This window comes from Mariniflexile sp., from assembly GCF_052728615.1.
In genome coordinates this window covers 1-57671 of record NZ_JBFVFE010000020.1, presented here as the reverse complement: position 1 = coordinate 57671, position 57671 = coordinate 1, and the positions used below count along the sequence as shown (strand labels likewise).

Sequence of the window (57671 nt, the reverse complement as noted above, 5' to 3'; positions counted from 1 at the left end):
TAGACGAGGATCGGCATTTTAAATTCATAAAAGGGCCCATTTTCGCTCATATTATTCTGGCAGATGAGATTAATAGAACACCTCCAAAAACCCAAGCAGCCCTGTTGGAAGCCATGCAGGAGCGCGCGGTAACCGTGGCTGGAAATCATTATAAATTAGAATTGCCTTATTTTGTTTTGGCAACACAAAATCCCATCGAGCAAGAAGGCACCTATCCGCTACCTGAAGCGCAATTGGACCGCTTTATGTTCGCCATCAATTTGGATTATCCATCTTTTAAGGAAGAAGTAGAAGTGGTAAAAGCAACCACTTCGGATCATACGGCGAAGGTAAATCCTCTTTTTTCAGCCAAAGAAATTACAGAGTATCAACACCTGATACGCCGTATTCCGGTTGCTGATAATGTGATTGAATATGCTGTTGCCATGGTGGGCAAAACCAGACCAAATAGCGATTCGGCAAATGATTTGGTTAAAAATTACATCGATTGGGGAGCAGGCCCCAGAGCCTCGCAAAATTTAATATTGGCTGCAAAAACACATGCCGCCATTCATGGCAAATTCTCTCCGGACATAGAAAATGTTCAGGCAGTAGCGCATAGTATTTTACGACATAGAATTATTAAAAACTACAAAGCTGAAGCAGAAGGTATTTCTGAAATGCATATTATTAAGAGTTTGTTCTAGTTTTTAAAGTTAAATCTTTATTAAATCAGCATTAATAATCTCAAAATGTTGCAAAAAACAAAATCATATTAATTTAAAATGTGACTATTACAAATTGCTATGGCGTTTATTTGTATTGCTGGCTTTATTTTTAGAACTTTAGATTAATTTCGTAATTTGCATAACTTTAAAAAACCAAAAATAAAATAGAAACTATGGCATTTGACATTGACATGATTAAAGGTGTGTACACTAAAATGGCTGAGCACGTTGATAAAGCCCGTGAGGTTGTAGGAAGACCATTAACCCTTTCTGAAAAAATATTATATAATCACCTTTGGGACGGCATGCCCACAAAAGCATTTGAAAGAGGAAAGGATTATGTGGATTTTGCACCAGATAGAATTGCATGTCAAGATGCTACGGCCCAAATGGCCTTATTGCAATTTATGCAAGCCGGAAAAAGTAAAGTGGCAGTGCCAACAACGGTACATTGCGATCACTTAATCCAAGCGAAAGAAGGTGCTGCGGTCGATTTGAAACACGCAAATAGCGTAAGTAGTGAGGTATTCAACTTTTTGGAATCTGTTTCCAATAAATATGGCATTGGTTTTTGGAAACCAGGTGCGGGAATTATCCACCAAGTAGTTCTAGAAAATTATGCGTTCCCAGGAGGGATGATGATTGGTACCGATTCGCACACTGTAAATGCAGGTGGTTTGGGAATGGTGGCCATTGGTGTTGGTGGCGCCGATGCCGTAGATGTGATGGCTGGTATGGCGTGGGAATTAAAGTTTCCCAAATTAATAGGTGTAAGATTGACTGGAAAATTATCTGGTTGGACAGCGCCTAAAGATGTTATTTTAAAAGTAGCAGAAATTCTAACCGTAAAAGGAGGAACTGGAGCAATTGTTGAATATTTTGGACCAGGCGCAACTTCCATGTCCTGTACAGGTAAAGGAACCATTTGCAACATGGGTGCTGAAATTGGGGCAACCACTTCTACTTTTGGATATGATGAATCTATGGAGCGTTATTTACGTGCAACCGATAGAGCCGATGTTGCCGATGCAGCCAATAAAGTAAAAGAATATTTAACCGCAGATGCTGAAGTATATGCAAATCCTGAAAAGTATTTTGATCAAGTTATCGATATCAATCTATCGGAATTAGGCCCTTTATTGAATGGACCCTTTACACCGGATTTATCTACTACAGTAGGTAAAGCCATGAATGAAAAAGCAACAGCTAACGATTGGCCCATTGCGGTGGAATGGGGATTGATTGGTTCTTGTACCAATTCATCTTACGAAGATTTATCGCGTGCTTCTTCAATAGCACAACAAGCATTGGACAAAGGATTGAAAATGAAATCGGAATTAGGCATCAATCCAGGTTCTGAACAAGTGAGATATACCGCCGAAAGAGATGGTATTCTACAAGTGTTTGAAAAATTGGACGCTAAAATATTCACAAATGCTTGTGGCCCTTGTATTGGGCAATGGGCACGTTATAGCGACCCAAAAAACGCACCTAAAAACAGTATTGTACATTCCTTCAACAGAAACTTTGCAAAGCGTGCTGATGGAAACCCTAATACCCATGCATTTGTGGCTTCACCAGAAATTACAGCAGCTATTGCCATTGCAGGTCGTTTGGATTTCAATCCGATGACCGATAAACTTATCAATGAAAATGGACAGGAAGTGATGTTTGAAGAACCAACAGGATGGGAATTGCCACCAAAAGGTTTTGAGGTAAAAGAAAATGGGTATTTGGCCCCTGAGGCAGATGGAAGCCACGTCAATGTAAAAGTTGCTGAAGATTCGGAAAGATTGCAATTATTAGAACCTTTTGAACCTTTAGGCAATACCATTAATGGCGCTAAATTATTAATTAAAGCATTTGGAAAATGCACCACCGACCATATTAGTATGGCGGGACCTTGGTTGCGTTTCCGTGGACATTTGGATAATATTTCCAACAACTGTTTAATTGGTGCCGTAAATGCCTATAACAAAAAAACAAACTTTGTTAAAAACCAGTTAACTGGCGAATTTGGTGGTGTTCCAGATGTGCAACGTCAATACAAAGCAAAAGGAATTAAAACCATCGTGGTGGGCGACCACAATTATGGTGAAGGATCTTCAAGAGAGCATGCTGCTATGGAACCTCGGTTTTTAGGTGTCGCTGCGGTTATTGTAAAATCGTTTGCACGTATCCACGAAACAAACCTTAAAAAACAAGGGATGTTAGGGTTAACATTTGCCAATGAAGCGGATTACGATTTAATTAAAGAAGATGATACATTCAACTTTATCGATTTAAATGCATTTGCGCCAGATAAGCAATTAACTTTGGAAGCGGTTCATGCTGATGGCAGTAAAGATTTAATTAAATTAAACCACACGTATAACGACGCTCAAATAGCTTGGTACAATGAAGGTTCTGCTTTAAATTTAATTAAAAGGCAAAATAACGCCTCATAATTTATACAAACCGACCTGCAAGGTTTCCAAAACCTTGTAGGTCTTTTTATAAAACAAAAAATCCAGCTTTTACGGTTGGATTTTTTGTTTTATGGAATTAATTAAAATCATTTATAATCGTATTTTTACCAAAACACTTTATATGAATTCCAGAGCAGATCAACTAAAAGCGTTCGATAGATTATTGACCATTATGGATGACTTGCGTGAAGGCTGCCCATGGGATAAAAAACAAACCATGGAATCTTTACGGCATTTAACCATTGAGGAAACCTATGAGTTGGGCGATGCTATTTTGGATAATGATTTGCAAGAGATAAAGAAAGAGTTGGGCGACGTGCTGCTTCACATTGTTTTTTATTCCAAAATAGGGAGTGAGACCAACGTTTTTGATATCGCTGATGTTTGCAACGGCATTTGTGAAAAATTAATAAATAGACATCCTCATATTTATGGCGATGTAAAAGTGGATAATGAAGAAGATGTAAAACGAAATTGGGAAAATTTAAAACTAAAAGAGGGTAATAAAAGTGTTTTGGAAGGCGTGCCGAACAGTTTACCAGCCTTGGTAAAGGCCAATAGAATTCAGGAAAAGGTTGCAGGTGTCGGTTTTGACTGGGAAGAGCCCAATCAAGTCTGGGAAAAAGTACAAGAAGAATTGGATGAATTTAAAACTGAAGTAGCTTTAGGGAATACAGATGCCATGGAAAGCGAATTTGGGGATGTTTTATTTTCGATGGTAAACTACGCCAGATTTTTGAATATCAACCCAGAAAATGCTTTGGAACGTACCAACAAAAAATTCACAAAACGTTTTCAATATTTAGAAGAAAAAGCAAAAGCCATCAACAAACCTTTAAAGGATATGACACTTGCCGAAATGGATGTTTTTTGGGAGGAAGCTAAAAGTCTTTAACCCCAATAAACCGGTTTTTAGCAGGTAAGTTTTTCGTTATTTCAAATTTATTATATATTTATTAAAATTATTAATTGTTATAAATTTTTTTAATGCGTAATTATAGAAGTCTCACAATATTTTATATTGTGTTTTTTTTGCTTTTAACCAATATATCATGGTCACAAAATATAGCACCTGTACTCACAGCTATTGGAAACCAACCCTATTGTGCAAAAACCCAGATTAACATTGTTACTGATTTTAATATAGTGGACCCCGATGATACTGGAATTGCAGCGCTTTTTGTGCAAGTATCAACCGGTTATGTTTCTGGAGAAGATACGTTGCTGCTTTTAAATTCGCATCCCAATGTTGTCACATCATGGAATGTTTTAGAAGGGAAATTAACCTTAAGCGGTGTGGCATCTGCACCCGTTACTTATATAGATTTAATAGCTGCCATAAAAGATGTTGTTTTTCAGAGCACTGGCAATAATCCTTCGGACAAGGCCTTTTCAATCACTATTGGAGATGCTAACTATTTGCCGTCAACGGGCCATTATTATGAATATGTGCCTTCTTTAGGAATTACTTGGACCAGTGCAAAAATAGCTGCAGAAGCAAGAACTTATTTTGGAATACCTGGGTATTTGGCAACGATTACTTCGGCTGAAGAAGCCCAATTATCTGGTAAACAAGCTGCGGGCGCCGGATGGATTGGGGGTAGTGATGCCGCCGTTGAAGGTGTTTGGAGATGGGTTACAGGTCCGGAAAATGGCACTGTATTTTGGAATGGTCTATCAAATGGATCTACCCCCAATTTTGCTTTTTGGAACACTAACGAACCCAATCAAGCGGGGGATGAAGATTACGCACATATTACGGCACCTGGCGTTGGCATACCGGGGTCTTGGAACGATTTAAGTAATACCGGAAGCTTAATAAATGGCAATGCTTACCAGCCTAAAGGGTACATCGTGGAATATGGAGGATTGCCCGGAGACCCTGTACTAAATATATCGGCAAGTACAAAAATATATACCAATGCCATTACCAATGTTAAACCTGCTTCAATTTGCGGTAGTGGCATGCTTACTTTGGAAGCAACACCTTTGTACGGTACCGTACTTTGGTTTAATTCTGCCACAGGAGGAATTCCTATAAATACAGGATTAACATTTACAACACCCACTCTAAACATTACCACCACATATTATGCTTTGGCATCATTAAATGGTTGTACTACTGGTGATAGAACACCAATCATAGCAACCATTAATCAAATACCAACGATAGTTTCAACCGTAGGCAGCTTGATTTGCGATAGTGGCTCAGGAACTTTATCAGCCACAGCTTCGGCTGGAGTAATAAATTGGTACGATGTATCAATTGGTGGTTCCGTTTTGGGTACAGGAACAACTTTTATAACCCCAACTCTAAACGCAACCAAAACTTATTATATTGATGCGACTTTAAATGGATGCACTACTTTAATGCGTGCTCCGGTTACGGTAACAGTTCAAAAAACACCTTTACCGATTGCTAATGCATCGCAACGTTTTTGTGATATTGAAAATGCAACTGTTTCCAATTTAACTATAACCGGCAATGCTGTTTTATGGTATGCAAATGCTACCGGTGGAACACCTTTAAACAATACAGAATTATTAAAAACCAATACCACCTATTATGCTACGCAAACCATTAATACTTGCGAGAGTGCCAACAGGTTGGCGGTTAATGTACTTATTGATGAAACCGTTATAATACCCGCAACCATTCCTGTTTTAACCGCTTGTGATACGATGACTGATGGCGACGATACGAATGGCCTTACCATTTTCGATTTAACACTAAATGAAACAATTTTGCTAAACGGAAAAGCGGCGAGCGATTATACCTTTTTTTATTTTATGGATACCGCTTACAGCATTCCCATACCTACAGCTTCCAATGCATTTGTAAATACAATTCAAGGTGGACAGGCCATATATGTTAGAATTGTAAATATCAACAACAATTCATGTTTTACGGATACTTCTTTTAATATTCAAGTGAAGGATTTACCTGTAATTCAACCTTCCATAGTTTTTAAAAACTGTGATGAAGACGGAATTCCTGATGGCTTTACTTATTTTAATTTGGAAGAAGCGCATGATGTTATTACCAACAATAATTCTTCAGGTTTAAATTTTTCGTACTATACTTCATATAATGATGCAGATTCAGGAAACAATGAAATTCCATCCATAATAAATAACCAAACAACAAGCACCATTTTCGTGCGGGTTGAAAACAATAATGGATGCCATAGAGTTGCAACCGTTACCTTGCAAGCGTCAACAACTTCTTTTCCTTTGGGCTACGTTGAAGAATTACAATCTTGTGATGATGATATCACTAGTGACGGAAACCATGTATTCGATTTAACACAGGTTTCACCCTTATTTATTTCACAATTCCCTGCGGGTCAGAATCTAAGTGTGCATTATTATAAAAACTTAAATGATGCGCAGTTAGAACAAAATGAAATTTTATCTCAAACAAATTATATCAATAACACCCCATTTTCAGAGATTCTTTATGTACGTGTTGAAAGTGGTGATAATGGCGAATGTTTTGGTCTTGGTCCGCATTTATTATTAACCGTACATCCAAGGCCAGAGTTTGAAGTTGATCAAACCGAGGTTTATTGCTTGGATAATAATCCCATTTCTTTATTTACTTATAACCCAAACGGAAACTATACATACGAGTGGCGAGATGCAAATGCTAACTTAGTTAGTGTATTGCCAAATGCCACGGTGTTTTCAGCAGGTATTTACACAGTTATTGCTACTTCAATTTTTGGTTGCGAATCGTTTCCTGTAACTTTTGATGTTGTGGAATCTGCCATAGCATCCATAGATTTAGATGATGTTACCATTGTGGAATTATCAAACAACAACAGCATCCGTATTAATAATGATAACAATAATTTAGGTATTGGGGATTATGAATTTGCTTTGGATGCTATTAATGGCCCTTATAAAGATGAACCGTATTTTGATAGAGTAGGTGCTGGTGTGCACACCATTTATGTTAAGGATAAAAATAAATGCGGTATAGCAGAATTGGAAGTTTTTATACTGGGTTTTCCCAAATTTTTCACACCCAATAACGATGGAAGTAACGATACATGGAATATTAGAGGATTAGGAACCGACTTTACTGAAGCCTCTTTAGTTAAGATTTTTGATAGATATGGAAAATTGATTAAACAAATCAGTGGAAAAAATGATGGTTGGGACGGCACTTTTAATGGTAAACGCCTTCCAGATTCAGATTATTGGTTTGTTGCCCAACTCGTAGAGATTTCCGGAAATATTAGAACTTATCGAGGGCATTTTAGTTTAATTAGATAACAAAAAACTTAGGCTTTCCCTAAGTTTTTTTTAATCAAATAAAACCTTATTTAATAAAGCTCCTTAATTTTACTAAGCTTGCTTTTCCATAATTTTAAATTTTCTTTATGGGCTTTTATATTGTTATGGACTTCTCTTACAAGCGGATTGTCATCTTCAACATTGGTAAAAAACTGTAAATTGTTTTCCAGTTGATTGATTTGACCTTTTAGTTCATCGATTTTTTTACGGATGAAATGACGCTCATTATCTAAATCCTTATTGTCCTGCGAAGCACTGATAGTATCGAGTTTGTTCTCAAACTTGATCATCTCCACTTCGTTTTTATGCATTTTTAAACCAGAAAGAAAATCTTCTATGGCTTTATTGAACTTACCGTCAATGTAGCGTTTGTCATTTGGTACCCGTCCTAGTTCTTTCCAGTTATTTATAAATTCTTTAATGCTTTCAACATCTTTTTCTTTATTGCCTGTTGGTTTTAAATCCTTTACGGTGTCCAGCAATTTTAGCTTGTTGTTAAAAGCATCTACAGTTTCTTTATTGGCGGCATTTCTGGTGGCGTGCAATCTATCAAAATAACCATTGCAAGCTGTTTTAAAGCGTTTCCAAATTTTATCACTGTCCTTTCTGGGTACATGTCCAATTTTTTTCCAATCGTTCTGAATTTTTTTCATCAATGCGGTGGTAACTTCAAAATCGTCACTATCCTTGTTGTCTTCGGCAATTTTGATCAATTCCAGTTTTTTATGCAGATTGTCATATTGGTCTTTTTTCAGACCTTTATAGAAGGCGTTTTTCTTACGGTTAAAAATCCTAACGGATTCTTTAAACTTAGACCATATACTTTCGTTTTCTTTACTCGGCACTTTGCCCGTATTAAAAAAGGATGCACGCAAAGCTTCAACTTCCTTGATTTTCTTTTGCCAACCATTGTGCGAGTTGGTGTCTTGGGCGTTTATGGCTTTAATATTCTCGATAATTTCAAGTTTCTTTTCAAGGTTTTTATCGTAAACCTTATCTATTTCTTGATAATATACTTGGCGTTTATCATTGATTATTTTGGTGGCAGCCTTAAATTGGTCCCAAATAACATCTCTGTATTCCTTATCAACGGGTCCAAGTTCCTCTTTCCACATTTTATGGAGTTCTTGCAGTTCTCTAAAAGCACGCATCACATTATCGTCGGCAGCCAATTCTTCAGCACGTTGGATAATCAATAATTTCTTCTCTAGGTTATGCTTAAAGTCCAGATCGCGCAAATCCCTGTTCAAATGTAAAAAGTCGTAAAATAGTTCTACATGGTGGTGGTAACTGTTCCATGCATTATTGTATTTATCGCGCGGAATGGGACCCGTATGTCTCCAACGTTCTTGTAATTCCTTAAAATGTTTGTACGTTGTGTTTATGTTCTCTTCAATATTGATCAAACCTTTTAGCTCTTCAATAATTCCAAGTTTATCGGTTAAATTTTGTTTTAGATTTTTTTCCAGATTTTGATAATGCTCATTGAGTTTTTTTCTATACTCATTATAAGCTTCCTTAAAGCGTTTTTGTATGGGAGAGGTATAATAAAAATCGATTTCATTACCGCCGTCGTTCAAAAAATCTTCTTTTTTCTCGTCCAATAAGGCTTGGAACTTTTCTTTGAATTCACTGTTGATAGTTTCAACATGCGATTTTATGGCCTGGACTTTTTCGTTTTTTACAAGTTTTTCGAGTTCGATAGTAAGGGCTTCCAACGACATGGTGTCGTAGGCCTTTACCTCAATGGTATGGCGTTCCTTGTTGCCTTCATCTTCTGCATCTTCTGCATTTGAATCTTCTATTTCATTTAAAACCTCGTCGTTGTGTTTGTCTGAATCTTTAGTGTCTTCACTTTCGGTAGCATCCGTAGTTTCCTGTTCTACAGCATTTTGTGGCTCTTTGTTGCCTTCATCTTCTGCATCTTCTGCATTTGAATCTTCTATTTCATTTAAAACCTCGTCGTTGTGTTTGTCTGAATCTTTAGTGTCTTCACTTTCGGTAGCATCTGTAGTTTCTTGTTCTACAGCATTTTGTGGCTCTTCATTGCCTTCATCTTCTGCATCTTCTGCATTGGAATCCTCTATTTCATTTAAAAGGCCGTCGTTGTGTTTGTCTGAGTCTTTGATATCATCACTTTCAGTAGCTTCCATAGTTTCATTTTCAACACTTGCAGGTTCATCCGCTGGTTGGGTTTTTATGGGTTCAACTGCTTCTTTTTCTTCTGAAGGGGTATTCTGAATATCAGTATTCTTAATAACTTCTTCTTTACCATCTGCTTTTTGCAGGTTATTTATATCAGACATTTTAAAAATGTTAAGGTTCGTTACATTACTTTAGACTTTAAAGATACTAACAACTCTATTATTTACAAAGTACTGTAAAGGGTTTTAACGATTTTAATGCCGTTTTAGTGAAGATTCCAAATGGACCATGCTTTTTCGGCCTGTAGTTTCAACATTTTTAGTCCATTAATTGTTGTGGCGTTTTGTTGCTTGCCCAATCTTAAAAACTTGGTTTCTTCAGGATTGTAGATTAAATCGAATAAGATATGGTGGTCTGTAATGGCACTATAAGGAATATTGGGACAATCTTCAACATTCGGAAAAGTGCCCAAAGGGGTGCTGTTTATGATGATTTGATGGTTTTTTATAATGTCTTCGGAAAGCGCATCATAAGTGAAACTTGTACCATCCGATGGTTTTCTGGACACATAATGAAAGGGGATGCCCAATTCCTTTAAAGAATAAGCAATGGCTTTACTCGCACCGCCAGTACCCAGAATCAATGCGCTTTTATGATGCGGCTTTAAATATGGTTTTAAGGTTTTTTTAAAACCATAACAATCGGTGTTATAGCCCACCAACTTACCTTTTTTGGTAATTTTTATGGTGTTTACCGCACCAATCTCTTTTGCCTTTTTGTTAACTTTATCCAGAAAGGGTATAACAGCTTCCTTATAAGGAATGGTAACATTTAAACCTTTTAAATTTTTGGTGTTTTTTATTATGGAAGGAAATAGATCAATCGTGTCAATATCGAAATTCTCGTAAGTGGTATCCGTGATTTTTTCGTTTTCAAATTTCTCTTTAAAATATGCTCTTGAAAATGAGTAGGATATGTTTCTGCCTAAAAGCCCTAATTTATTCATTGACTGTCCTTGTTTTTTGTCCGTAATATTCAAGCGCCAAAACGATGGCAATTCCGAGGAAAATAAAAGCAATGGCATAATAAGTATCGGTATTAAGTTGCGGCATATAACGTTCATAATTTAAAACCACTTTTGTTCCTGTGGAATCCAATAGGTGTGTACCATCTGCCGCTAATTTGTACTGAGTTGTTTTCCAAGGCCATACCACACCCAAAGACCCAACAATAAACCCAATAATGGCCGAAAGCGTAATGCTTTTATAATGTTTTAAAATATAACTTAATATATGCGAAAATGTAACCAAACCCGTAACGGAGCCTAAGGTAAAAACAATTAAAACCTTGAGCATTCTTAACCGTTGGGCATTATGTATAAAACTGAAATTGCCTCCAAAAATTTCGTATAGGGTATCGTATAAGGCATTCACGGAATCCACTAAAAGCAACACGTAATTTCCCAAGAGAATGAGTATGAACGAGCCGGAAAACCCCGGAAGCGTCATTCCGGAAACACTAATAATGCCACAAAAAAACACGAACCAAAGATTGTCGTTTTCTTTAGCGGGGTTAAAAAAACTAATACTTATACCCAATAGGATGCCTAAGGCCAACGATGTGTAGGTTCTATAATTCCAATCCTTAAAATCCTTGTTGATGTAATAAATGGAGCCAATGATCATTCCGAAGAACACACTCCAAATATACAATTCGTAGTATTTTAAAAAGTAATCCAATACTTTTGAAACGCTAAAATAGCTGACGACCATTCCCAGAAACAGCAGACTCAAAAAACGTCCGTTTATGTATTTGTAAAAACTTTTAAAGCGTCCGTTTATAAGCAAGTTAAAGGCTTTTCGGTTTACTTTTCGTAACGAATAAATAAATTCTTCATAAAAACCGGCAACAAAAGCAACAACACCTCCAGAAACACCCGGTACTTTATTGGCAGCACCCATTCCCAATCCTTTCAGAATAAGAAATAATTTGTCCTTTAGTGTTCTGGTGCTTTCCATTATTGTTTTTTTGAACCTACTTTTTCAAGAATAAAAATAGTTAAAAATCCCAGAAACATTAAAATTAAAGCAAATGCCAGTTGATGATCGCCCTGAAATGAAAAAGGCGAGACACTTTCCTGCAACAGCGGACTCTTTATTCCTTTAGAATCGGTGTGCCATGTCAAGGTTTCTTTCCAGGGCCATACTTTGTCCAATGATCCCAAAATAAATCCGGTAAGCAATGCCAAGGTAATGTTGTGGTAGTTTTTAAAAAGCCATTTTAAAACATGGCTAAAACTGAGCAAGCCAACAATGGCGCCAGTGGCAAATAGGGCGATTTTCTTAACGTTGATGTCATGGATGGCATCGCTTAATGTTTTATACGCTCCAAGAATTATTAAAATAAAAGACCCGGAAATTCCCGGTAAAATCATGGCGCATATAGCGATGGCTCCTGCAAAAAACAGAAAGGCACTATTTTCATTACTTGAAAGCACGGGCAACATGGAAACATAAAATGCAATGCCCGTTCCAATAATAAAAGCGATAATAACGGATAAACTCCATTGTGTAACTTGCTTCCCCACAAAATAAATACTGGCTATAATAAGCCCAAAAAAGAAGGACCATATCAAAACCGGTTCATTTTCCAACAGGTATTTGGCAAGTTTCATAAAGGACACGTAGCTAATGATGATACCACTTAATAGGGCTAAAATAAAATTGCCATTGGCCTGTTTCCAAAAAGCTTTGAAACCTTTGTTGAATAAGGTTTTAAAAAGTGAGATATTTATGTTGCTGATAGTAGAAACCAACTCTTCATAAATTCCAGAAATAAAGGCAATGGTGCCACCTGAAACTCCTGGAACCGCATCGGCGGCACCCATGGCCAAACCTTTGGAAGAAATGATTACATAGTCTTTAAAACGTCGTTGCATAGTTTGGTTTTTAAGCTAAAACCAAAGGTATGGATTTTAGCTTGACGTTTGACTATTGATTTGTTTTTAGCAAATTTTTAACGAGCATTTTGTTCGCTATTTCCGGGAACAGTTCGTCTATTATAAAAGCGTATTCTTCGTTATATCGCAGCCCGTTTTTTAAATGGAAGATGCCTTTGTCGTTTTCATTCAATTCAAAATTTAAACCCGCAAGGCGGTATTCAATTTCAGCATTTTCCGGATAGAAATCCAAGGCTTGTTCAAAATTAAAAATAGCAGCTTCCGGTTCGCCCAATCTAATCAATAAATCGCCTCTTGAAAGCCAGGTGTTCAATTCGTAATTACCAAGTTCTAGGGTTCTTTTAAAACCGCGTTCTGCTTCTTCATAAAAATTTAAACGCTGATTGATTTGCGAGTATAATTTCCAATAGATTACATTTTCAGAATCAATATTGATGGCTTTATTGATATAATATAAGGCCTTTTGGTAATTTCGTTTTCTGTTGTAATAGCGTGTTATGGCAATCCAGCCTTTGTCCAATAAAGGGTCTTCATGTACTGTTTTGTAGAAATATTGGACCGCTAAATCATCTTTTCTTAATTTTTCGTAGCAAAACCCCATACGCAATAGTGCGAATGATGTTGGATCGTCCAGTTTTAGGGTAATGGCGTAGTTTTCTATGGCTTCTTCAAAACGTTTTAATTTTTCCAAAACTTTACCGCGCTCTATGTAAGCACCAACAAATGTCTCGTCTGAAATAATGGCAAAATCAAATGCTGCCAATGCTTTTTTATAATTTTTAAGCGTGTAATATTGCTTGCCCAATTGGTGCCATGCCACTTCGCAATACGGATTTTTATCTAGAAATAGGTTCAAATATTCAATGGCCCCTTCGGTTTGGTTTAAAAATTCAAAACAATAAACAACATTGTAAAGTGCCGAATAATCTTCCATATCTTCCTCTAGGCATTTCATGAAGTATTCCTTGGCCTCTTCAAACTGGTCCAGAAACAAATATTCCATACCAATTAAGGAATACAGATCAACCACATCATCAGTAAGCTTCAAAGCTTTTTTTAATACTTGAATGGCTTGTTCGTGGTCCTCTTTTTTGGAGAATATATTGGCCTTTTGTATGTAGATTTCTTCATTCAAGGGGTCTAAAATATAAAGCTCGTTCAATAAAGTGTCCGCTTCAATAAGCTTGTCTTCAAACACATAAACCTCCACTTTAAAAAGTTTTAAATTGATAGAAGCTGGATGTTGATCCAAACCTAATTTTATGGCTTTTTTAGCCAACGCTATTCTGCCCTGATTTAGATAATGGTGAATGATGTTTTCAAATTCCTCTGAATCGAAGAACAAAACATGATTTGTTTTTAGCATCGATTCAAACTTGGTTAATGGTAAATCGTTGTTGTCATCATGACTAAGCTCCATAAGCACATTTGTAAGGTTCTACTTGATTAAATTTAAGCTTCTATTTCTTTTTATCGGTCGTATTCATCAAATGTTTTTAACAAAGTAATGAACACCATTTTTTTTAATAAGAATAATAATGGCTTTGTTGTTGGTTATCAGAAAGTTGAGCTTTAATTTTTATTTTTTAATTTTATTTAAAACCTCGATAATAATGGAGCAACCCTCCATAATTTCATCGTTTGAGATGGTTAATGGCGGGGTAATTCTTACTGCTGTGGGTTCGAAAAGTAACCAAAAAAGAATTAAGCCTCGGCGTTGGCAGGTTAAAATCAAGGAATTTGTTACTTCTTCAGAAGGTGTTATGATGGCCAACATGAGTCCGATACCTCGAATTTCCTTAATCAATGGATGTACCAAAAGCTTCCGGAAAAGTTGTTCTTTTTCCAAAGCTTGCGCCATCAAATCGCTTTCGGTAATTTCCTTTAAAGTGGCCAATGCCGAAGCAGCAATAACGGGGTGACCGCCAAAGGTTGTTATGTGTCCTAATTTGGGGTTGTCCTGTAATAAATGCATCAATGTATTGGAAGCCGTAAAAGCACCAATAGGCATACCGCCACCTAAACCTTTCCCCGTAACCAAAATATCTGGGATGCAGTTGTAGTTTTCAAAACCAAAAAGTTTACCTGTTCTGCCAATACCAGGTTGTATTTCATCTAAAATTAAAAGCGCACCCACAGCATCACAACGTTTTCGTACTTTTTCCAAATATCCATTTTCCGGTTGAATAAAACCGGCGCCACCTTGAATGGTCTCTAAAATAACACCTGCTGTTTTTGTGGTAATATGGTTTAAATCTTCCCCATTATTAAAGGTAATAAAACGCACATCTGGAAGCAATGGCCTAAATGCCTGTTTGCGCTCTTCAAAACCCATAACACTCATAGAACCCATGGTATTTCCGTGATAGGCGCTATTGGCCGCAATCATTTCACTTCTACCGGTGGCCCGTTTTGCTAATTTTAAAGCGCCTTCAATGGCTTCGGTACCTGAATTTACCAAATACGTACTTTCCAAAGTAGCGGGTAAGTTTTGTGCTAATAGTTTGGCGAGTTCTACAGCTGGTTTTTGGATGTACTCGCCATAAACCATTACGTGGAGGTACTTATCCAATTGCTCTTTAATGGCGTTTATAACTTTAGGATGGTTATGCCCCAGAGGCGTTGCCGATACACCAGCTACAAAATCCAAATAGGCTTTATGGTTGGTGTCATAAATATAACTGCCTTTGGCATGGGACACTTCCAAGGACAAAGGGTGGGGGGTAGTTTGTGCTTGATATGTAAGGAAATCGGACTTCATTTCGCTGCGTTTAAGCCGTCGTTTTCAGGCACATTTCTGGCCGCTTTGTTTATAGGCGAGTTTTTTCCGGCCAATTTTACCCGTTCCAATAGTTCCTCATCAAAAAAACTGTCCTGTGGAATGTAATCATCCAAACCTTTAATAATGGGTAAAACCAGTGGTTCGTCATCCTTAAACAAATCCTCCACGCTAAGTGGGCGTTCATCTTCGCGCCAATCAAAACCTTTTAGTATTTTTTCTTTTTCGGGATATTTGGATTCTGGATATAAATTACCATCAATTTGATTGAATCGTGTGTATTCCTCAATATCCCCTTCGTCAAAAAGAATGGAAATACTCCCTGATTTAGCCTTATCGATGCCTATAAGTTCTTGATTTTCATTCCGTGCATAAAAAATAGACTCAGCATTTTTAACGATGTTCACTTGTTTTAATTTGTTATCATCATTAAATAAACCTGTTAATCTAATACCAAAAATTTGATTGAAACCATTTTTACTTATGGTGTCTTTGCTAATAACAAAAGCGTTGTTGAAAACAATGAGCGAATCCAATTTTTCCGTTTTGGAATTTGAAATGAGGTGAATGGTGTCGCCCGTCATTTGGTTTTCAACATTCCACAAAATCGGCCTTCTTTTTTTTGAGAATTTATCTGCGGATGAAAAGCGTTGTAAATTAATCAATTGTGTCAATCCGGTTTGTTGGTTGGAGTGAATGGAATCTGCTTTCCCACTGATATCCGACTTATATATCTTAGCATTGTAATAAGCCCGCACAATACGATTTTCAGGTTTGCCAGTAACCATTATCTTATCGGCGTGCATGTAAATGGAATCGTTTTGTTGCTTGGTTGCTACCAAAGCGCGTTTTGTAATAAATAAAGAGTCTTTTGCTTTGTAAACTTCCGCATAATGCCCTTTGCCAATACTCTGGTTTATGGTATCGGTTATTTTGATATTGTTGGTTGCCGATGCAAATTTTTGGGCATCGTCAAAATATAAACTATCACCTACTATGATGCGGTTATCGTAATGTATTTTAGAATTTTTAACGGCGTAACCGTTTTTATTTTTGGTATCGTAAAAGCCTTTTTCGGTGTAAGTCTTGCTTTCTGTGGTGGTTATGGTTGAAGGGCCGTATAAATAGGCATAACCCGTATCAGAAAAAAAATCGAAAAAATTGGAATTGATAGTTGCATCTTTATTTACCAAAACCACATCATCAACAAATTGGTATTTTTTTTGTTGCATGAAATACCTTCCTATTTTACTTGTAATGGTGCCAGACGTATCTTTAACAACGGTACCACCACTTTTATAAAAAGCCTGTTGTTTAACGCGATCATAATATAGGGTATCGGATGTAATGGTGGAATTTGGGTCTTTTAGAACAACGTTACCACTTGCGAATGCCAATTGTGTAATGCCGCTGTACTCAATATATTTTGAGGTCATGTGAATGGTGTCGCCTTCAATCAGTTTCACATTGCCATAAGCTTCAATAAAATTTTCACCACTGTAATAAATGGCTTTATCGCTCCACATATTAATGCTGCCTTGGGTGATGTGTACTTGTTGCGATTCATCACGTGTTAAAACCTTAGCACCAGGATAGGTTTGCTCATCAACGTTTAACCGACCAGCATATTGAATTTCAATTTTCTTTTTTTCTTGTGCTCGAATAGCCATTGAAAAAAGGAAAAGCAGAAGAGTAAAGTATATGGGTTGTCTTTTCAAATTCTAAAAGTTTGTCGCAAAAATAACGATAATTATAATGTTTAATTGTTTTGGAACAAAAAACGCTCCGAAATTAATTTTGGAGCGTTTTTAAAATAGTTAGTTGTTTGTGGGTTAAACGCGTTGTTTCCTAAAAATAGTCTGTTTTCTATCCGGTCCCACGGAAACAATCGTAATCGGGATTTCAAGTTCTTTTTCTAAAAACTCTATGTATTCATTCAATGCCTTTGGCATTTGAGAACCTTTAGACATTTGTGTTAAATCTTCTGCCCAACCATCAACTTCTGTGTAAATAGGTTCTACATTTTCCGGTTCAATATTATAGGGGAAATGATAGATAACCTCGCCTTTATATTTGTAAGCGGTACATACTTTTAGGGTTTTAAAACCAGAAAGCACATCGCCTTTCATCATCATCAATTGGGTAACGCCATTAACTTGGCACGCGTATTTTAATGCCACTAAATCTAACCAACCACAACGTCTTGGTCTGCCTGTAGTGGCGCCAAATTCCTGACCCACACGGCTCATGGTGGCACCATCTTCATCAAACAGTTCGGTAGGGAATGGACCGGAACCTACACGCGTGGTGTACGCTTTGAAAATTCCGAAAACATCACCAATTTGATTTGGCGCTACACCCAACCCTGTACAAGCACCCGCAGCGGTGGTGTTGCTAGAGGTAACATACGGATAGGTTCCGAAATCGATATCCAACAACGACCCTTGAGCGCCTTCCGCAAGAATGGTTTTGCCAGATTTTTGTGCTTGGTAAATATACTCTTCTGAATCGATAAATTTAAGCGATTTCAGTACTTCAATGGCCTTGAAAAATTCAGTTTCAAGCTCTTCTAGATTGTATTCAATTTTAGAATCGTAAAAATCGATCATCGATTCATGCTTATCTGCCAAAGTCCTGTAACGTTCTTTCCAATCGGCTAATTCCAAATCGCCCACACGGATCCCGTTTCTGCCCGTTTTATCCATATAAGTTGGTCCAATGCCTTTTAGGGTAGAACCAATTTTAGCCTTTCCTTTAGAAGCTTCACTGGCAGCATCCAGTAAACGATGGGTAGGTAAAATAATGTGTGCCTTACGCGAAATAACCAAAGACTTTCTGTAATCTACATTTTGGGCTTCAAGTTTGTCCAGTTCCCCTTTAAAAATAACGGGGTCTATAACCACGCCATTACCTACCAAATTGGTAGTGCCATCATGGAAAATTCCTGATGGGATGGTGTGCAAAACATGCTTTTTTCCGTTGAAAACAAGGGTATGACCCGCATTGGGGCCTCCTTGAAAACGTGCTATAATATCGTAGTTTTTGGTAAGTACGTCAACAATTTTCCCTTTGCCTTCGTCTCCCCATTGTAATCCAAGTAGTAAATCTACTGCCATTGTAAAATATATTATTTGAAGTTATTTGTCCCGATGGCTATCGGGAGATTTTCTATTTCCGTAGAAATATAACGAATGATTATTAATTTCAATATCGAAAACTTCTTCGATTGTTTTTTTGATGGATTGGATCCTTGGGTCGCAAAACTCAATGACCTCCCCCGTATCGGTTAAAATAACGTGGTCGTGTTGCCTATCAAAATATGATTTTTCGTAATGTGCTTGGTTTTGTCCGAATTGGTGTTTTCTGACCAATTTACAGTCAAGAAGTAATTCTATGGTATTATAAAGTGTAGCCCGCGACACACGATATTTTTTGTTTTTCATGCTTAGATATAGTGATTCTATATCGAAGTGTTCTTTATTATTGTAAATTTCTTGCAGTATAGCGTAACGTTCGGGCGTTTTGCGGTGTCCGTTGTTTTCTAAAAAGTTAGTAAAAACATTTTTTACTATCTCTTGGTTTTTTGTTTCTGCGTTCTCGGTCATGATTTCGTCGCAAATTTACACATTTTTTACACTCTAATAACCTTATCTATCCCATTAATTTTTTTAAGTTTTTCAATGAGCTTTTTTATGAGTGTATTGTTTTTTACAACCACATTCATTTTTCCCGAAAACAACCCGCCATCACTTTCAAAACTTAAGCTTTTCATGTTCACATGCATGTTTTCGGAAATGATTTTGGTAATATCGTTCACCAATCCAATTTGGTCTATGCCCGATACGATAATTTGTACCAAAAACTCCTGTTGTGTTGAATCTATCCATTTTGCGGGCATAATTCTGTACGCATAATTAGATTGTAAACTCAATGCGTTTGGGCAGTTTTTTTTATGCACTTTGATACCTTCGGAAACCGTTAAAAAGCCAAAAACCTCATCACCAGGAATGGGATTGCAACAATTTGCCAATTTAAAATCTAGTTTCTCTTCTTCTTTACCAAAAACAAGCGAATCAAAATTAACGGTGATTTCTTCTTTATCAAGATCCTCTATTTTGGCATTTGATTTTCTGGTGATTTTGCTTTTGATATAAGTCATTAAAGCATTGCTCCTGGAAGACGCATAATCCTTAAGCATGTTATTGTCTATGGTGCCAATACCCACTCTGTAAAACAAATCCAAACTGGTTTTTAGCTTGAAAAAAGTAACCAATTCGTTTGTTGATGCCTCATTGAGCGTTATTTTTAACTGCTTTAATTTTCGTCTGAGTATTTCCTTGCCTTCTTCACCAAGGCGTTTTTTATCTTCTTTTAAGGCGTTTTTTATTTTACTTCTTGCCCTTGCCGTGGTAGCATAGTCCAACCAGTTGGGGTTTGGTTTTGCGGCTTCTGATGTTAATATATCTACCTGGTCGCCACTTTGCAGGATGTGGCTTAAGGTTACCAGTTTTCCATTTACCTTGGCACCACGGGTTTTCATGCCTACTTCGGTATGGATGTGAAATGCAAAATCCAATGGGGTCGCACCTTTAGGGAGCGATTTTAGTTCCCCGGCGGGCGTAAAAACAAAAATTTCCTTGGAATATAAATTGAGTTTAAACTGCTCGACAAAATCTACGGCGTTGGTCTCTGGGTTTTCCAGTGCCTCTTGCAGTCTGTTGATCCAGTCTTCCAAGCTATCTTCTTTCTCGCCTGCTTCCTTGTATTTATAATGGGCAGCATAGCCTTTTTCGGCAATTTCGTTCATACGTTCACTGCGTATCTGTACTTCAACCCAACGTCCTTTTGGACCCATAACCGTAATGTGTAGGGCTTCATAACCGGTGGATTTTGGTGAGGAAATCCAATCACGCAATCTAATAGGGTTGGGCCTAAAATGATCGGTTACTATGGAGTAAATTTTCCAAGCCAAAAACTTTTCGGTGGCAGGCACACTTTCATAAATGATCCTTACGGCAAACTTATCATAAACTTCATCAAACGAAACCCCTTGCTTTAGCATTTTCCGCCTGATGGAAAAAATGGATTTTGGGCGTCCTTTTATGGTGTATTTTAAATTTTCTTTATCCAATGAGTTTTTTATAACCTCACTAAACTGCGATATATAAAGGTCTTGCTCTTCTTTGCTTTCCTTTATTTTGTTTAAAATATCGTTGTAAACATGGGGTTCGGTGTACTTTAACGCTAAATCTTCTAGTTTGGTTTTAATATTGTAAAGCCCGATGCGGTGCGCTAAAGGCGAATAAATGTATAAAGTTTCGGAGGCTATTTTTTCTTGTTTATCAAGTTTCATCGCATCCATGGTTTGCATGTTATGGAGGCGATCGGCAATCTTGATGATAATAACCCTTACATCGTCATTAAGCGTCAGCAACATTTTACGAATATTTTCTGCTTGCAAAGACACGTTCATGTCTTTTTCCTTGCTTAACGATGATATTTTTGTGAGTCCATCTACAATGGTGGCAACGGTTTTGCCAAAGAGGTTTTCAATATCCTTTATTTCGTAATTAGGGCTGTCCTCCACCACATCATGGAGTAATGCCGCCGCAATGGATGTGGCATCCAAACCAATTTCCTGCGCCACAATCTTAGCAACAGCAATGGGGTGGAAAATGTAAGCTTCCCCCGATTTTCTGCGCTGGTCCTTATGGCCATCCACGGCAACTTCAAAAGCTCTTCTTATTAGTTTTTTATCGTCGTTAGTCAGGGTTGTGTAACTAACTTTTAATAACTCTTTGTAGGCTTTGGTAATGGCTGCGTTCTCTTTTTCTATATCTTCCTCTGTCATGATTTAAAAGTAGCATAAAGAATATTAACCACCAATAGTGTTTTGGATTTTTATAATGATTTTTTAAACTAAAGAATTCAAAAAAGCCACTAATTGTGAAACTGCTTTACCCCGATGGCCAATGCTGTTCTTAAGTTCTAAATCCATTTGGGCAAATGTTTTTTTATGGCCTTCGGGTTTAAAAATGGGGTCGTAACCAAAACCTTGGTCGCCCTGTTTTGTTTCGGTAATTTCCCCTTTGCAAATACCAGTAAACGTATGTTGTTTGTTGTTAAGTTGTAAAGAGATGACCGTTTTAAATTGGGCGTTTCTGGTGTTTTTGTTCTGTAATTGGTTCAGTAATTTGTCCATGTTGTCATCGGCATTTCGTTGCTCGCCGGCATAACGTGCCGAAAAAACTCCAGGGTCGCCACCTAAAGCTTCAACTTCCAGTCCGGTATCATCGGCAAAACAATCATAGCCATAATTTTCTTTTATGTAAATGGATTTTTCAATGGCGTTACCTTCAATAGTGTTTTGGGTTTCGGGGATGTCGTCCAAACAACCTATTTCATTAAGCGTTACTAGTTTAATGTGTTTTGGGATGAGTGCTTGAACTTCTTTGAGTTTGTTCAGGTTGTTGGTGGCAAAAACTAATTCCATGGTTTTTCAAAAATATATTTTCAAAATTACGATAAACAAAATTAAATTCTAAGAGTTTGATTTCTAATTTCCGCTGTTAATTTTCTGTCTGGAAAATAGTGGTCATTAAAATAATTAAGTTTTTTTTATGATGCTTGTTAGTTTTAATATGTGCTAAAAAATGTAACTTACACCTCATATTAATTTTAATAAAAGATATAATTATGACAGTAAATTTTCAATACGTAGATGTAGATGTAAGTGAAACGCTTTCCGCTTTCACAGAAGAAAAATTAGGGAAGCTTTTTGATAAATATGAATTTTTAATAAGTGCAACCGTATACTTTAAACAAGAAGAGCACCATCATGAAACAGGCAAAATATGTAATATAGAATTGAGCTTACCGGGACCGAGAATCTTCGCGACCTCCAACGAACGGAATTTTGAAGTAGCGGTTAGGGAGACGATCAGCGATTTGGAACGCCAACTTAAAAAACGCAAAGAAGTTTATAAAACACACTAATAATTTAGAATTCAGAATTCTGAATTCAGAATTTTTATTTATGGTGATAAGGTTCATTCCGTAAAATAGTAAAGCCCCGGTAAAGTTGTTCAATAAAAAACAATCGAATCATTTGATGGGAAAATGTCATTTTTGATAATGATACTTTCCCATTCGCTTTTTCATATACATCTTTGGAAAACCCATAAGGGCCACCAATAGCAAAAACCAACTGTTTAATACCGGAATTCATGTGTTTTTGTAAATATTCAGAAAAATTCACGGAATCGTATTGTTTGCCGTTTTCATCCAGTAAAATTAAAATATCGGCAGTGTTCAACTTGTTCAAAATAAGTTCGCCCTCTTTTTGTTTCTGTTGTTCCTCGCTTAAATTTTTGGCGTTCTTAATATCCGGAACAATATCCATTGAGAACTTGATATAAAAGCCCAATCGCTTGGTGTAATCATCCATTAACGATTGTAAATCATTGTTATCCGTTTTTCCTATGGCAATAAGTTTGATGGTCATAATGGCAAAATTAGCATTTAGTAATTATGAATAATGAATTTAAATATGGAAAAATCATAAAATTCGCAATTGTAATGTTAAATAAAGTCAATCAATTTATTATTTTTGTGTCAAATCAACCTTTAATATGATAACACAAGAGCAGTTCGACCAAGAAGTGAAGTCGATAATCATTAATGCCATTCGGGAAGATGTAGGCGACGGCGATCACAGTTCATTAGCTTGTATACCCGATAACGCACGAGGCAAGGCAAAACTATTGGTAAAAGACAAAGGCATTATTGGCGGTGTTAATTTTGCGAAAAAGGTTTTTGCCTACGTGGATAAAAATTTAAAGTTGGAGGTATTGATAGAAGATGGCTCTGAAGTTACTTATGGAGACATTGTGATGTACGTTGAAGGTTCTTCACAATCTATTCTAAAAGCCGAACGCACGGTGCTTAACGCCATGCAGCGTATGAGCGCCATTGCCACTAAAACCAGAATGTTTGTAGATTTGTTGGAAGGTACCAAAACCAAAATTTTGGATACCAGAAAAACAACTCCCGGTATTCGTGTGCTGGAAAAATGGGCGGTAATAATTGGAGGCGGCGAAAACCACCGCTTTGCGCTCTATGATATGATCATGCTGAAAGACAACCATATTGATTTTGCTGGCGGTATTACCAAAGCCATAGAATTGAGTCAAGAATACCTAAAGAAAACGGGCAAGGATCTAAAAATTATGGTGGAAGCCAGAAATTTGACAGAAGTTGGGGAAATTTTACAAAACGATGGTATCTATAGAATATTACTTGATAATTTTGATTATGAAGACACCAAGAAAGCAGTTAAAATGATTGGCGATACCTGCCTTACGGAATCTTCTGGAAACATTAATGAAGAAACCATAAGGCATTATGCCGAATGTGGCGTAAACTATATTTCTTGTGGAGCATTAACGCATTCCGTTCACAATATGGATTTAAGTTTAAAAGCCATAAAATAGTTTAAAATTTTATCTCTTTATAATCTTCTTTTACACTTTTAGCACGTTTAATTTTAATAACTTTGCTTTAAATATATGCCAGAAAATAATTTTCTCACAATTTTTAGGATAACCAAGACCTCACAGGTTTTGAAAACCTGTGAGGTCTATGTAACGAAAAAGCCGTAATATGGTAAATGTTTGTAGTCTATATTTCTATTCTAAATTTCTGTCATGTACTAAACTTTGCTATGAATATTAATGCGAATTATTAATGACAAAACCCCTTGAAGAAAAACTCGATAAAATTCCAGTTATAAATGTCTTGGTGCGTTTTTTAAAGCGATTAAAATTACCCGGTCTTGAGGGTTTGTCATTTTACGATTTATTGGAACTTTATGTTACAGGTATTGTAAAAGGCGCTTTAACAACCCGCGCAAGTGCCATTGCGTTTAGCTTTTTTATGGCATTGTTTCCTTTTTTACTGTTTGTATTGATTGTTATTCCCTATGTGCCGATAGACGATTTTAAAATTGAATTTTTAAGGTTTTTGGAATCGTTTTTACCATCAAGCACGTCCGATTTCTTTTTTGATAGTATTTTTGAAGGTATTGATAATTCCCAACGCGGCGGGTTGTTGTCATCCGTATTTGTGCTGTCTATTATACTTATGGCAAACGGTGTTAATGCCCTGTTTTCAGGATTTGGGAACTCCTACCACGAACAATTGTCCAGAACCGTCTTTAAACAATATTTATACGCTTTGGGTGTTGCCTTGATACTGTCGTTTTTGCTAATCATAACCATAGCGGTATTAGGGTATTTCCAAATATATGTGGTGCAAAAGCTACTGGATACATTGCACAGCCAAGGCTATAATGTGGATGCGCAAAGTGTGTTTTGGTTTAATGTGGTTAAGTATGTGTTTTTTGTATTTGTGGTATATGTAGCAACCGCCACCATGTACTATTTTGGCACTAAGGAAGGAAAGCATTCCAGGTTCTTTTCAGTGGGCGCTACGTTTACTACCATTTTAATCATGATATTGTCTGTTTTATTTGGTATTTATATCGAAAATTTCGGTCAGTACAATAAACTATACGGGTCCATTGGAGCGCTCTTGATCCTTATGTTTTACTTATGGCTCAATTCCAACATTTTACTTTTAGGGTATGAGCTAAATGCGTCTTTGTATAAATTGCGTAAAAGGGGTTGATTTATGCCATACTTTATAGATGTTATCGTGCCCATTCCGCTTCAAAAGTTATTTACTTATAGTATAACACCCGCCGAATCCCATTTTTTAAAAACGGGGATGCGTGTTGCGGTGCCTTTTGGAAAATCGAAAATATACACGGGTATTGTTGCGCAAATCCATACCAATCCACCAACGGCGTATGAAGCGAAGGAAATCCACCAGATTTTAGATGAAGGGCCTCTTGTAAATGAAAAGCAATTGCAATTATGGCAATGGATAGCCCATTATTATATGTGTACCGTAGGCGATGTAATGCGTGCTGCGTTACCAAATGCCTTTTTGTTGGAAAGCGAAACCATCATCACAAAAAACACGAAAACCATCGATGAATCCATGTTGGAAGACGACGAGTTTTTGGTCTATGAAGCACTGCAGCACCAACCCTCTTTAAAAATCCATGATATTGCCAATATCCTTGACAAAAAAAATGTACTTCCTGTAATCAAACGATTAATAGAAAAAGGTGTTATTTCCGTTGAAGAAGAAGTATATGAAAAATACAAGCCAAAGTTGGTGCGCTATGTGAAACTGCATGCCCGTTTTTCATCCCAAACTGCGCTTCAAAAATTGCTGGAAGATTTAAGTAGGGCACCCAAGCAGCATCAGGTTATTTTAACCTTGTTCTCTGTTTCGGCAACAACGAAAAAGCCCGTAAGGGTTTCCGATTTATCAAAAGATAGTGACGCTTCGGTTTCCATTATAAAATCATTGATTGATAAAGGCATTCTTGAAGAATATTTTATCCAAACGGATAGGGTTCAATATTCTGGAGATGATAATGAAGATTCAAAAAACCTCAACGACTATCAAAAAAAGGCTTTAACAGAGATAAAAGAGTCATTTAAGGAGCAATCCGTTGTATTGCTACATGGGGTGACTTCTTCGGGTAAAACCGAGGTGTATGTAAAACTTATTGAAGATGCTTTGAATAAAGGGCAGCAGGTTTTGTATTTATTGCCCGAAATAGCCTTAACAGCCCAATTGATTACGAGATTGCAAAATTATTTTGGGGAGCAGGTATCGGTGTTTCATTCCAAATACTCATCGTACGAACGTGTTGAGGTTTGGAATAATGTTTTGAATAATTCCGCGAAAGCGCAAATAGTTTTAGGCGCACGCTCCTCCATATTTTTGCCGTTCGACCATTTGGGATTGATCATCGTGGATGAAGAGCATGAGCAATCGTTCAAACAATTTGATCCCGCACCGCGCTACCATGCGCGCGATACCGCTATTGTATTGGCACAGATGCACCAAGCAAAAACCCTTTTAGGGTCGGCAACCCCAAGTTTGGAAAGTTATTTTAACGCCAAACAGAATAAGTATGGGTTTGTTGAAATAACCAAACGATTTAACGATGTTTTGATGCCTGATATTGAGTTGGTGGATATTAAGGAGAAGCAGAAAAAAAAGTTGATGAAAGGGCATTTTAGCGATCGCCTTTTGGAAGAAATGGCTCAAACGTTGCGAGACGGCCATCAAATAATCCTGTTTCAAAATAGACGTGGGTTTTCGCCCATAGTGGAATGTAACACTTGCGGGCATGCACCACAATGCCCTAACTGTGATGTCAGCTTAACCTACCATCAGTATCGCGACCAATTGCGTTGCCATTATTGCGGATATGCTGAAATGATGCCTAAAAATTGTGCTGCTTGTGGGAGTCCGGAATTGGACAGTAAAGGTTTTGGAACCGAACAAATTGAACAAGAAGTGAAAGTGTTGTTCCCAGATTATAAAGTAGCACGAATGGATTTGGATACCACACGTGGCAAATATGGTTACGAAAAAATAATAACGGCTTTGGAACAGCAGGAAATCGATATTTTGGTCGGTACACAAATGCTGACCAAAGGCTTGGATTTTAGAAACGTAAAACTGGTAGGTATTATGAATGCGGATAATATGCTAAACTTTCCGGATTTTAGAGCTCACGAACGCAGTTTTCAATTGATGTTACAAGTATCGGGTAGGGCAGGACGCACCGAGGAACGTGGTAAAGTGTTGATTCAAACGTACAATCCACTGCACACCATTTTGCAACAAGTTTCTACCAATAATTATATCGAAATGTTCAATGAACAGATGAACGATCGCTATAACTATAAATATCCGCCCGTTTTCAAGCAAATCAAAATCACTTTAAAACACAAGGATTATGTAAAGGTTGATACGGCTTCTATTTGGTATGCAAAATCGTTGAGGAACGTGTTTGGGGATTTTGTTTTAGGACCCGAATCGCCACCAATTGCTAGAATCAGAAATCAGTTCCATAAAAATATATTGGTAAAGATTCCTAAAAACCAATCCTTATCAAAAACAAAAGAAGCCATCATTAAAATAAATAATAGCTTCTTAAGTATAAAAGATTTTCGGTCGGTTAAAGTAATTTTAAATGTCGATAACTATTGAAATAAAATTTGCTAACAAATTTCTATTTCAATATCCTGACGAAGGTCAGGATCTCATACTGTTAACAATTGATAAATAAAAGAAACTGAAACAAGTTCAGTTTGACAAAACATTCAGTTTAAATATTATTTAAAGCATCAACCAGTTGCGTTTTTTTGTTCCTACTTAAAGGAATTTCATAAGCGCCAACTTCAACATTTTTACTGTTAAACCTGTCAATTTTATCCAGATTAACAATATAGGATTTGTGAATTCTCAAAAACTTATTTTCCGGTAATTCTTTTTCAAAAGATTTCATAGTAGAAAGTACTACTAAGCTGTTTTCTTCCGTCACTAATTTCACGTAGTCGCCAAGAGCTTCAATCCACTTGATATCTTTTATAAAAACTTTACGTTTTTTAAGATTGCTTTTAACAAAGATGTGTTCACCTTCTTCTTCGTTAAAATCTTGTGTCAATTTGTGCTGCTCCAAGGCTTTGTCTACAGCGGTATTAAAACGTTCCCTTGTAATTGGTTTGTGTAAATAATCGGTAGCATCATAGTTAAATGCTTTAAAAGCATACTCTGTTTTACCGGTTACAAAAATAATTTGGGGTTTGTTGTTTAATACATCCAAAAGTTCAAATCCGTTTAGCACTGGCATTTCAATGTCTAAAAAGATTAAATCTACTTGGTGTGTGTTTAAACCATTTTTGGTTTCTAAAGCACTACTGTACTCTGCAATTAAGTTGAGACCGGGGTGATTCTCGACTAACTTAACAATAGAGAGACGCTGTATTGCTGAATCGTCTACTACTACACAGTTTAAAGTCATAACATTTATATTATTTCGGTTAAGATATCGACAATAGTACAAAAAATTCGGCTAAAAACCAAAAAACATCGTTAAACTGTTTAATTTAACAAAATATTAACATTTTGACTTAAGTACAAATATAGCACAAAATTACAATGAAATTTAGTTGTGTACTATGTATTTATTAACTATTTTTGCACCCAATTTTTAACAATAAACACGATTTTTATGAATCATTATGAAACTGTTTTCATCTTAAATCCCGTTTTATCTGAAGATCAGATAAAGGAAACAGTAAAGAAATACGAAGATTTTCTTGTTTCTAACGGAGCTAAGATGGTAGCGAAAGAAGATTGGGGGCTAAAAAAATTAGCATATCCAATTCAAAACAAGAAAAGTGGTTTTTATCACCTTTTTGAGTACACCGTTCCGGGTGAAGTAGTTAATACTTTAGAAGTAGAGTTTAGACGTGATGAGCGTTTTATGCGTTATTTAACGGTTTCGTTGGATAAGCATGCTATTTCTTGGGCAGAGAGAAGAAGAGTTAAACTTAAAGCAAAAGCGTAACCATGGCTACATCAATAGAACAACAATCCAAAGGGAAAAAAGACGGGGAAATTAGATATTTAACGCCGCTTAACATTGATACCAACAAACAAAAGAAATACTGTCGTTTTAAAAAGTCAGGAATCAAGTATGTAGATTATAAAGATGCAGACTGGTTATTGAGGTTTGTAAATGAGCAAGGTAAAATTTTACCAAGACGTTTAACAGGGACTTCGTTAAAGTTTCAAAGAAAAGTGTCCGTGGCCGTAAAAAGAGCACGTCATTTAGCTTTGATGCCTTACGTAGCCGATTTATTAAAATAAAATACCGATAACAATGGAACTTATATTAAAACAAGACGTTGAAAATTTAGGATTTAAAGACGATGTTGTAACGGTTAAGAACGGTTATGGTAGAAATTTTTTAATTCCTCAAGGACAAGCTGTTATGGCTACAATTTCCGCTAAAAAAGTATTGGCGGAAAACTTAAAGCAAAGAGCTTATAAAGAAAAGAAAATAGTTGATGAGGCTAACAAAATTGCTGAGGCCATAAAAGCTTTGGAAATTAAAATAGCAGCAAAAGTAGGAGCAGGCGAGAAATTATTTGGTTCTGTAAATAATATGGATGTAGCTGCCGCTTTGGAAAAAGAAGGTCAGCCTATCGATAAAAAATTTATTACGGTTACAACCATTAAACGTACAGGTAAATATACTGCCACAGTACGTTTACACAGAGATGTAACGTTTGATTTGGATTTTGAAGTAATAGCACAACAAGCTGCTGAGTAATTTCAACATAGTATAAAAATGAAGCCTCAACTGTGTTGGGGCTTTTTTGTTATTTTTTTTAGACCTGACAGGTTTTTAAAACCTGTCAGGTCTTTAAGAACAAGGTTTAACTTTAAGTAATTTCTCCCTGGAGCTTGTGTTGAGCGCAGTCGAAATAGGGAGATTAATAAGGTAATATGAAATATTCAAGACTTACAAAAGAGCAATTTGAAGCATTACACCAAGAGTTTATAAACTTTTTGGCAACACAATCCATTACTGCCGATGAATGGGCCAATTTGAAAACCAATAAACCCGAACTGGCAGAAATGGAACTGGATGTATTTAGCGATTTAATTTGGGAAGGCGTTTTAAACAAAGCAAAATATTTAGAACATTTTTCGGCACAACATATCTATTTATTCCGTTTGGGGGATAAAAAAATGAAAGCCATTGTTGTAAACGTAAAAAATGATAAAGTTGATATCACCACAAAAGACGGTTACAATTGGCTGCGCGAAAATTTAATGGACGAAAGTGTGGAGTTTTTACAAGCCGATAAACCTTATAGCGACGATAAAAACCTAGACAAGTTTAAAATGATTGAACAAGGTGCTGCCATTACCAAAGGCGATTTATTTAAGTATTTTGATGGGTTGATAAATTAGGAAAGGAGTCGCAGTTTTCAGTCGCAGTCGCAGTTTTCAGTCGCAGTTTTCAGTTTAACTTTGCGCCTTTGCGCCTTTGCGCCTTTGCGCGACAAAAAAATAGCAACATCAGTTTGTGAATATTGTTAAGGCTTTGTGTTTTTCTAATGAAAAAGCTCGCAATAACGTTTTCATTAATTATTTTTGCTCCATTCCTGCGCAGGCAGGAAATCGAAGATTCAACGAAGTTAATCTTTTATCATTTAAAACTATTATTTTTGCATTTCTGCTAAAGTAGAAATGAAAAAATCAATAAAAAAAGATACCTGCTTTCGCAGGTAGTTAAATATGGCTCAAAAACCAAGCATCCCGAAAGGAACCAGAGATTTTAACCCACAAGAAGTAGCAAAGCGAAACTATATTTTCAATACCATTCGTGGTGCTTTCGAAACTTTTGGTTTTCAACCTATTGAAACACCAAGTTTTGAGAATTCTGAAACCTTAATGGGGAAATATGGCGATGAAGGGGATCGATTGATTTTTAAGATTTTGAATTCTGGAGAATTTTTAAGTATGTTCAATATTTCTTTAGTTGAATCTATTAAAACCATTTTATTCAATTTTCAACTTTATTTAAAAGAAGTTAATGATTTTTCAGAAGAAAGCACTGATGCTTTTAAAGATAATTTTCTAAAAGAGTATCCCAAAATATTTTTGAAAGAGAAAAAAATAAAATTAGAAGAAAGTAAGACTAATTTTAATCAATTAGCTAATGATATATGGTATTTTATTGATTTACACATAATAAGACAGGGTGAGGTTGAAAAATTAAAGTTAGCAGATAATGATACGTTGTCGTATTTGACGATGACCGTTTTAGGAGGATTTAGTTTGAATTTAGCTCCTAAATACATGAGTGATTATATCTCCGAAAAAGCCCTCCGCTACGACCTAACAGTCCCTTTTGCACGCTACGTAGTACAACACCAAAACGAAATAGAATTCCCCTTTAAACGCTACCAAATACAACCTGTTTGGCGCGCCGATAGACCTCAAAAAGGTCGTTTTAGGGAGTTTTACCAATGTGATGCCGATGTGGTTGGTAGTACATCGCTTTGGCAAGAAGTGGAGTTTATACAGTTGTACGACACCGTTTTTTCAGCTTTAAAATTGGAAGGTGTTACCATTAAAATAAATAACCGAAAAATACTTTCTGGAATTGCTGAAGTTATTGGAGCTTCAGACAAATTAATAGATTTTACGGTCGCTTTGGATAAACTTGATAAAATAGGCGAGGACAAGGTAAAAGAAGAAATGCTAAGTAAAGGTATTTCAGAAGCTGGAATTTCAAAATTACAACCTTTATTCACGCTGTCAGGTTCGTTTGAATCGCAAATTGAATCTTTAAAAGGAATTTTATCAACTTCCAAAGAAGGCAAAAAAGGGATTGAAGAATTAGCGTTTATAAATGAAGCCATTTCAGAATTAGGCTTAACAACCGCTACTTTACAACTGGATGTTACTTTAGCACGTGGTTTAAATTACTACACTGGTGCCATTTTTGAGGTAGCTGCACCAAAAACCGTGCAGATGGGTTCTATTGGTGGCGGTGGTAGATATGACGATTTAACTAGTATTTTTGGGATGAAAGATGTTCTAAGTGGTGTTGGTATTAGCTTTGGATTGGATCGTATTTATTTGGTTTTGGAAGAATTAGGCCTGTTCCCGGAAACAGTCAATAAAAACGTGGATGTTTTGTTTATTAATTTTGGCGATAAAGAAGCGCTGTTTTGTTTAAAAGCTATTAAACAACTGCGTTCCGAAGGCATTAATACGGAATTATATCCTGAGGCGGACAAAATGAAAAAACAAATGAACCATGCCAACAAACGTAACATTCCGTTTGTGGTTTTAGTAGGTGAGGAGGAAATAAAATCCAATAGTTATACACTGAAAAATATGGTTTCTGGGGAGCAGTTTAAAATACCTCTTGCAGAATTGATAAACCATATAAAATAGATAAACCAATTCAAATAAAAGAGTCCTAATTATCACGTTAGGACTCCGTTAAAAAGCGTCAAAAATTGATGGTAGATTTGGGGCTACTACAAAATCAACACTTTATTTTATCAATACTTTTTTAGTCAACACACCCATATCTGTTTTTAGTTTTACAATGTAGGTGCCAGAATGGATAGGTGCCATTTTATACTCACTATAATTTTTATTGGTTTGCGTTTCAAATTTATAGATGGACTGTCCTAATATGTTGAATACTTCGGTGTATTCAATGTTTTTAATTTCAGGATTATGGATTACGATACTTTTGTTTTCATTTGAGAAATAGACTTGGATAGAGGTGTTTTCAAACACTTTAGTGCTTAATGCAGCCGCATTGGAAAATGTCATTTCAAAGCGATTTAAATACGTTCCTGCATTCAAATAGACTTCATAACCATTTTGTTTTAAATCGTGGTAAATGTTCAGTTCTTTATCGTGTAACAGGACATTCAGATTATTGGATATGTTTTCCAGAGCATCAATTTTTATTTGCACCAATCCTGTTTGCATTGTTTTTAGTCCCAATGGTAATTTTTGGTCTACGCTAAAATTATCAACGCCTTGTATCACGAACTTTTTGTCCGCAAACACCCAGAACATATCTTCTTGATTGTCTTCAATAAGTGGTGCATCATAACCTATATCAAAACCATTGGAAGCATTTTCATCAACACCCGCTAAAATTAAGCGATGGTATCCTTTAGGGGAATCAAATTTAAGTCTGATTTTTGCTCTGGTGTCCGAATTTGTTTGCACCGATTTAGACTGTGATGTTGTTGCTTTTAAAAATCCGGAAGTACCAATAAAAGTACGCTGACTATTTTTAAAGGTTATAGCGCCTCCAGCATCTCCTACTACAAAAAAACCTTGACCCACTGGAATATAGCGTCCTGGTAGGTTGGTACCCTCTGCTCCACTGGCAAAATTTCTGGTATTGTTTGAAATAGCAGGCAGTGCGCCTGTTAATGTATAGGTGGCATAACCACCGTTGTATCCAGTTATGGAATGTGTATTGTTCGCAAAATGATCCCAGAAATATAAAGTGCCATTGATAATGTTGGTGGCGGCTCTACCCCCAAAATTGCTAATGTTGTCTAGAATAAATTCGTTTGCATCAAGTGTTGAAGGGTATGGGTTCCCTATTAGATAATCGTTTTTTGCCATAAGAGGTAAAACGATATCGCCATTATTGGGTTTCCCATAAAACGTATAGTTTTGGGTTGAGGTATAGGACGTAGTGGAGCTTTCCACCCCTTTCATGGTAAACCCTTGACCAGCGCTTATAGTTCCTGTTCGTCTTATATGTTGCCAAGTGTAAGTGCTGTTACTTACATTATTGGCATATTTCCATATCCAATAGTCTGCAATGGCTATATTGGTGCCGTTTATAGTGCCATTATAACCAGCATTTAAAAAAGTAATGTTATTAGGTGTAGTAGGAATTGTGCCGTTTTTTAGAATGTTATCGATTAGTTTATAACTATTGTTGTTGCTGGTGGTATTGCTTAGGCCCACGGGGGAACACCAATATTTATAGGTGTACAAATCTTTCGTGCCTTTTTGGTCGCGTTCTAATTTGCCCGCACTGGCCACATCCAAAATGCTGTTTTCAGTTTGGATGAGCTGTGATTCATCATCCAAATCGATCAAGCCATCAAGTTTTAAATACCAACTGTTGTATAAACCTTTGTTGCCTTCAATAGAAAATTCTTTCCCTGAATTAACAATTAACCCCACCATACCTTGTGTGTTATACGAACCGTTTAGGTTTATGTTGTGCTTTAGATGAATAATGGAAGCTTCATTAGGATTGTCTTTTTTGGTTGTAATGTCCCATTCGTTACCATGTAACCAATTCGTGGCATCAGTCCAATTTCCATCGGCGTTAGTTATGTAAGGTAATGGCGCTTTTTGAAAATGAATGGTCTTAAAGTTATACATTTTTGCACCCGAAATTTGGTCAATGGCGATTGTTTTTTTATCGTCTAAAATATCATCTTTATACCCATCCATTTTATAATATTTAACCAAATGGGTGCCGATAGACCCTGAAATGTCCATAGGAACAATTTTGCCTCGGTTAAAATTATAGGCTTCATCCAGTTCTTGGTACACCATTTTTTTAATGTCATCAGCGGATAAAGCAGCATCAAAAACCCTAATTTCATCTATGTCACCCTTAAAATAATAATCATTGATTATGGCTCTGCCAATCATAAAATTTGAAGTACTTGTAACACCTCCAGAAGTACCACTGGCTTCTTCCACACCATTGATGTATAAAACGGTGCTTTTAGAAGTGGTGCTTACTGCTATATGCATCCAAATACCCAAAGGAGCTTTACTGGTAGACGTTAAACTAACACCTTCGGCAATAGCGGAAATGGTATTATCGGTATTGATCCTGATATAAAAATCACTTTGACCCGCAATAATTCTTTGGTTTGAATGTGTATTTGCACCATCAGATTTTATAAACGCCATTAAAGTAGCGCTTCCAGAGCTTATAATAGTGGTGTCTTCAACGTAGTCATTCCGTCCATCAAAGTACAAACTATAACTTTGGTCCAGATTTCTGGGAGAACCAAAAACCGTGTCATCACCATCGCGCGATGCCATAATACCATCGCCGTCTAAATCTATTTTGCTATCCAAAACGCCTGCTGTGTGCGGTAAGTTTGAATAAATTTCTATAGTGTCAATATCGTAAATTGAGGTTAAATCGTTATAAGGATCTCTATAGTCTGGGATGCCATCACCATCGGAATCCTTCGTATATAAAGGGCCTGTACCTTGGCTATGGTTTCCATAAGAATCTGCGTAGTTGTTATTTCCTTGATGGAAATCAAAAATATCCAAAATACCGTCTCCATAGCCCTCAATAATTCCATCGCCATCAACATCTTTTTTCCTAAAAGTTTCAGATTCCGGACCATCACCCACGCCATTGCCTGTAATGTCGCCATCCCCATTTTGGAAGGTAGCATCGTTGGAGTTTATCACACCAGATTCATCCACATCAAATAAACCATCGTTATCGCTGTCTAAATCCAAATAATCAGGAATGCCATCGCCATCGGTATCTATAGCTAAAATAGATTCCAAGCTATCCAGCATGCCATTGCCATTTAAATCCATCCAATTGGAAACGTCTGTTAAGGTAGCCTTTCCTTCACTTAAACCAGCACTGGTAGGGTTGCCTTCTACCACATCTGGGATGCCATCATTATCAGAATCCAGATCAAAAATATCAGCAACACCATCACCGTCCCTATCGCACAAGGTTTGTCTTATTTCCATATCATCCATGGCAAAATCATTTCCATCGCCATCAGGTGCGTTATTGACGAGTTGCAAAACGAATCCAGTTTCTGTGGTTGAAAATTGTTGTGTAAACTGTTGCCATTGTGATGTTTCGCAAGTATTGTAATTGGTATCCGCTGCATGTGGATAAGTTCCCGTATGGTCATCAGGCGAAAAAGTATCGCCACATCTGGTAATATCTCCCGTATTAAAAGTTGCAAGTAACCTCCTTTTATCCAGTGAATAAATATTTATGTTAATATTTGGTAAAATTCTATGGGTAAATAAACTGGCATTCCCTCCATTTTCATCAGTGATAAAATGGGTATCAGGTGCATCGATATTAATTGCCCAGAAACTATATGCAATAGGCACATTTGGCAGTGTTCCTTTAATTTGGGTTTCATAGAAAACAGTAGGCGCAGCATCTGCATTAAAAATAGCCATTCTCCCATTGGTATCATTGGGCGTATGGTCCTCAATATTCGCCCACACATCCGAAATCAAAACGTTACCGATGTTGGTACTTATGGTATTTCCAGAGCCAAAAGTTTCATTAAAAAATTTATAGTTTACAGGGGGTCCAGACAACAAGAGGCAATTGTTTTCTTCTATAAAATCCGGGATGCCATCATTGTCATCATCCATATCCACATAATCGTAAACCCCATCGCCATCACTATCAAAAAATAATGGACTAGCTTCTGCATTCAAATTTATTTGGGACGATTTTTCCTGAATTTCATTTGAAATTAGTGTTGATCCCTGTATTTCTTTTTTGGGAGACACATATTCTTGTGAAAAAGTATCATACGGAAGAGAGAGGCATACTATATAGATACAGATTCTGAATGAAACAGCAATCTCTTTCATGAAAGGTTAAATTTAGCTTGGGACTAATTATTTTATCGTTCAAATGTAATATAAAAATCCATGAAACGCAAAAATAATCGATTAAGTGTATTTTTTAATGTAATTTGAAGAACTGATAATAAAATTTTTTGATTTTGAAGCACAAAGTTTAAATGCGAAAGTTTTATGAAGAAGGTGGGTATTTAGATTTTAAATACCGTTCCATGTGGAAGAACATTAAATAACTTTCACTTTAGGAAATGATGAAAATGGCTCATATTATTAAAATATATAATATTGTTGACCCCTCTGCCTAAAGGCATCTCCCCTTGAAAAAAGGGGAGAAATTGAACATGTCGAATTAGTTAGGGTTTCCTCAGAAAGTCAATTTGTAACAAAAAACTATTTTTCAGATTTTTCAATATGCCCATATACGCATTTTAAGCCATTTTAATGATACTTTTATCAAATGCAGTGTTTCCCGGATTGCGGAAATTTTATTTTATTCCCAAAAAAACTGTTACGAAATACTGAAAATTTGCATAAAGAGGCAAATAACCTTGCATTAAAAAGCATCTGAAATCGTTTAAAACCCACTGTAAATAGGCTATTCAGAGAGTCTGAGGAGACCCTAGTTAATGATTTGAGCCTAATTAAATTTTAGTCATGTACTTTAACATTTCACAGTAAACCAAGACTAAATGCATGTGCGTAATCAAAAGAAATTATAGGGTAGTTTTGTTGTAAAATTTACTACTGTTCATTACAATAGTGGTTACTTAATTGAGTTTTTTTAGAGTTCTCTAACCCAAATATTTCTATAACTTACAGCGTCACCATGGTCTTGAAGCATTATTGGGGCTTTTCCATGAGGTACATTTTTAGGCCAACCTATATACTCTGTAGTACCTTTTATTTCATAATGATCTAAAATCAAAATACCATTATGCAATAAGGTAATATATGCAGATTTCGTTTTTTCTCCATCTGTATCAAACTTTGGTGTATGATAAATAATATCGTAAGTGTTCCATTTACCTGTTGGATATGAAGCTTTTGCCAAAGGAATCGATTGCTTGTAAATAGAACCTACCTGACCATTAGCATAAGTGTCATTATCATTATTATCGAGGACCTGAACTTCATATCTACCTTGAAGAAACACACCACTGTTACCGCGTTGTTGGCCAATTCCTTCATCGTCTTCTGGAGACTTCCATTCAATATGAAGCTGAACATTTCCAAAATTTCTTTTGGTTTGAATATTGCCAGTTTTACCCTTAACCGTCATGCTCCCATCTTTATTCAATATCCATTTGACACTGCTGGAGTCTTTAATTGAAACCCATTCATTAAAGTTTTTTCCGTTAAACAACACAATGGCATCACTTGGTGGTTCATTGTTATTACCTGGAATAACTGTTGGCGGAATTGGTTCCCAAACCTCTGTCGCTTCTGGTTTGGTTGGCTCTTCCGTTATTGATTCAACTGCTTCTTTTTTTTGCCCTAAACAAGACATAAAAACAAACCCTGACAAAAGACAAATAATTAATTTTTTCATAGTATTATAAACCTAAAATTTTCTTTAAATGCGCTTTATCAATGCTCCCGCCTGCAAAATCATCAAAACTTCTTTCGGCTGCTTCAATAATATGGTTTTGAATAAAAGGCGCACCTTCTCTTGCGCCTTGTTCAGAGGATTTTATGCAACATTCCCATTCCATGACTGCCCAAACATCACATCCATATTTGGTTAATTTTGAAAAAATACCTTTAAAATCTACTTGTCCGTCACCCAAAGAACGAAAACGTCCTGCACGGTCTTTCCAATCGCTAAAACCACCATAAACACCTTGTTTTCCTGTTGGATTAAATTCGGCATCTTTAACGTGAAATGCTTTAATACGTTCGTGATAATAATCGATAAACGTCAAATAATCCAATTGCTGAAGTACAAAATGGCTTGGATCATAAAGAATATTAGCACGTGTATGATTGTTTGTAGCTTCTAAAAAGCGTTCGAACGTAACCCCATCATGTAAATCTTCCCCAGGATGCAATTCATAACATATATCCACCCCATGTTCGTCAAAATGATTTAAAATGGGCAGCCAACGATTTGCCAATTCTTCAAAACCTAATTCCACTAATCCATTTGGTCTTTGTGGCCAAGGATACACCGTGTGCCACAATAAGGCGCCTGAAAACGATGCGTGCGATTTTAAGCCCAATCTGCCACTAACTGTGCCACATTTTTTCACAAAATCAATGGCCCATTCGGTTCTGGCTTTCGGATTGCCTCGTACTGCTTCCGGTGCAAACCCATCAAACATCGTGTCGTATGCTGGGTGAACCGCTACCAATTGCCCTTGTAAATGGGTTGATAGTTCGGTTATTTCCAACCCATAAGAATTTACTTTTCCTTTTAACTCATCACAATAGGTATTACTTTTCGCAGCTTTTTCAATATCAATCAAATTAGGTTCCCAAGTTGGTATTTGAATCCCTTTATAGCCTAAATCGGCAGCCCATTTGCACATCCCATCCAAACTATTAAATGGTGCTTCACTTCCTGCAAACTGCGCTAAAAATACTGCTGGTCCTTTTATTGTTTTCATTCCCCACCTAACCTCCCCGAAAGGGAGGGATTTGTTAATTGTTAATTTTCCCCACCTAACCTCCCCGAATGGGAGGAACTGGGCACGTTGATTTTTATTTTTTTATATTTAAAATTCAAATAATTACTTTTTGAACTTTGTCCAAGCTGCATTATTTTTATCACTTTCGACGGATGCATAAATAAATTGCATTCCACGAACACCATCTTTAGCGGTTGGGTAATCAGGTTTGTCTATTTTTTTTCCATCAAGAACCGCCATTAAATGCGTTGCGAAATTTTTATATATGGTTGCAAAAGCTTCTAAATAACCTTCAGGATGTCCTGCGGGAATACGCGATACGCTCAATGCTTCATCATACAGATTGTTTCCATTAGGTGTGTATATTTTTACCGGAGCATCCAACCAATGTGTTATTAATTGATTTGGGTTTTCCTGATGCCATTCCATACTGCCTTTTGTTCCGTAAACTTTAATGGCTAAATTATTCTCTTCCCCTAATGCTATTTGAGAAAAGGACATCGTGCCTTTGGCACCATTTTCCATTCTTATTAGAATATTGCCATCATCATCTAAAACACGTCCTTCGCCAAATCTACCTAAGTCGGCAGCCAATTCATCAATTTTTAAACCTGTAATATATTCAACCAAATTTTCGGCATGCGTGCCAATATCACCTAATGCGCCACCTATTCCTGAAATCTTGGGGTCAACCCTCCAAGAAGCTTGTTTTTGACCCGTTTTCTCGAGGGATGTTGATAACCATCCTTGTAAATATTGTACTTGTATTTTTCTAATGGTTCCCAAATCGCCTTTAGCTACCATTGCTTTAGCTTGCTTTACCAATGGGTAACCTGTATAATTATGGGTTAGTGCGAATAGTTTTCCGCTTTTTGCAATTATTTTTTCCAACTCGATGGCTTCATCTAAAGTCAAGGTCATGGGTTTATCGCATACCACATGAAACCCGTTTTCCAAAGCCATTTTTGCTGGCGGAAAGTGCATGTGGTTGGGCGTTACAATCGACACGAAATCCATTCGTTCACTTTCCGGAAGTTGTTTTTCTTTTAAAATCATGTCTTCAAAAGTTCCGTAGCATCTTTCTTCAGGGAGAAATAATGCTTTTCCTGATGCGATCGATTTTTCTGCACTGCTACTAAACGCACCACAGACCAATTCTATCATACCATCAATTGCCGCCGCTTTTCTGTGTACGTCTCCAATGAACGACCCCGTGCCGCCACCAACCATTCCCATTCTTAATTTTCTTGCCATAGTTAAGCTTGTTCAGTTTTACTTCTTTTCTTCATATAAATATTCAACCCTAAAAAGGCGATTATAAGTATAGCGGGTAAAATAGACATGGTTCTCAACGCCTCAGCTGCACTGGCGTTATCCATTAAATTTCCCATAACCGGTAACACCAATGATACCGAAAACATACCAGCACCACCCATAATGGATAAGCCTAAAGCACCGGTTTCCGGTAAATATTCTGCTACAAAACCCAACATGGTTGGCCAAAAGAACGTAACACCCATGGCGAAAACAGCAGCGGCAGCAAATACCATACCGCCAGTTGTAACAGTTAATAGCCACAGACCAATAAAGGTGAATATGGCTGAATACAACAACATGCCCGCCGGTTTTAATTTATGAACCACTGGACCCGCAAACAGTCTGCCCAATGCCATAATACCGTTAATAAATGCCAAAACTAATAGGGGTATGGTACCAGATTCTTTTAAAAGCGATTCAATACGTTGTGTGGTTCCCAATTCGGAAGCTGCGGTTAAAAACATAAAAAATACCATAAATAAGAATAATGGTTTGCCTATACTTGAAAACATTTTACTGTTGCTTATGCCCATTTGGACACGCTCGGTAACTGGGAATTTTTGACCATAAAATAACGCGCCATAAATAATTAAAGGTATAAATAAGGTGGCTACCATAATTTGCCAGCTAAGTCCTATAACATCCATTATAAGCCAGCCTACAAGAGCCCCAATTACGATACCCCCAGGAAACCATACATGGAACCGATTGAGCATTTTCGTTTTTTCATTGGTGTACATGGATGCGATCATGGGATTTAAAGCAGCTTCAACCATACCATTTCCAATGCCGACAAATAAAGTAGCTAAGAACAACGACGTCATGGAATCTGCCATAATGGTCCACACAATTCCTATGGCATGCGTTATAAAAGCAATCCAAGTTATTTTTTTAATTCCGATAAAATCCACCAAAGGCCCTCCAAAAACCATAGCGAGCGTAAAACCAAAAAATGCCGGCGTAAATGCGTACCCAATTTGTTCCAGTGTCAAACCAACGCCTTCTGGACCAAAAACGGTTTCCAGTCTTGCCCTAATGGCAAAGGTCATGGCAGTCGTAATTAAGGCAAGGCAACTCGCCAGAAAGAGTCTGTTCTTATTGATGTTTTCCATGTTTTAAAAAATATTTAGATTGGTTGGTTACTTAATGATTCATGATAGTTGTTTCCCGACTTTAATCAATAAATCCCTGGTTAATTCGATACCTTTGTCTTCTGAAACTTCATTTCCTTCATATTCAACACCAACAAATCCCGTGTAACCGGATTCCTTTACCATTTTCATTATTCTGTAATAATCCAAAAGGGTGTCATTACCTTTCTCATCGAAATTGTATGATTTTGCACTTACGGCTTTCGCAAAAGGCAATAATTCTTTTATGCCCACATATCTATCATATTCCTCAATACAACCTTTTTCTTCGTTTTTTTCTATGCAGAAATTTCCAAAGTCTGGCAACGTACCGCAATTATCATTTTTTATTTGCGAAAACACTTGGGTCATCCATTTTCCGTTTGAAGAAAACCCACCATGATTTTCAACCAATACATTAATATTAGAGCCTTTTGCATACTCTGAAAGGGTGTTTAATGAATCTACACTAGCTTTAACAGCATCCTCTTTATCGGTGCCCCCCGCTAAATTTACCCGAATGGCATGACACCCTAAAAAATGTGCTGCTTCAATCCATTTGTAATGATTTTCAATGGCTTTTAGTCTTTCTTTTGTATTGGAATTTGCAAGAGTTCCTTCACCATCAATCATAATCAATACGTTTTTTTGCCCTTCAGAATTTGCTCTGGTGTTCATTTCTTTTAGATAAGACATATCTTCAGCTTTATCCTTAAAAAAAGCATTCACATATTCCAAACCTTCAAAACCAAAACTTCTGGCTTTTGCAGCAAAATCCAAATGGTCCATTTTATTGTCAAATAGCGTGCGGTGTAAAGACCATTGTGCAAGCGACATTTTAAAAAACAAAGAAGTATCTTCATTTTTAGGAAGAGCCATAGCAGCATCGTTTTTTTTGGCAGTATTTTTACAAGCAACTATACCGAGTACCGATAAAGCAGCACCTGCACCAATAGTTTTAGTAACAAAATCTCTTCGTTTCATGTGTTTATATTATTTGTTTTTTAATTGTCACATGGTGCTTCCATATAATCATTCCTTTGTGTATCAAAATTTAGTAATGGAAGTTTCATGTGGTTTATATTTATTGTTTTTTATTGGTCACATGGTGCTTCCATATAATTATTCCATTGGTTTTAGAGAATTCATTATGGAAGTTTCATGACTTTAAATTTATTTTAAATATTGCACGTAGTAGTATCATGTGAAAATAGGATATAATATTTTAACTACTGTGTATTATTATTCAGTGAAAGATTTTAAACAAATTTAAGACCTTCATATTTTATTGTTATTAGGCAAATTGAAAGTTTTCGATAGCATATTTCAATCTATATTGGTTGGGTGAACACTTTTCATGTTTTTTGAACACAGTTGCGAAATATTGACTCGTTGTGAAACCACACATGTAAGCAATTTGGGCAATAGATAATTCTTCTTCATCCTTTAAAATCTCTTTAGACATTTCTAAACGTTTCATGGTTAAATAGCGCATGGGTGTTAAGTTTGTTAGCTGTTTGCAGTGGTGTGTAAATCGTGTTAAGCCAACGCCAGCAGATTGCGCCATGAGTTCGATGGTCCAATTTTCGGAAAGATTTTTTTCAAGTTCGTTTAAAAAGAATTTAACGCTTCTGGAACTATCGGTAAGCGATTCGTTCAGCACCATATCATCCGTATTCAATAAATCGAGCAATAAAACCAATAAGTAGTTTATTAGTAATCTTATTTTTGAGGCATTGCTACCTTTTTCATCCGTGTCTATGGCTTTGCTAATTTTCGAAAAACAATCTCTCACACTTTGATTGGTTTTTAAAATGGACTTTTCGTTTTGCCTTAAAATAGCAGTAAGGCGCTCTAAATCATTGTTGGTTAAGGTTATCCAATCGGGCCAAACCCAATTTTGATGTGGTCTGCGAACTTCCAAATCAATAATAACCCAATAGAATTTACCCATGCCAATATATGGATTCCCCACTTTATGGGCTTCCCAAGGGCGTGTTATGGTTAAGTGGTTGGGCGTTAAAATGGCCTCTTTGTTTTCTTGCAAATAAGGCATGGATCCAGATTCTAAAAAATGGAATTCCAGTCCCTCGTTTCTGTGCCAATCCAAACCCCAATCTTGTGGCTCGTTGGCATCCCAATATCCAATGCTATTAAGTCCAAGTGTGTTTTCGTCGAGCCTATCACCAGGATATGTATGTCTTGCAAGTGCTTTGAATTTTACTTTATTTCTTTTAACGGCATCAATTAATGGCAAGCAGGTGTCCGCATGATAGACAACTCCGTCCGCTTTATAAGGCTGAATTTCTTGTGTATTTATTTTCACTGAAATAATTTGAACATGAATATCTTGCAAATTAGTTATTTTTCCAATAATTAGAAATTTAATTATTATTTTCTTTATTTTTATGAATTGGGATTATCAAATTAGTAGAATCCTCTTTCATTTAATCTTTTACTATAATTAAAATAAGCATAAAAACGATAATGAGTGAAGAAGTGATAACAGAATACCCAACTCCATATGATGCCATTGTTATTGGCACTGGAATAAGTGGAGGTTGGGCAGCAAAGGAGCTTTGTGAAAATGGTTTAAAAACATTAGTACTCGATAGAGGCCGAATGGTAAAGCATATAGAAGATTACCCAACGATGCATGATGATGAATGGGATTTAAAGCATAGAGGAGAACAAAGTGAAGCAGAGTTAGCGAACCAACAGAAACAAAATAGATTATGGGGAGGTGGACTGACAAAACCGGAAAACAGGCATTGGTTTGTTGACGATTTAAAACATCCTTATAACGAAATCAAACGTTTTGATTGGTTGCGTGGGTATCATGTTGGTGGTCGTTCGATCATGTGGGGAAGACAATCTTACAGGTTGAGTGATTTGGATTTTGAAGCAAATAAGAATGATGGATACGGTGTAGATTGGCCCATTCGTTACAACGACATTGCACCGTGGTATGATAAAGTAGAGGAATTTATTGGGGTATCTGGGCAAAATTTAGGACTTCCCCATTTACCAGACGGAAAACTATCCGAACCAATGGAGCTAAACTGTGTTGAAAAAGATTTTCAAAAAATCTTGGATGAAAAATTTGATGATGATAGATTGTTAACTATTGGACGCGTTGCCAATAAAACTGGAAACGCTATGCACGAGGGGCGCTCTAACTGTCAATACAGAAATAGATGTGTACGTGGATGCCCGTTTGGAGGATATTTTAGTAGTAATTCATCAACCTTACCAGCAGCCGAACGAACAGGGAATATGCATTTACGCCCCGATTCCATTGCTTATGAAATTGTTTACGATGAAAATACTAAACAAGCTGCCGGCGTAAAAGTTATTGATGCCAATACAAAAGAAAAATTCTTTTTTAAAGCTTCCATTGTATTTTGCTGTGCTTCTACAGTTGCCACAGCCAGTGTTTTAATGCAATCAAAATCTAAACGTTTTCCAAATGGATTGGGAAATGATAGTGGTGAATTAGGACACAACCTTATGGATCATCACTATGGTGTTGGTGCTTCTGCAGAGGTAGATGGTTATGATGAGAAGTATTATAAAGGACGTCGCCCCAACGGATTTTACATTCCACGCTTTAGAAATTTAGGAGACAAAAAAACAGAAACAAAAGATTTTATTAGAGGCTACGGTTATCAAGGAGGAGCTAGCAGAACCAATTGGCGTGCGGCAGTTTCAGAATTGAGTTATGGCAAGGATTTGAAAGAAGAATTATTAAAACCAGGGCCATGGCATATTGGTATGGGTGGTTTTGGTGAATGTTTGCCTTACCATGAAAATAAGGTAACTCTAAACTATGATATTCTAGATGATTGGGGATTACCAACTTTGGATTTTGATGCAGAATTTAAAGAAAATGAAATAAAAATGCGCGAAGACATTATGAATCAAGCGGTCGCTATGTTAAAAGCCGCTGGATATAAAAATGTAAAAGGTCATAATGGTAATGCATCACCTGGTGCATGTATCCACGAAATGGGAACTGCTAGAATGGGGCGAGACCCAAAAACTTCCGTTTTAAACGAACATAACCAAGTGCATGCTGTACCTAATGTATATGTTACGGATGGTGCTTGTATGACGTCTTCGGCATGCCAAAACCCATCATTGACTTATATGGCTTTAACGGCTAGAGCTGCTAATCATGCGGCTGCCGAGTTTAAAAAAAATAAAACGAGTTCATTATGAATAGAAGAGATGCATTAAAAAACTTGACCATGGGTTTAGGCTACACTGTGGCGGCTCCTACCATTTTCAATATGCTTGCTTCTTGTACTGCGGAAACCGAAAACTGGAATCCCATGTTTTTATCAATTGATGAAAAGTACATGGTCACACATTTAATAGACATTATATTACCAAAAACAGATACTCCCGGAGCGTTGGATTTAAACGTGCCACAATTTTTGGATATGATGTATTTTGAGATTGAAAATAAAGTGAATCAAGATTTGTTTAAAAACGGTGCCACACTATTTGCTGAAAAATTTGCTTCAACTTATAATCCTATTATTTTGGAAGGTAAGAAATCTGATTTCGAAAAATTATTATCGTCTTATTTTACCATGCCTGAGGAAGTGGTAGATTTAGTGCTTCAAGAACAAAAATTAAGACCAGAACAAGTAAATGAAGATGCGCTTGAACGTTACACGATGTATAAATTTTTACTTTCAGTCAGGTATTATGCCATGTTTGGATATTGTACCTCTGAAAAAGTAGGGGAGGAAATTTTAGCTTACGACCCCATTCCCGGTGTTTATTCAGCTTGTATTACTGTTGAAGAAGCTACAGGTGGAAAAGCATGGTCGTTATAAATAAAAAACAATCGAATAATATGAATGAAATGTATGATGCCATAGTTATTGGTACTGGCATTAGCGGTGGGTGGGCTGCCAAAGAATTGTGTGAAAAAGGACTTAAAACACTAGTTCTGGAACGCGGACGTATGGTAAAACATATTGAAGATTATCCAACAATGCAAGTTGATCCTTGGGATCCAGAATTAAGAGGTGAAAATACTGTTGAAGAACAAGAAAAACAATTAAAACAGGGCCGTACTGGTTATACCACTACTCGCGAGAGCAAACATTGGTTTGTAAACGATTTAAAGCACCCTTATAACGAAACCAAACGTTTCGATTGGATGCGAGGTTATCATGTAGGTGGTCGCTCCATAACTTGGGGCAGACAAAGCTATAGGTTAAGCAATTTGGATTTTGAGGCTAATAAAAAAGATGGACATGGCGTCGATTGGCCCATTCGTTATGAAGATCTTTCACCATGGTACGATTACGTAGAAAGTTATATTGGAGTAAGTGGAGAAGTATTAGGACTCCCTCAATTGCCTGACGGTATATTTAGCCCACCTATGGAGCTTAATTGTGTTGAGCAATACCTGAAAGAACAAATGGCAAAAAACCAAGGCAGGGTTTTGACTATTGGTCGGGTTGCCCATATAACAGGTAATGCGTCGCACGATGGTCGTAGTAACTGCCAATATAGAAATAGGTGCATTCGCGGTTGTCCTTTTGGAGGTTATTTTAGTAGTAATTCGGCAACCTTACCTGCCGCAGAACGCACCGGAAACATGAACCTAAGACCTAATTCCATCGCCCATGAAATTATTTATGATGATGCCACTAAAAAAGCGACCGGTGTTAAAGTGATTGATTCAGAAACTAAAGAGACCCATATTTTTAACGCTAAAATTATATTTTGTTGTGCATCTACTATTGCTTCCGCTTCTATATTAATGCAATCAAAGTCTGAAAGATTTCCAAATGGTTTAGGAAATGATTCTGGCGAATTGGGACATAATATTATGGATCATCATCTTGGGGCTGGCGCATCAGGGCGATTGGATAAATTTAATGACAAGTATTACACGGGCAGAAGGCCAAATGGTGTTTATGTTCCAAGATTTAGGAATTTAGGAGATAATGATAGCAAGAAAAAAGAATTTTTAAGAGGTTTTGGTTATCAAGGTGGTGCTGGTAGAGGCGGTATTTCTGAGCATGTTGCAGAACTTGGCTATGGCGAAGAATTTAAGCAAAAAATGTTGGAACCTGGCGAATGGAGAATGGGGCTTGGTGGTTTTGGAGAGTGTTTACCTTATCACGAAAATAAGATGACCTTAGATTATGAAAAATTAGATGAATGGGGATTACCTACCGTAACTTTTGATGCCGAATGGAAAGAAAACGAACTAAGCATGCGAAAAGACATGATTCAACAAGCTGTTGAAATGTTAGAATCTGCAGGGTTTACAGAAATTGAAACTTTTGACAACCTAGCAGCTCCTGGTATTGGAATCCATGAAATGGGAACAGCACGCATGGGCAGAAACCCTAAAACATCTGTTTTAAATGCCAACAATCAAATTCATACGGTTACGAATGTATATGTTACAGATGGTGCTTGTATGACGTCATCGGGCTGTCAAAACCCGTCACTCACCTATATGGCTTTAACCGCCAGAGCAGTTGACCATGCTGTTCAAGAATTTAAAAAAATGAACACATGAAACTTCCATATCTAGCTTTCGATATACATAGGAATGACTATGTGGAAATCCCGATAGCTATCGGGATGACCGAAAAAAAACAATAAATACAAACACATGAAAAGAAGAAGCGTATTAAAAGGATTAGGCTTATCTCTAGGTTATGCAGTTGCCACACCAAGTGTTTTAAGCTTATTTCAAAGTTGTAAAACAGAACCAGAAGTTTGGGTGCCACAACTTTTATCTTTTGAAGAAGGTGTTTTGGTGAAAAACTTAATAGATATCATGCTTCCAAAAACAGAAGATACACCTGGGGCATTAGATGTTAATGTTCCTGAATTTCTAGACTTGTTTGCTTCCAAAGTGTATAATCAGGAACAAACTTCAGAATTTTTAAATGGTATAAGCTGTATCATGGAAGAGTTACCAATAACAGATTTAGGTGTTTCCGCTTTAAAAAAAGAAGATTATCAGGGGTTGCTAAACCATTATTTAAGAATCAAAAAAGAACAACGTGAAATCTATTTAGAAGAAGAAAATACGGTTTTCATTGCCCTAACTAATTTAAGGGATTTTGCGGTATGGGCTTATAAAACAAGTGAGCACATAGGGAAAAACATTTTAGTTTATGACCCCATTCCGGGTCGTCAACAAGGCTGTGTTTCTTTAGAAGAAGCTACTGGTGGAAGAGCATGGTCTTTATAAAAAAAAAACAAAATTAAATAAACTAAACTATGATAATATTAAAGAAATTATTCTTGAATGCATTGTGTTTATTACTATTGCTAAATTGTAAGAGCACTGAAAATAAAGCTGAATCATCTGCTATTGTTAAAGAAAATTGGGTGAAATTATTCAACGGTAAAGATTTAAATGATTGGATTATAAAAATTAAAGGACACCCCGTTGGGGAAAATTACAAAAACACTTTTGTTGTTGAAGATGGTGTTATGAAAGTTAATTATGATGCCTATGATGCTTTTGATGATTCTTTCGGACATATCTATTACAAAAAAGCCTTTTCAAATTATAAATTTAGAATGCAATACCGTTTTACGGGCGATCAAATTAAGGGTGGTGCTGGTTGGGCTACAAGAAATAGCGGGGTTATGATTCATTGTGAAGACCCTAAAAATATTGGATTGAATCAAAACTTTCCAGTATCCATAGAAGTGCAACTTTTAGGTGGATTGAGCAATGGTGAAGAGCGTTCAACGGGAAATTTATGTACCCCGGGCACCCATGTAACCATTGATAATGTATTGATTACCGACCATTGTATAACATCAACATCTCCAACATATAATGGCGACCAATGGGTTAATGTAGAGATTGAAGTTCGGAATGATTCCATTATCAAACATTTCATTAATGGTAAAAATGTAATGACTTATAACAAACCAATTATTGGTGGACCCGTGGACTATAATGAAGATTACTGGAAAGCCAAGGAAGGGACGCCATTAAAAAGCGGCTACATTTCTCTTCAAAGTGAAAGTCACCCGGTTGAGTTTAAAAACATTGAAATCCTTGAATTATAATAATTGATCAGTCCACAACAAACTTTCCTTTCATCATGGCGTAATGCCCAGGAAAACTGCATAAAAAATCATATTCGCCAACTTCAGGTGCATCAAATTCTATCACAGTGGTTTCGCCACCACCAATTAGTTTGGTATGTGCTATAATATCATTGGAGGCATCTTTAGGAATATATTCTGTAGCTGGAGCAGTTGCAGCTTTATTTCCAAAAGCAGTTAAGCTTGTACCTTGTTTAAGCAATACAAAGTTATGTCCCATCACGTTCTTGTCCATTTTTCCAACGTGTATTAAGGTAAGTTTTACCTTTTTACCAGCTTTCACTCTAATTTCGGTTTTGTTAAACTGCATAGCATCATTTCCTGTTAAAACTACATTATCAACAGAGTCGTCTATTTTGCTTGAATAATCTGAGGTCTTTTCATAAGTAAAACCGTCTTTGTTTTTTCCTTCCTTTTTATTTCCGCAGCCAACGGCTTCAAATAATATAAATAATAATAGCACTACATATTTAATGGATTTCATAGCGATAAAGTTCATTGGTGGGTTCAACTAACTTATTGTAACAAAAATAACAAAACAAAATAAGAAAAAATATTTTTTAACGATGTTCAATTTTGTGCGTTGAAATATATTGAACATAGCCGTTATACATTTTACATTTATTTGATGTTAATTTGTAAAAAAACAAGATTGGTGAAAGATATCATTAATACATACGACAAAGCTTCCTTAATTGATGATATTAAAATAGTGCCTTTTGATGTTAGTAAACGCTATACCAAACCACACAGGCACAACAAATATTTAGAAATTATTTATTTTACAAAGGGAGAAGGGTTCCATCATGTAGATTCAATAAGTTACCAGATAAAACCCTATATATTTTTTGTGGTAAATAAAGAAGAAGTACACAATTGGGAAATCAATACCCTTCCAAAAGGTTACGTCATTATCATTAAGGAAAGGTTCCTAGATAAAACACTGGATAAGTATATCAATATTCAATTAAACAAGTTAAGAACACTACAAAAAATTGAATTACCAAATAAGGACGCCTCCATTAACGCATTGTTTAAGGTGTTGTGCAAAGAAATGGAACAGCCTAAACCACAAGCAGAATTTGTAGAAGGCGTTTTAAAAGCGCTTTTGGTTAAAATGATGAATTATTCCTATGAAAACACATCAAATGATAATGCTGGTAAGATTACAGGTTTTATGGAATTATTAATTGAAAAACCTAGAAACAACGTAGCTTTTTATGCCAATGCTTTAAGTCTATCATCTCAAAACTTAAATCAATTATGCAGAAAACAGTTTAACAGAACAGCGTCACAAATTATTGCCATTGAAGTTCTTAAGGAAGTAAAAAGATTAATTCTATTCACGGATAATTCCATAAGCGAAATAGCTTTTAAATTGGATTTTAAAGATGTGTCCCATTTTGTCAAGTACTTTAAGCGACATACCGGATACACCCCTTTGCAGTTTAAAAAGCGTCACTAAATATACCTTACACTTTTCAAAAAGACCATAAAATAGTGTCTTTTAAAAGTATATTTGCACCAAATTAAATATTTTTAAAGTTTATCAATATGAAGTTCACTAAATTACTTGCAGTTGTCTTTTTATTTGTTTCACAGTTAACTATGGGACAAATCACGGGGAAAATTCAAGATACTGCCGATAATTATCCTTTGGAATACGCCACGGCAGCCCTTTACAATCAGGATGATAAATCATTGGTAACAGGTGTTATCACGAACATTGAAGGTGTTTTTGTGATTGAAAATATTAAAAACGGCCGCTATTACTTGGAGGCATCTTTTGTGGGTTATACAACTAAAACCATTCAAAATATAGAAATTTCCAGAAGCAATAGGAAAGTAGATTTGGGCACTATTAATTTGGTTTTGGGCAATCCATTGAACGAGGTTGAGATCCGGGCGGAACGTTCTACAGTCATCAATAAAATAGACAGACAAGTATTCGATTCTAAAAATTTCCAAAGTAGCCAAGGCGGAAATGCCACCGATGTTATTAAAAACCTACCTTCGGTGACGGTTGACGGTCTAGGCGATATAAGCGTTAGAGGAAGCAAGGGCTTTACGGTTTTAATCAACGGAAAACCAACGCAAGGCGATGCCAATGCCATTTTAGCGCAATTACCGGCCAATGCGTTGGAAAAAGTGGAGATTATTACGGCACCATCAGCTAAATACGATCCCGAAGGAAAAGGCGGTATTCTAAATATAATCACTAAAAAAGGTGCTGCCAACGGTACTTTTACACAAGTAAGTGTACGTGGCGGATTTCCATCCATTGAACCTTATGGTACCCAAGTGCCAGCACAACGCTATGGAGCAGATGCTACCATTAATTATAAAACCGATACATGGAACCTGTCCTTTGGAACGAGCTACCAGCGCAATGATAAAACGGGTAGAAGGGAAGGCGAACTGTTTATTATAAACGAAGCAGAAAACAAGCAAACCTTTTTGCCATCGGATGGTGAACGAAGCTTTGACGATGTGAACTACAACGGGCGCTTTACGGTAGATTTCACACCAAACGAAAACGATGAATTTTCATTGGGTTTTTTTGCTGGAAAGCACACGGTTGATAGGTTAGCAGATATTACCTATTTTGATAACTATGCTGTTTCGCCTATTGGAAGCACTAATAGGTTGTACACCTTTTCATATTACAACCATAACTTAAGAACCCGTAAAGGCGATTTTGTTTTGGGTAGTTTTGATTACGGGCATGCGTTTAAAGATAAGTCCAAACTGTCAACTTCATTTTTATATGAATACACTTTTTTAGGTGGACCGACCTATAACGACAATGTGGATACACCTGCATACAACGTTATTTATCAGCAAGAATTCAATACCAATAATAATCCGTTATATGGAATCCGTTACAATTTAGATTATAAATGGAAACCGTTTTCATTCGGCACCATAGAGACTGGTTATCAATTTAGAAATTTAGACCATGAAGGTGACTTTGTTTATGAGCGCGATGGAGTTGTGGTGCCAGAGTTTTCGAGTAATATAGAATTAAAAAGGGTTATACATTCCGGTTATGCGCAATTAACGGGTGCAAAAAACAAATGGGATTATGCTGCGGGTGTACGTTTGGAATCTATGGATAGAACGTACACCGAATTTTTGGTCAGTGAAACTGCACCTAACGAATATAAATATGATTTTGTAAAGTTGTTCCCTTCGGCATCTTTACAATATACGGTTAACGACGACACAAAAATTAAAACAGCTTACAGTAAAAGGGTAGAACGTACCACCACTTTTAAAATGAACAGTTTTGCCGAACGTGAGCATTCAGAGGTTTTTGAACAAGGCGATAACCGTTTGTTGCCAGAGTTTATAGATTTGGTGGAGTTGGGCATTACAAAACAATTCAACGCCAACAGTTCTTTATATGCCACGGCATATTTCAGACATGTGGATAATGCCATAAACCGAGTAAATACATTAGCTTATGAGAGTAATGGTGCTGTGATCGACAGTATTTTAAACCGCGTATATTCCAATGTGGGGAAAAGCAATGCCTTTGGTTTAGAACTTGGCAGCCAATTTAGAGCTACCAAAAACTGGAGTAACTTTATTGGTGCCAACATTTATAACTACGCCATTGATGGTGTTTTTGTGTTCAGACATCGCGATGGTATTACCAGAAATTACGATGTAAACAGCAGCAATACCATCTATTCTTTTAATGTGAATTCCACCTATTCCTTTTGGAAAAACGCGACGTTGCAATTTACTTTTAATTATCTATCGGAGGCCAATACGGCACAAGGAGAAGATTCAAGGTTTTATTCACCGAACTTAACCTTGAAAAAATCGTTTTTAGACAGTCGTTTAACGGCTGCCCTACAATGGCAAAACATCGATATGGGATTATTGAACAGTAACGAACAAAGCATTGTGACCTCAAGACCGGGCGAATTTTATACCTATACCAATTATGTGTACGAAGTGGATGCGGTGACGCTAAACCTAACATATACCTTTAATAAGGTTAAAAACAAATCGAAGTTTATTGAAAGTGAATTTGGTAAACGGGAGTTTTAAGCAGCTTTTTTTCGTAAAAGAACTTTGTTTTTTGCACACAATTTTCGCAAAACAGTTTCCATCAAGCCCATTTTGTAAATGGACTAAGAGAATTCTAAGAAACTAAAACCGTCTTCTCTGTCCAGAGAATTCCATGGCTTCTCCTTTTCCAAAGCCATAACTTAAACCTAAGGTTATAAATCTGCCACGTGCACTTGTTCTGCTTAGAAAGAAATTGGGCTGCGTTGTGGAGGATATAAATCTTCTGGAAGCAAAAACATCTTGAACACTTAGGTTTATAATTGCTTTTCCTTTAAAAACTTTTTTACGTATTCCAGCATCGGCATAAATTTCTTCACCTCGTTTTTCTAAAACAGCTTGAAACGGAGAGCGGTAGTTTCCTGTAACTTCAAAATCAATTCCTGCAGGGAGTTTAAACTTGGAGTTTATTTTTGAAGACCAAAGCTCTCCTTTAAAATCAAAGGAATTGCCTTGAAAACTTCCTTTGCGGTTAAAGAAATTAAAGTTGGCGTCGGCAGTAACAGTAGCCCATTTAGCAGGAGAGTATTTGCTGTTAAGCTCTAAACCCGTAGTGTTGTTGGTGCCAACATTCATGGGCATCCGTGTGCTGATATTATTCGTATAGGTGAATATTTCTTCAATAACATCGGTAGTGTAGCGGTAGTAAGCCCCAAAATTCAACGATACTTCCCCCAACTTCATAATACTTGTTAATTCATAGGAATCCGTAAATTCTGGTTGTAAATTTGGGTTTCCCCTAGAGATATTGAAATTATCGCGAATGATGGAAAAAGGATTCAAATCCCTAAGCCCAGGTCGCTGTATTCTTTTGGAATATCCCGTTTGAAGCGACAATGCTTCTGAAATTTTATATGAAGCATGGACACTGGGAAACAGATTGGAATAATTTTGACTTGTTTTTTCATCGGTGATTTCAAGCAAGGTTTTTAAATCGGTTTGCTCAAGTCGGAAACCTAATTTCAAACCCCATGTATCGCCTTCATAACTGGTGGTTCCATAAAGCCCGATAACGTTTTGTTTGTAATCGAAAACATTGGTTAAATTGGGGTCGCTCACCCAATCGCCATTTATTAAATCCTGAACTTCATAATCATTGAACACATCTTGGATAACATATTGTGCGCCTGTCTCTAAAGTGTATTTTTCTGAAAACGGACGGGTATAATCCAATTTGAAGGTGTATTCAACACGTCCAAAATCTGTTAGGTTTTTTTCTTCACTATCTTCTTGATTCATTCCTAGAGCTACTGTATCTATAAAATCGGATTTTGAATCTTTACTAAAAGAAGAACCCATGGCGGAAAACAATAAATCGTGGTCTTTATGGTCTTCAAAGTCCTTTTTGTATTGAAGTTCATATTGCCATTTCGGGTTGTCTGCCAATGTTAATTCTGTTCGGGCCCACTGGTCCGTTACATCATCATTACCATCAAAACGGCTGTAATTGTTGGTTCCTGGGGTATCTTCCTTTTCAAAAGCATAATTGACGGATAGGGTAATGACATTGTTTTTATTCAGAAAAAAATCAGAGCCGAGAAGAAAATTATAAAACTTTTCATGCATCTCGCTGTACCCATCATTTTTTAATATGGTATTGTTGGAAATATCTTGGTTTATGGTTTCGTAGTCATTTGGAAATGTTCTTTTTCCCAATCCTATCTGACTAAAAATATTAAGGTTTTCCGTTCTCCGATTGATGCTCAACCCAAAACTTTGTGTGTCCGGAGATCCAATATTAAGCGAAACCGAACCGTTCAATCCCTTTTTTTGGTCTTTCTTTAAAATGATATTTAAAATTCCCGAAGTCCCCTCAGCATCATATTTAGCAGAAGGATTGGTAATCACTTCTATCTTTTCAATCATTTCCGCAGTAATGGTGCCCAGTGCATTATTGCCATCGCCACTAGCAAGTACCGAAGGTTTGCCATTAATCAATATTTGAACACCTTGACTGCCCCTTAAGCTAATTTTGCCTTCAATATCAACATTCACAGAAGGCACATTATTTAAAACTTCCAATGCGCTCGCACCAGAAGATGCCAAATCGCTTCCCACATTAAAAATCCGTTTGTCCAATTTGAATTCGGTAGTCGATTTTTCGGCAATTATAGTAACTTCAGAAAGACTTTCTAAATCAGGTTCCAAATAAATGGTTTTTAAATCTATAAGAGCATCCGTTTTGGAAGGTTTGTTAAAAATGCTTTTTTTATAGCCTATAAAACTGACCTCAATGTAAAAATTAGTGGCCGTTGTTACTAATGAAAAGTTGCCATTAATATCCGTAGTAGTGCCTTTTATGGGTTTAAGGGTAGTGTTATCTGCAACTAAAACCGTAGCATACTCAATGGGTTGGTTGGTTTCTTTGTCCAGTAATTTTCCTTTAATTTCAATTTCTTTAATGGATTGGGCACTAAGTGTCAATAAAGAATTTAAAAAGAAACATATTAAGAATAGAAAGTGATGGTTGCGATTTTTCAAAAACATGCTTATAGATTGAAAAACAAATATATAGGTTTGCTTTGATAAATTGTGTTAAATGCATGTCTTAGGAAAGAAACTTGTTTTGAGGAAACAGGTGTTTTTATTAATCTTTATTATTAAATTACTGAAATAAAAAATGAGTCCATAACAATCTATTAGGTGGATTTTAAAAATCATTTTTTTTTGACTTTTATGTAAAAGAAAACCCGTTGGTTTTTTCAGTATAGGCACTATCTGCATACGGTTCTTGATCTTCATCGGTTCCGTCCAACAGGTCATCGTTGGGCTGCGAGTCGTATGCCGAGGCGCTCGTTGCAACAAATGGGTTGATGAATTTGCTTTTTGTGTCCACTTTTGCGTGGTTTTAGATTATTAAGTTCCTAAAAGCGATTGCCCTGACATCTCCAAAATCAACATCTCTAAATTTCATTAATTCAATTATCTTTGCAGTTCTTAAAACAGAAGCATGCGCATCGATATCATAACCGTTTTACCAGAATTACTTAAAAGTCCGTTTGAAGCCTCTATTTTAAAACGTGCCATTGAGGCTAATTTGGTAGAAGTCCATTTTCATAATCTACGTGATCATACATCTGATAATTACAAATCCATTGACGATACGCAGTTTGGTGGTGGCGCTGGTATGGTCATGATGATTGAGCCCATCGATAAGTGTATTTCCAGCTTAAAAGCAGCACGTAACTACGATGAGATAATCTACATGACCCCGGATGGGGAGACCTTAAAACAAGGTATTGCCAACCAATTATCGCTTAAAGAAAATATTATTATTTTATGTGGCCATTATAAAGGTGTAGACCAAAGGGTACGCGATAACTACATGACCCGAGAAATTTCCATTGGCGATTATGTGCTGTCTGGTGGCGAATTGGCTGCCGCTGTACTATGTGATGCCATTATAAGGTTAATACCTGGCGTATTGGGAAATGAGACTTCTGCCCTAACCGATTCGTTTCAGGATAATTTGTTGGCACCCCCTATTTATACTAAACCCAGAGAATACAAAGGATTAAAAGTTCCTGAACTATTATTTAGCGGCAACTTTCCTGAAATTGAAAAATGGCGTGAAGAACAAGCCTATTTGCGTACCAAAGCACTCAGACCGGATTTGTTGAAGGATTAATTTCATTCCGAAGACAATGAAGTAATCAGCTTATTTTATTCCAAATATTTTTAACAAACGCTTTTACCAGGTAGGAACGCATCTATTCTTTTTTTGCAGATTCCTTTTCCAAAGCTATTGAACAGGACTATTCGAATGGCCATTTCTTATGATTCATACGAATCAAGGGTTAAAATATTGTAACTATTCAGCCGAGTGAAAATTGGAGTGCGCGCTTGCCTTAGGGGCGCTAGCCCTGTAGTCTTAGTAGTAACAAAATGAGCCATGATGATGAATTAGGGGCTTTGG

At 36.6% G+C, this 57671-nt stretch carries 44 protein-coding genes (1 of these 44 running past the window's edge); 21 read left to right on the top strand and 23 right to left on the bottom strand.

Going from position 1 to position 57671, the window contains the following annotated elements:
* From ACU1LP_RS09540 to ACU1LP_RS09525, 4 genes are all read left to right on the top strand, one after another.
* A protein-coding gene (locus ACU1LP_RS09540; RefSeq protein ID WP_445736153.1) for an AAA family ATPase crosses the window boundary here: on the top strand, positions 1–686 show its 3' portion. The gene continues 268 nt to the left of window position 1, outside the view; the window shows 686 of its 954 coding nt (coding positions 269–954); its start codon lies off the left edge, out of view; the stop codon is at positions 684–686.
* Between the two features lie 194 nt (positions 687–880).
* Positions 881–3154 (top strand): aconitate hydratase, encoded by a 2274-nt coding sequence (locus ACU1LP_RS09535; protein ID WP_445736152.1) that lies wholly within the window; start codon positions 881–883, stop codon positions 3152–3154.
* A 142-nt stretch (positions 3155–3296) separates the two neighbouring features.
* Positions 3297–4070 carry a nucleoside triphosphate pyrophosphohydrolase gene (gene mazG / locus ACU1LP_RS09530; protein WP_445732796.1) on the top strand — a complete coding sequence of 258 codons (774 nt, stop codon included), beginning with the start codon at positions 3297–3299 and terminating at the stop codon, positions 4068–4070.
* A 92-nt stretch (positions 4071–4162) separates the two neighbouring features.
* Positions 4163–7456: an Ig-like domain-containing protein gene (locus tag ACU1LP_RS09525; RefSeq protein WP_445736151.1), complete on the top strand. Its 3294-nt coding sequence runs from the start codon at positions 4163–4165 to the stop codon at positions 7454–7456.
* 50 nt (positions 7457–7506) lie between these two features.
* Here ACU1LP_RS09525 and ACU1LP_RS09520 read toward each other — a convergent pair whose 3' ends face one another.
* The 11 genes from ACU1LP_RS09520 to ACU1LP_RS09470 form a co-directional block, all read right to left on the bottom strand.
* Positions 7507–9783 (bottom strand): DUF349 domain-containing protein, encoded by a 2277-nt coding sequence (locus ACU1LP_RS09520; protein ID WP_445736150.1) that lies wholly within the window; start codon positions 9781–9783, stop codon positions 7507–7509.
* Positions 9784–9887: 104 nt separating this feature from the next.
* Entirely contained in the window at positions 9888–10628 is a 741-nt protein-coding gene (locus ACU1LP_RS09515) for a shikimate dehydrogenase family protein (protein ID WP_445736149.1), read from the bottom strand.
* Positions 10621–11640, bottom strand: coding sequence for a DUF368 domain-containing protein (locus ACU1LP_RS09510; protein WP_445733168.1), 1020 nt, complete (start codon positions 11638–11640; stop codon positions 10621–10623). The genes ACU1LP_RS09515 and ACU1LP_RS09510 overlap by 8 nt, the downstream gene beginning before the upstream one ends.
* Complete coding sequence (locus tag ACU1LP_RS09505) at positions 11640–12560, bottom strand: DUF368 domain-containing protein (protein WP_445736148.1); 921 nt, start codon at positions 12558–12560, stop codon at positions 11640–11642. Before ACU1LP_RS09505 ends, ACU1LP_RS09510 begins: the two co-directional genes overlap by 1 nt.
* A 52-nt stretch (positions 12561–12612) precedes the next feature.
* Positions 12613–14001 carry a tetratricopeptide repeat protein gene (locus tag ACU1LP_RS09500; protein ID WP_445736147.1) on the bottom strand — a complete coding sequence of 463 codons (1389 nt, stop codon included), beginning with the start codon at positions 13999–14001 and terminating at the stop codon, positions 12613–12615.
* Between the two features lie 159 nt (positions 14002–14160).
* The gene (locus ACU1LP_RS09495; protein WP_445736146.1) at positions 14161–15342 is read right to left on the bottom strand and encodes an aspartate aminotransferase family protein; all 1182 of its coding nucleotides are present in this window, start codon (positions 15340–15342) and stop codon (positions 14161–14163) included.
* Positions 15339–17030 carry an OstA-like protein gene (locus ACU1LP_RS09490; RefSeq protein ID WP_445736145.1) on the bottom strand — a complete coding sequence of 564 codons (1692 nt, stop codon included), beginning with the start codon at positions 17028–17030 and terminating at the stop codon, positions 15339–15341. Before ACU1LP_RS09490 ends, ACU1LP_RS09495 begins: the two co-directional genes overlap by 4 nt.
* Before the next feature lie 162 nt (positions 17031–17192).
* Positions 17193–18476, bottom strand: coding sequence for an adenylosuccinate synthase (locus ACU1LP_RS09485; protein ID WP_445736144.1), 1284 nt, complete (start codon positions 18474–18476; stop codon positions 17193–17195).
* 21 nt (positions 18477–18497) lie between these two features.
* Positions 18498–18965: a Fur family transcriptional regulator gene (locus ACU1LP_RS09480; protein WP_445731971.1), complete on the bottom strand. Its 468-nt coding sequence runs from the start codon at positions 18963–18965 to the stop codon at positions 18498–18500.
* A gap of 26 nt (positions 18966–18991) precedes the next feature.
* Complete coding sequence (locus ACU1LP_RS09475; protein WP_445731972.1) at positions 18992–21211, bottom strand: RelA/SpoT family protein; 2220 nt, start codon at positions 21209–21211, stop codon at positions 18992–18994.
* 63 nt (positions 21212–21274) lie between these two features.
* Entirely contained in the window at positions 21275–21853 is a 579-nt protein-coding gene (locus ACU1LP_RS09470; RefSeq protein WP_445731973.1) for a non-canonical purine NTP diphosphatase, read from the bottom strand.
* A 203-nt stretch (positions 21854–22056) separates the two neighbouring features.
* On the opposite strand from ACU1LP_RS09470, the gene hpf reads away from it, so the two are divergent.
* Positions 22057–22356 carry a ribosome hibernation-promoting factor, HPF/YfiA family gene (gene hpf / locus ACU1LP_RS09465; RefSeq protein WP_445731974.1) on the top strand — a complete coding sequence of 100 codons (300 nt, stop codon included), beginning with the start codon at positions 22057–22059 and terminating at the stop codon, positions 22354–22356.
* A 34-nt stretch (positions 22357–22390) separates the two neighbouring features.
* Here hpf and rlmH read toward each other — a convergent pair whose 3' ends face one another.
* Entirely contained in the window at positions 22391–22864 is a 474-nt protein-coding gene (gene rlmH, locus ACU1LP_RS09460) for a 23S rRNA (pseudouridine(1915)-N(3))-methyltransferase RlmH (RefSeq protein ID WP_445731975.1), read from the bottom strand.
* A 127-nt stretch (positions 22865–22991) separates the two neighbouring features.
* On the opposite strand from rlmH, the gene nadC reads away from it, so the two are divergent.
* From nadC to priA, 3 genes are all read left to right on the top strand, one after another.
* A complete protein-coding gene (gene nadC / locus ACU1LP_RS09455; protein ID WP_445731976.1) occupies positions 22992–23852 on the top strand; it encodes a carboxylating nicotinate-nucleotide diphosphorylase in 861 nt (286 codons plus the stop codon).
* A gap of 253 nt (positions 23853–24105) precedes the next feature.
* Positions 24106–25047 (top strand): YihY/virulence factor BrkB family protein, encoded by a 942-nt coding sequence (locus tag ACU1LP_RS09450; RefSeq protein WP_445731977.1) that lies wholly within the window; start codon positions 24106–24108, stop codon positions 25045–25047.
* Positions 25048–25050: 3 nt separating this feature from the next.
* Entirely contained in the window at positions 25051–27501 is a 2451-nt protein-coding gene (gene priA / locus ACU1LP_RS09445) for a replication restart helicase PriA (protein WP_445731978.1), read from the top strand.
* 118 nt (positions 27502–27619) lie between these two features.
* On the opposite strand, the gene ACU1LP_RS09440 is transcribed toward priA, so the two are convergent.
* Positions 27620–28315 carry a LytR/AlgR family response regulator transcription factor gene (locus ACU1LP_RS09440; protein WP_445731979.1) on the bottom strand — a complete coding sequence of 232 codons (696 nt, stop codon included), beginning with the start codon at positions 28313–28315 and terminating at the stop codon, positions 27620–27622.
* A gap of 210 nt (positions 28316–28525) precedes the next feature.
* Here ACU1LP_RS09440 and rpsF point away from each other — a divergent pair, with 210 nt between their 5' ends.
* The 5 genes from rpsF to hisS all read left to right on the top strand — a co-directional run bounded on the left by rpsF (position 28526) and on the right by hisS (position 32277).
* Positions 28526–28864, top strand: coding sequence for a 30S ribosomal protein S6 (rpsF, locus tag ACU1LP_RS09435; protein WP_445731980.1), 339 nt, complete (start codon positions 28526–28528; stop codon positions 28862–28864).
* Between the two features lie 2 nt (positions 28865–28866).
* Entirely contained in the window at positions 28867–29166 is a 300-nt protein-coding gene (gene rpsR / locus ACU1LP_RS09430) for a 30S ribosomal protein S18 (RefSeq protein ID WP_445731981.1), read from the top strand.
* Positions 29167–29179: 13 nt separating this feature from the next.
* The gene (gene rplI / locus ACU1LP_RS09425) at positions 29180–29632 is read left to right on the top strand and encodes a 50S ribosomal protein L9 (protein WP_445734484.1); all 453 of its coding nucleotides are present in this window, start codon (positions 29180–29182) and stop codon (positions 29630–29632) included.
* 176 nt (positions 29633–29808) lie between these two features.
* The gene (locus tag ACU1LP_RS09420; RefSeq protein WP_445734485.1) at positions 29809–30279 is read left to right on the top strand and encodes a DUF6495 family protein; all 471 of its coding nucleotides are present in this window, start codon (positions 29809–29811) and stop codon (positions 30277–30279) included.
* Between the two features lie 327 nt (positions 30280–30606).
* Positions 30607–32277 (top strand): histidine--tRNA ligase, encoded by a 1671-nt coding sequence (gene hisS, locus ACU1LP_RS09415; protein WP_445734486.1) that lies wholly within the window; start codon positions 30607–30609, stop codon positions 32275–32277.
* A gap of 102 nt (positions 32278–32379) precedes the next feature.
* Here hisS and ACU1LP_RS09410 read toward each other — a convergent pair whose 3' ends face one another.
* The 7 genes from ACU1LP_RS09410 to ACU1LP_RS09380 form a co-directional block, all read right to left on the bottom strand.
* A complete protein-coding gene (locus tag ACU1LP_RS09410) occupies positions 32380–36495 on the bottom strand; it encodes a LamG-like jellyroll fold domain-containing protein (RefSeq protein ID WP_445736143.1) in 4116 nt (1371 codons plus the stop codon).
* A 772-nt stretch (positions 36496–37267) separates the two neighbouring features.
* A complete protein-coding gene (locus ACU1LP_RS09405; protein ID WP_445736142.1) occupies positions 37268–38035 on the bottom strand; it encodes a 3-keto-disaccharide hydrolase in 768 nt (255 codons plus the stop codon).
* Positions 38036–38039: 4 nt separating this feature from the next.
* Complete coding sequence (locus ACU1LP_RS09400; protein ID WP_445736141.1) at positions 38040–39092, bottom strand: sugar phosphate isomerase/epimerase family protein; 1053 nt, start codon at positions 39090–39092, stop codon at positions 38040–38042.
* Positions 39093–39215: 123 nt separating this feature from the next.
* Complete coding sequence (locus tag ACU1LP_RS09395; RefSeq protein ID WP_445736140.1) at positions 39216–40367, bottom strand: Gfo/Idh/MocA family protein; 1152 nt, start codon at positions 40365–40367, stop codon at positions 39216–39218.
* A gap of 2 nt (positions 40368–40369) precedes the next feature.
* The gene (locus ACU1LP_RS09390) at positions 40370–41542 is read right to left on the bottom strand and encodes an MFS transporter (protein WP_445734400.1); all 1173 of its coding nucleotides are present in this window, start codon (positions 41540–41542) and stop codon (positions 40370–40372) included.
* Positions 41543–41581: 39 nt separating this feature from the next.
* Positions 41582–42544 carry a sugar phosphate isomerase/epimerase family protein gene (locus ACU1LP_RS09385; RefSeq protein ID WP_445734401.1) on the bottom strand — a complete coding sequence of 321 codons (963 nt, stop codon included), beginning with the start codon at positions 42542–42544 and terminating at the stop codon, positions 41582–41584.
* A gap of 310 nt (positions 42545–42854) precedes the next feature.
* The gene (locus ACU1LP_RS09380) at positions 42855–43916 is read right to left on the bottom strand and encodes a helix-turn-helix transcriptional regulator (RefSeq protein ID WP_445734402.1); all 1062 of its coding nucleotides are present in this window, start codon (positions 43914–43916) and stop codon (positions 42855–42857) included.
* A 131-nt stretch (positions 43917–44047) separates the two neighbouring features.
* On the opposite strand from ACU1LP_RS09380, the gene ACU1LP_RS09375 reads away from it, so the two are divergent.
* From ACU1LP_RS09375 to ACU1LP_RS09355, 5 genes are all read left to right on the top strand, one after another.
* Positions 44048–45781, top strand: a complete 1734-nt coding sequence (locus ACU1LP_RS09375) for a GMC oxidoreductase (protein WP_445734403.1) — start codon at positions 44048–44050, stop codon at positions 45779–45781.
* The gene (locus ACU1LP_RS09370) at positions 45778–46407 is read left to right on the top strand and encodes a gluconate 2-dehydrogenase subunit 3 family protein (protein WP_445732702.1); all 630 of its coding nucleotides are present in this window, start codon (positions 45778–45780) and stop codon (positions 46405–46407) included. The genes ACU1LP_RS09375 and ACU1LP_RS09370 overlap by 4 nt, the downstream gene beginning before the upstream one ends.
* Entirely contained in the window at positions 46395–48116 is a 1722-nt protein-coding gene (locus ACU1LP_RS09365) for a GMC oxidoreductase (protein ID WP_445736139.1), read from the top strand. The genes ACU1LP_RS09370 and ACU1LP_RS09365 overlap by 13 nt, the downstream gene beginning before the upstream one ends.
* Positions 48117–48212: 96 nt before the next feature.
* Positions 48213–48800, top strand: a complete 588-nt coding sequence (locus tag ACU1LP_RS09360; protein WP_445732700.1) for a gluconate 2-dehydrogenase subunit 3 family protein — start codon at positions 48213–48215, stop codon at positions 48798–48800.
* Positions 48801–48829: 29 nt separating this feature from the next.
* The gene (locus ACU1LP_RS09355) at positions 48830–49636 is read left to right on the top strand and encodes a 3-keto-disaccharide hydrolase (protein ID WP_445736138.1); all 807 of its coding nucleotides are present in this window, start codon (positions 48830–48832) and stop codon (positions 49634–49636) included.
* Positions 49637–49643: 7 nt separating this feature from the next.
* Here the strand turns inward: ACU1LP_RS09355 and azu are convergent, their stop codons facing one another.
* Positions 49644–50159: an azurin gene (gene azu / locus ACU1LP_RS09350; RefSeq protein ID WP_445736137.1), complete on the bottom strand. Its 516-nt coding sequence runs from the start codon at positions 50157–50159 to the stop codon at positions 49644–49646.
* A gap of 171 nt (positions 50160–50330) precedes the next feature.
* Here azu and ACU1LP_RS09345 point away from each other — a divergent pair, with 171 nt between their 5' ends.
* Entirely contained in the window at positions 50331–51140 is an 810-nt protein-coding gene (locus tag ACU1LP_RS09345; protein WP_445736136.1) for an AraC family transcriptional regulator, read from the top strand.
* A 143-nt stretch (positions 51141–51283) separates the two neighbouring features.
* Entirely contained in the window at positions 51284–53737 is a 2454-nt protein-coding gene (locus ACU1LP_RS09340) for an outer membrane beta-barrel protein (RefSeq protein WP_445736135.1), read from the top strand.
* 102 nt (positions 53738–53839) lie between these two features.
* Here the strand turns inward: ACU1LP_RS09340 and ACU1LP_RS09335 are convergent, their stop codons facing one another.
* Both ACU1LP_RS09335 and ACU1LP_RS09330 read right to left on the bottom strand, forming a co-directional pair.
* Positions 53840–56179 (bottom strand): TonB-dependent receptor domain-containing protein, encoded by a 2340-nt coding sequence (locus ACU1LP_RS09335; RefSeq protein WP_445736134.1) that lies wholly within the window; start codon positions 56177–56179, stop codon positions 53840–53842.
* Positions 56180–56429: 250 nt separating this feature from the next.
* Positions 56430–56591, bottom strand: a complete 162-nt coding sequence (locus ACU1LP_RS09330) for a hypothetical protein (protein ID WP_445732731.1) — start codon at positions 56589–56591, stop codon at positions 56430–56432.
* Positions 56592–56705: 114 nt separating this feature from the next.
* Here ACU1LP_RS09330 and trmD point away from each other — a divergent pair, with 114 nt between their 5' ends.
* Positions 56706–57383 carry a tRNA (guanosine(37)-N1)-methyltransferase TrmD gene (gene trmD, locus ACU1LP_RS09325; RefSeq protein ID WP_445736133.1) on the top strand — a complete coding sequence of 226 codons (678 nt, stop codon included), beginning with the start codon at positions 56706–56708 and terminating at the stop codon, positions 57381–57383.
* Positions 57384–57671 lie beyond the last annotated feature (288 nt).

Coding starts and splice junctions, on each gene's coding strand:
- ACU1LP_RS09360 (WP_445732700.1), top strand. CDS start 48,213: ATGAAAAGAAGAAGCGTATTAAAAGGATTAGGCTTATCTCTAGGTTAT.
- ACU1LP_RS09420 (WP_445734485.1), top strand. CDS start 29,809: ATGAAATATTCAAGACTTACAAAAGAGCAATTTGAAGCATTACACCAA.
- ACU1LP_RS09500 (WP_445736147.1), bottom strand. CDS start 14,001: ATGGAGCTTAGTCATGATGACAACAACGATTTACCATTAACCAAGTTT.
- ACU1LP_RS09400 (WP_445736141.1), bottom strand. CDS start 39,092: ATGAAAACAATAAAAGGACCAGCAGTATTTTTAGCGCAGTTTGCAGGA.
- ACU1LP_RS09395 (WP_445736140.1), bottom strand. CDS start 40,367: ATGGCAAGAAAATTAAGAATGGGAATGGTTGGTGGCGGCACGGGGTCG.
- ACU1LP_RS09515 (WP_445736149.1), bottom strand. CDS start 10,628: ATGAATAAATTAGGGCTTTTAGGCAGAAACATATCCTACTCATTTTCA.
- ACU1LP_RS09480 (WP_445731971.1), bottom strand. CDS start 18,965: ATGACCGAGAACGCAGAAACAAAAAACCAAGAGATAGTAAAAAATGTT.
- azu (WP_445736137.1), bottom strand. CDS start 50,159: ATGAAATCCATTAAATATGTAGTGCTATTATTATTTATATTATTTGAA.
- ACU1LP_RS09375 (WP_445734403.1), top strand. CDS start 44,048: ATGAGTGAAGAAGTGATAACAGAATACCCAACTCCATATGATGCCATT.
- ACU1LP_RS09510 (WP_445733168.1), bottom strand. CDS start 11,640: ATGGAAAGCACCAGAACACTAAAGGACAAATTATTTCTTATTCTGAAA.
- rpsF (WP_445731980.1), top strand. CDS start 28,526: ATGAATCATTATGAAACTGTTTTCATCTTAAATCCCGTTTTATCTGAA.
- ACU1LP_RS09385 (WP_445734401.1), bottom strand. CDS start 42,544: ATGAAACGAAGAGATTTTGTTACTAAAACTATTGGTGCAGGTGCTGCT.
- ACU1LP_RS09520 (WP_445736150.1), bottom strand. CDS start 9,783: ATGTCTGATATAAATAACCTGCAAAAAGCAGATGGTAAAGAAGAAGTT.
- ACU1LP_RS09495 (WP_445736146.1), bottom strand. CDS start 15,342: ATGAAGTCCGATTTCCTTACATATCAAGCACAAACTACCCCCCACCCT.
- ACU1LP_RS09390 (WP_445734400.1), bottom strand. CDS start 41,542: ATGGAAAACATCAATAAGAACAGACTCTTTCTGGCGAGTTGCCTTGCC.
- hisS (WP_445734486.1), top strand. CDS start 30,607: ATGGCTCAAAAACCAAGCATCCCGAAAGGAACCAGAGATTTTAACCCA.
- priA (WP_445731978.1), top strand. CDS start 25,051: ATGCCATACTTTATAGATGTTATCGTGCCCATTCCGCTTCAAAAGTTA.
- rlmH (WP_445731975.1), bottom strand. CDS start 22,864: ATGACCATCAAACTTATTGCCATAGGAAAAACGGATAACAATGATTTA.
- ACU1LP_RS09405 (WP_445736142.1), bottom strand. CDS start 38,035: ATGAAAAAATTAATTATTTGTCTTTTGTCAGGGTTTGTTTTTATGTCT.
- ACU1LP_RS09450 (WP_445731977.1), top strand. CDS start 24,106: ATGACAAAACCCCTTGAAGAAAAACTCGATAAAATTCCAGTTATAAAT.
- ACU1LP_RS09535 (WP_445736152.1), top strand. CDS start 881: ATGGCATTTGACATTGACATGATTAAAGGTGTGTACACTAAAATGGCT.
- trmD (WP_445736133.1), top strand. CDS start 56,706: ATGCGCATCGATATCATAACCGTTTTACCAGAATTACTTAAAAGTCCG.
- ACU1LP_RS09365 (WP_445736139.1), top strand. CDS start 46,395: ATGGTCGTTATAAATAAAAAACAATCGAATAATATGAATGAAATGTAT.
- nadC (WP_445731976.1), top strand. CDS start 22,992: ATGATAACACAAGAGCAGTTCGACCAAGAAGTGAAGTCGATAATCATT.
- ACU1LP_RS09525 (WP_445736151.1), top strand. CDS start 4,163: ATGCGTAATTATAGAAGTCTCACAATATTTTATATTGTGTTTTTTTTG.
- mazG (WP_445732796.1), top strand. CDS start 3,297: ATGAATTCCAGAGCAGATCAACTAAAAGCGTTCGATAGATTATTGACC.
- ACU1LP_RS09355 (WP_445736138.1), top strand. CDS start 48,830: ATGATAATATTAAAGAAATTATTCTTGAATGCATTGTGTTTATTACTA.
- ACU1LP_RS09505 (WP_445736148.1), bottom strand. CDS start 12,560: ATGCAACGACGTTTTAAAGACTATGTAATCATTTCTTCCAAAGGTTTG.
- rpsR (WP_445731981.1), top strand. CDS start 28,867: ATGGCTACATCAATAGAACAACAATCCAAAGGGAAAAAAGACGGGGAA.
- ACU1LP_RS09475 (WP_445731972.1), bottom strand. CDS start 21,211: ATGACAGAGGAAGATATAGAAAAAGAGAACGCAGCCATTACCAAAGCC.
- ACU1LP_RS09410 (WP_445736143.1), bottom strand. CDS start 36,495: ATGAAAGAGATTGCTGTTTCATTCAGAATCTGTATCTATATAGTATGC.
- ACU1LP_RS09490 (WP_445736145.1), bottom strand. CDS start 17,030: ATGGCTATTCGAGCACAAGAAAAAAAGAAAATTGAAATTCAATATGCT.
- ACU1LP_RS09370 (WP_445732702.1), top strand. CDS start 45,778: ATGAATAGAAGAGATGCATTAAAAAACTTGACCATGGGTTTAGGCTAC.
- rplI (WP_445734484.1), top strand. CDS start 29,180: ATGGAACTTATATTAAAACAAGACGTTGAAAATTTAGGATTTAAAGAC.
- ACU1LP_RS09470 (WP_445731973.1), bottom strand. CDS start 21,853: ATGGAATTAGTTTTTGCCACCAACAACCTGAACAAACTCAAAGAAGTT.
- hpf (WP_445731974.1), top strand. CDS start 22,057: ATGACAGTAAATTTTCAATACGTAGATGTAGATGTAAGTGAAACGCTT.
- ACU1LP_RS09440 (WP_445731979.1), bottom strand. CDS start 28,315: ATGACTTTAAACTGTGTAGTAGTAGACGATTCAGCAATACAGCGTCTC.
- ACU1LP_RS09485 (WP_445736144.1), bottom strand. CDS start 18,476: ATGGCAGTAGATTTACTACTTGGATTACAATGGGGAGACGAAGGCAAA.
- ACU1LP_RS09340 (WP_445736135.1), top strand. CDS start 51,284: ATGGGACAAATCACGGGGAAAATTCAAGATACTGCCGATAATTATCCT.